The following is a 57,671-nucleotide window of genomic DNA, read 5'->3' on the forward strand; positions in this document are numbered from 1 at the left end:
GAGCACTGTGCGGTCCAGGTGTCGCCAATCACCAACGACCAAGACGACCAAAGCGCTGCCGAACCCGTGTGTTTCGCGACCGAGGCCGAGGTCACGGAGTACCTCGATTCCCTCGGCATTGGCGACGGAGCTGCACGCGGCGCGGCGGCCAGCGTGATCGTCGGAACCGTCTATAAGGACTACAACGCGGGGGGCGCCAGCCTCACGTTCTGGGGCACGAGTGGGTGCGCGGGAGTGACGTTCGGGTTCTCGAGCCTCGCTTCGGGGTGGGATAACAGCATCAGTTCCGTCCGCGGATCGAATGGCTGCTGGGTCACTCTGTACACCGCGACCAGCTACGGCGGAAGTCGCCTGAACTGCACGCCATACTGCGCGTCAATCGGGTCCTGGAACGACAACGTGAAATCACTGGTGTTCCGTCCGACCGGGACGTTCGGATGATGCCTATTCCTCCAGCGAGGCCATACCCAATGACTGGCACGCTGTCGGCTTCTCGCTAGGAACAACGGCCGCGGTCCCATCGCGCATGACACACACCTGCAACGGGGGCACCGACCCTGGACGCTGGGTCGGCGCGGTGGGATCGACGGTCGAACTGAGCACCCCTTGCTCCCACATCTCGGCACACAGAGCGATCGCATCATGCACCCGACCAGCACCACCGCCATCCGCGATCGTCGCTGACGAACCGGGGTATGCGCCGTTCGCCCCGCGCGTGGTAGAGCTGAGGCAGTGAACGATGGTCTTGTCTGTGACAGGTCCGGACCCGAGCAGGACCGCAGCGCCGGTGGCCGCGACACCGACAGTGAGCAGCCCCACACTCCCCCAGATTGCAAAGCGTTGGCGGAGGCGACGTCGCTGGATAGCAGGTTCATTCTGGATGCGTGCTGACAGGAGCTCGCGCATTGCCTGCGTCCGCTCGCTCGACATTTCGGGCTCGGCGGGTGTCATGACAACCTCCCCTCGTTCGGGTCACTCGCAGTGATTGGCTCTATGGATATGTCCGGTCCCCCCAGTTTGGTTCTCAGCTGACGGCGGGCCCGATGCAACCGAGACTTCACGGTCCCCACCGGAACATCCAGTGCGGCCGCTGCGGCGGCAAGGGGAAGTTCTTCCACCAGGCACAGTTCAACCACAGCACGATCACCTGGAGAGAGTGACGCGATCGCCTGCGTCAGCGCTTCCGTGCGCTCGTGGTTGTCGAGTCGTTCATCGACATCGGCGGCGTGATCGGTCTGTTCAAGGGTCGGCGGTAGCTGGGCGATCATGCGCGCATACCTCCGTTGTGCCCGAGAGAGATTGAAGCTCACACGAGTGGTCACCGCGAGCAACCAGGGCAGGAGCGATCCATCTACGATGCGGACACGCTTCCGAAGCCGCCACGCTTCAAAGAACACAATGGCCACCGCTTCCTCCGCCTGACCAACGTCGCCAGTCCGCCGATAAGCCGCACGGAAGACGCGCACGCGGTAGCGATCAAAGAGCACGACGAACGCGCGATCCGTTCCCGACACCGCCTCAAGCCACAGGGCGGCATCCGACTCATCCTCGTACATCGCCCCACCCCCTCCATCAAGCCTATGAATTCCGGTCGTTGTATCCGACCACAAGGCTCCCGTGGACCCTCAACGCTGTGCGTGTCCAGCTGCACTCCACCCGTCGCCGCCTAACAATGCGGTGTTGCGCGTGAAATCTCCGAATGTCAGCGCCGGGCCGCACGCCGGAACCGATAGGTGAGCACGCCGGCGGTGACCGCGAATGCCGTCGCCGCAAGCCCAGCCGGCACCAGCAGATACGGCACGACGACGAGCACGGAGCGCCCCAGGAAGCTCTCTACGGGGACAAGGCTGGCGAGGGTGCAGATGAAGCTCACGAGAGCCAGAACGGTCCACTGGCGGCCGCTGTAACGCAGTACACGCACGCCAGCCCCGTCGTGCCACCACAGCCGTAGAGGCTCGGGGATCTTCACGGCGTTCTCCTGTCGCTTCGTGGCCCCATTGTCGCGCACAGCGACGCCCCGGCCGGGAGAGAGCGCGGCCAGGGGCGTGCTGAGTATGTGGGTTCAGTCCTCGCGCGGGGGCGGGCCATCGGCGGCCGCGATCAGGTGCGGGAGGAGGCGCTGCAAGACCAGTCGAGAGTGATACAGCTCCCCCAGGGTGTAGTCCGCGAGCGTCGCGTGATCGTGCTCGTCCAGGTGCGATACGGGGTCAGCGATGAACAGCAGTGACCCGCGGACCGCCTCGACGCGCTCGGAGACGGTGAGGAGGTCCCAGTCTTCGCGCATGGCGTGTAGGTGCCAGTTCACTGGCTGCGTGGGCGGCTCGGGGCCACGCAGCAGGCGATCGCCTTTCCGGGCGACCGATAGCGGCCCGTGGCTGGCATACGTCAGCGCGTCATCGTCGTTCACAGCTCGCCGAACCACCGCCCGACCGCGTTCGCGGAGTGGGCGGCCCGTTGGAGTTCGGCGGTGACGGTTCCCGTCGCTCCATCGCCCCGGTGGTCCTCGCCGGCGTCGTGTTGGCGGTCGACGACGTGTGCGTGCCAGGCCGCGAGTTGTCTGCAAGGTGTTGTTCCCCGTGAGCTTGTGAACACGGGGAACCAGCGCCGTCGATTCCGGGTCTGTCCCATGGGCGGTCTTTCTGGGCCGGCGGTCATTTGGTTGATGCGTGCTTCGAAGGCGATTGCGAACCCGTCAATGGTATGAGGCGCCTAGGGCGACGCGCCCTAGGTGGTGGGGAGAGTTTCTGCGTCGTCGAGGAGGAGTTTCAGGCCCCGTTCGAAGGCTTCGTCGATCCGCGCTCGGGCTGTGGGCCATGCTGCGGCTGCCAGCGCGAGCGGGTGTGTTTGGTCCTCCACACTGCCGGTCGGGGTGGGTGACGCGTGGGCTAGTCCCAGGCCGATGGCGTAGCTGTCGAGCATTTCCACGACGACCGCGATGTCGCGGGGAGCAAACCCGACGCTTTCCATCCGCTCGGCAAGGCTGCCGTAGGCATCCAGGACGGCGTGGGACGTGATGGGTGTTCTCACGAACAGCTCTGCCAGTCGGGGCCGGGCGGCGTATAGCCCGTAGAGGCGACGGAACATGTCTTCGGCTTGCTCCCGCCACCCCGGGTATTCCGCCGGGAGCCGCACGCCTTCGCTCAGTGCGTCGCGAACGAGGTTGACGACGTCGTCTTTGCTGGAGACGTGGTGATAGAGCGATGGTGCGGACACACCGAGGTGGCGGGCGATCGCTCGCATGCTCGGCTCTTCGTCCCAGTCCAGGAGGTCCAACGCCGCGCGCGCGATCACCGCGGTCGATAGCGGCGGGTGCGGCGGCCGGGCCATGCGCCTCCCTCTCGTTCTGGGACGCCCTGATCGTAGCGAAGTGTGTAACCGGTCTTGTTGCCAACCTCCGGAACTCTGGTGTATATCTGACGTCAACACATTCGCCCTAACACCGTTAGTCCAGTGTTCGGGGCGGTCCTGACGGGTGAGGAGATCCGATGACCGATCATTCCGATGAACCACAGCCGCCCGCTCCCTCGAAGGGCATCAGTCGGCGCACACTGCTCGTGGGTGGGAGTGTGGGTGTCGTCGTCGTGGGTGGGGCGGTCGCGGCCGGCATATCGTTCTCCCGCGGCACGCCGCCGCTGGCGGTGGCCAAGACGATGATCGTGAACGGGGCGGTGTGGACGGGCGACCTGACGCGGACGGCTGAGGCGGTCGCGATCGGGCGAGACGGCGTGATCCTTGGAGTCGGCTCGAATGAGGATATCGGACGATTCAAAGGAGCTGGCACCGAGATCATTGACGCGGAGGGCGGCACGGTGATGCCCGGAATTCATGATGCGCACCAACATCCGCTCAGTGGCGCCGAGGGCGCGGCCTACCCCTCGCTAGGTGATGAGAGCGTCACTGTCGCCGAGTTGCAGGAACGACTACGCGGGTTCCTCGCGTCCACGCCTGATATGGAACCAGACGGATGGCTGGTGGTCGTGGACTGGAACCCTGCAGGTCTCACAGACGCGATTGCGCATCGCGACTTCCTAGACGTGCTTGAGACGAACAGGCCGATCTTCCTCGCCGGGTCCGATTTTCACAACGGGTGGGCGAACTCCGCCGCCCTAGCAGCCGCGGGTGTGACCTCCACCACCCCGGACCCAGAAGGTGGCGTGATCGTCAGAGACGCGAACGGCCCGACCGGGCTGCTCAAAGATGCCGCGCTCTGGGCCGTGCGCGGCGCCGCGCCCGAACTGACCGACAAGCAGAAGCAAGACGCCTATCGGGCCGGCTTCCAGCTCGCGGCATCCCTGGGCATCACATCCTTCATGGACGCGGCCGGCGGGCGGGAAAGTGTGGAGACGTTCCAGGACCTTCGTGGGCGGGGGATCGTGCATCAGCGCGTGAGCGTTGCCCAGACCATCGATGCGGACACCGCCACAGACCCAGAGGGTGCACTCGCCCAGATCGAGGACGCCCGAGCCGCCGTCATCAAAGACTCCGGAGTGAGTGTGCGGACCGCGAAAGTCTTCCTCGACGGCGTCGCCGAATTCCCCGCCCAAACCGCCGCAATGCTCGATCCCTACCTTGATGGCGACGGTAGCCCAACGGACCACTACGGCGAACAGTATGTGTCCACCGACGACTTCACGAAACTCGCGACGACACTGGACGCCGCCGGCTGGCAAATCCACACCCACAGCATCGGTGACGCGGCCGTGCGCACCAGCCTCGACGGGTTCCAGGCGGCACGAAAAAACAACGGGAAGAGGGACAACCGCCACACCATCACCCACATCCAGTTCTGCACCGAATCCGACTACCCCCGTTTCGCCGAACTGGAGGTGATCGCGAACATGCAGCTGCAATGGGCGACACCGTCGGCTTTCACCCTTGATTCCCTCCAGCCCTACATCGCACCCCACAGCTACGCACGCCAGTACCCGGCAGGCGCCCTGCATCGGGCAGGAGCACGCCTATCCGGCGGCTCGGACTGGCCCGTGGACCGGCTCAACCCCTGGAACCAAGTACGCACCGCCGTCGACAGAACCGGCTCCACCTCCGAAACCGGAGGACCACTGAACGCGTCCGAGAGCATCGATCTGGCCACCTCCCTCACCATGCACACCGAAGGTGCCGCCTACCAGCTCTTCCAAGACGGGCTCACCGGCCGCATCGAGCCCGGGCTCGCGGCAGACATCGTCATCCTCAACCACAACCTCCTCACTTCTCCCATAGCCTCCGTGAGCGATACCACCGTCAACTACACCCTCATCAACGGGAAAGTCATCCACGACCCATCGCGCCGCCAATAACGAGAACGAACCCCTGACGCGACCCACCACGCCACACCAGCGCAAGCCCCAGCGGTGAGCTAGGCACGACCACCCGCAATGCACCGTCGATACGGTGAACACATGACATCGAAAGGCGCCGAGGTGAGGATCACAGCTTCTTTCCTGCAGGGCACATTCAATTCTCGCGGCCTCGGCGGGTTCGGGACAGTAGACGGTGGCGTGCTGGCATCCGGGGTCCTGTACCGGTCAGACGCGCTCTCGGGCTTGACCGGCCAGGGGCTTCAAGCGCTGGCTGATCACCGCATCGGGACAGTCATTGATCTTCGCACCGAGGCCGAAAGAGCCAGAGCAGCAGACCGGCTGCCCTGTGATGGCAGCGTGCGGCTCGTTCCCCTGCCCGTGCAGGGTGGGGCCATGGATGAGTTGGTACAGAAGTTGCTCCCCGCTGGCGAGCACGCTGCGTTGTCCGAGGAGGAGATCGCGGGGATCGTGGAGCAGGTTCCCACGCTGGAGGAACTGTACGTCGCGATCCTTGGCAGCAGTGCAACCGAATTCGCCGACATCGCGCGCACCGTGGTGGCCGCCTCCGGCTCCGAGCGGCCAGGCGTCCTGCTCCACTGCACGGCCGGCAAGGACCGGACCGGTCTGGCAGCAGCGATACTGCTGCTTGTTGCGAACGTGCCGCGGAATGTCATCGTTGAGGACTACGTCCGGACCGGCAGGAACCTCGCTGGCACCATCGCGGAAGCGCTCATCTCACTGATCACGACCCTCGGCGTCCCCCTCACCCCGCGGTTGAGAGCCCTGGCGACCGAGTCCCCCGCGTCTGCGATCGAAGCAGCAATGGACTGGATCACATCAGAACACGGCGACGCCGCAGGCTACCTGCGAACGGGAGGCATGACCACTGCGGAGATCAAGAAGCTCACCCAGACGCTCCGTGCCACGTAGGAGTGCACCGACCCTCGCCGCGCCTAACGAGGAAGCACGATGCCCGACCGAGTGGCTACGTCCGCGACCTGGACCGGGGGCAACTACTTCGTCCGATGCCTCCGCAGGAGAAGTCTCAGTTGCCCGCGGGTGCGGGGAGGGTCAGGTTTAGGCGAAACCCCGTGGTGTCGTGCCTGGTGGTGAGGGTGCCGCCGAGAAGTTCGGCCCGCTCGCGCAGTCCCGTGATGCCCACACCGGCGGATGGTAGCGAGGAGGGCGCGGTGCGAGCGGGGCCGGAGTAGATCTGGACGCGGATGCCCTGGTCGATGTGTGCGGTGATCTCGACGGGCGCGTCGGGTGCGTGTTTGCGCGCGTTGGTGAGGGCCTCTTGGATAGTCCGATAGATCGTGCGTTGCACGTTGGGTGGAAGGTCGTCCGGGAGCTGGATGTTGGCCACAGCGGCGATGCCCGACGTGCCGATGAGGTGAGCGATCTCGCTGAGACCCGGCGGTGGGGTAAGCCCGGCGTCGGTCCCGCCAGCACGGCGCAGCACCCCGACCATGGTGCGGAGTTCCTCGAGCGTCGCCACACACAACGTCCGAATCGTGCGGGCCGTCCTCCGGGCGTCGGGGTCGGGGGCGTTCACCTGGAGCGCTCCGGCTTGAATCGCGATGAGGCTGATCTGGTGCGACACGACGTCGTGCATCTCGCGGGCGAGGTTCACGCGTTCACGGGCGAGTGCCTGTTCGGCGGCGAGGCGGCGTTCCTCGTCCTGGGCAACGTGGAGTTGCTGGATGCGGTCGGATAGTTCCACGCGGGTGGCGGTGAGAAGACCCAGTGCGGTCGGTCCGACCACGAATAGAAGGCCGTAGATCACCGTCAACGTGGTGTCCTCGAGCGTGGTCGGTATGTCGACGAAGACGACGTAGCCGAGGAGCGCGCCAATGACACCAGCAATCATTGGCATCCGAGCGCGGGTGTATGCGGCGACGGAATAGAGCGCGATCATCACCGCGACCAGCCCGGAGCCGAGGAACAGTCCCGGGAGCGCCAGCAGCAGCGACAGGTACGGCAGGTGCCGCCGGAAGACCAGACCGGCCGCGGCAACGATCGACAGACCCGTCGCCACAGGGGTCGCCTGGTACAGGCCAAGGAGGGCGTCAGCCAGCGCGACCCCGATCAGCACGCCGTCTACCGCGACCCGCGTGGCGGGCCATGCCCAACCGGACGCGCGGGGCCATCTCCTCATAGGTCGCTGTCGTGCCGGAGCAGGCCCGCCCGCTCGGCCATGAGCGCCGCCTGGACACGGGTGGTCACGTTCAGTTTGGTCAGGATCGCGCTCACATGATCTTTGATAGTCCCCAGGCTCAGATGCGTTGACACACCGATCTCGCTGTTGGACAGGCCCGCGGCCAGCAGCCGCAGCACCGCAGTCTCCCGGGGAGTCAGGGAGCCGGTCGCAGCGAGAAGCGTCGGATCAAGGGGCGGGTTCGGGCTGCTCGACAAGAGCGCGTTTGTGGCGCTGGGCACGAGCACCACCCCACCGGCTGCCGCGGCCCGCACATACTGCGGGAGCTGCTCGGGGTCGGTGTCTTTCAACAGGAACCCCGCTGCGCCCTGCCGCAGGGCGGTCTCGACGTGCTCGTCCGTGTCGAAGGTGGTGAGGATAACGATCCTTGTGTCCACCCCACGGTCGGTCAGTGTGCGCATGACAGTGAGCCCATCGACCTCGGGCATCCGAATATCCAGCAATACCACGTCGGGGCGGGTGCGCTCGATAAGTTTGACCGCCTCCCGCCCATCGGCAGCACCCAGTATTCGCATGTCCTCGGCGGCCTGCAGGATCAGGGTCAGCCCCTGCCTGACCAACGCCTCATCATCTATTACTACGACGGTGATCGGCGCGGCGGCGGCGTGTCCCTCCATAAAACCAAGGCTAACCGTGGCCTCCGCCCGCTTCTCTTTTCGTGCCCAAGTTCCCGTCAGGTGGATGGTGACTTCTAGCCACCTGCCGGATGGCGGCCCGCCGGATGCGTGCGCATCGTGGAAGGGAACGAGCGGAGCGCGCCTGATGACACACCCAGTGACCACCCACGTCGACCACCAGCAACCCCGCACAGGCGTGGTGGCACGGCCTCGCATCACCGGCATCGACCTGGCCCGGGGTCTGGCAATGTTTGGGATGCTCGCTGCCCATGTCGGCCCCGCCAGCGACGACGGGACCCCCATCGGAGCGCTGATGGGCGCCGCGCACGGTCGCTCATCTATCCTCTTCGCCACACTCGCGGGCATTTCCCTCGCATTGATGTCCGGCGGCCCGACCCCACCACCTAAGGCAGGTATGCGGAAAGCTCGGGGCCGGATCGCTACCCGCGCGATCATCATCCTCACCCTGGGAACCGTCATCGTCACGCTCGGGACACCTGTATCGGTGATCCTCGCCTACTACGGGCTGTTCTTCCTCCTCGCCCTTCCCTTCCTGCGGCTACGTCCACGCAGCCTTCTCATCCTCGCCGGAAGCATCACCGTCATCGGCCCGGTCGTATCGCTGCTCCTGCAATCATCAGAACCCGTCAACACCGCTCTCGATCGGATCGACCAGGTCGATCCGATCGCTCTCCTCTCCGGTGAGGGCTTCACTGAGCTGTTGCTGACGGGGGCGTACCCCGCACTGACCTGGATGCCGTTCCTCTTCGTCGGCCTCGCCCTCGGCCGCACCGGAGTGGCGCGCCTGCGAAAGCTTCCCGTGGCGCTCACCGGGCTCGCACTGATGGTCATCGGCTACCTCGGTTCCTTGCTCGCCCTGCGAATCGTTCCGAATGCTGATGCTGCGTACAACGACAGCATGTTCGATCCAAGGAACCTCGGGGTCGTGCCGTTGGACTGGACCTGGTTACTCGGAGCGGACGAGCACACGGGCACTCCGTTCGAGATCGTCGGCGGCATTGGTACCGCCCTGGTCGTGATCGCCGCCACACTCTGGCTCGCGGCACGCTTCCCCCGTGCCACCTGGCCCATCGCCGCCGTCGGCACCATGTCACTCACCGTCTACACCGGCCACGTCGTGGCTATCAACCTCCTCGGGTTGAGCGCACTCCCCGGCGAACCCCTCTGGATACTGGTGGCATTCATCACTGCCGCGATTGCCTTCGCCACCATTTGGCTTCGATTCTTCCGCCGCGGCCCCCTAGAAACCCTCATGCACACTGCAGCAACCCGCACATCGTCGACCCGCTAAGCACCCAACGACGTGAGAAGAAGACCTCCAACAGCCGTGGCACCCCTCCAACCGGCAGTCGTTTCATCATCAGACGCCACTCGTAGGTTTGTGCTCGCCGACTCCCGGCGGGGAAGCGGCGCCGCGATATTCGGCGGAGAGCAACGCTCGCCTGACCACCAGACGTTGAGGACATCAAACTCGTGGTGGAGGAGCTACACATCGCATCATGAACCGGGTGGCTCGCAATCCAAGACGGAATACATCCAGTCTTCAATCTGTGCGAGGGCAGGCCAGTTCAGCTTGTGGACGGTGCTCTGACGAACTCGGGTGGCGATCACGAGGCCAGCCGTTCGAAGAATTGCGAGATGCCGCGATGCCGCAAATCGTGACAGGCCAGCTCTGACCGCGAGTGTTGATATCGACAACTCGTCAGGTCCCGGGCCCGCCTCTGCGCGTGCAAGCTCGTCGATCAGCGCAAGCCGCCCATCGTTCGACAGCGCCGCGAAGATTCGCGGCAGGCTCCGAGGCAGGTTCGGCTCCTGAGTGTCGGTGATGACGGCATCGGAACCCTGCCTCTGCTCGGCAGCTGCCCTCAAAATCATCTGGTGTTCAATGTCAACCATTCGTCATCGCTCAGCCTCCCCCGCACGCTCACCTTCACGTGTGGTGCACACATTGAAGCCGCCATCCAAGCTACGCGAAACCAACCAAAGTGGGTGCTCGGTCAGCAGTCTTCCCGAGCGGCGGTCAAGATCCGCCGCCGGGAACTCCTCGAAATGTCCTCCGATACGCGGCGGGAGACACACCAAGGGCTGCGTGGAAGTGCTCTCTCAATGAGGTGCCACCAACGAAACCCACCTTGTGGGCGATTTCTTCGACGCTGAGATCCGTGCCCTCAAGGAGCTCTCGCGCCCGGTCGATGCGCTGCACAGCCACCCACCGGCCGGGGCTGGTGCCGACTTCTTCTTCGAATCGACGCGACAGCGTGCGTGGGCTCATGTGTGCGTGCGCAGCAAGCCGCGCAAGCGTCAACGTGTCCTGCAGGTTCGCGCGCGCCCATTCGCGGGTATCGCCCGTACCGCGCCCTACCGCGACGGGAACGGGTCGCTCGATGTACTGCGCCTGACCGCCGTCTCGCCAGGGCGGGGTGACGCACATCCGCGCGGCATGATTGGCCAATTCGCTACCATGATCGGTCCGGATCAGATGCAGGCACAGGTCCACGCCGGAAGCCGCACCAGCGGATGTGACGATGTCCCCGTCATCCACAAACAGAACATCCGGGTTCAGATCCACCGCCGGGTACCACGATCGGAAGACGTCCGCGGCCGCCCAGTGCGTGGTGGCCGGCCGCCCGTCGAGCAATCCCGCCGCGGCGAGCACGAACGCCCCCGTGCAGATGGATACCAGTCGGGTGCCCGGGGAAACGGACTTGAGCGCGCTCGCGGCCTTCGCGAGAGCATCTGCACCAATGACCAGGGAGTCGAATCCGGGGACGATGACCGTGTCGGCGTTCCGGAGGGCCTCCGGACCTCGCTGCACAGAGATCGAGAAGTCCGAATTGGTCTGCACGGGTTCACCGTCGGCACTGCACGTGACCACCTCGTACAGACCGTTCGCCGCTCCCAGTACACGTGCGGGGATGCCCAGGTCGAACGGATACACCCCGTCGGGCGCGAGGACGACAACACGATGAGGACGAACCATGACTAGATCCCGTCGATAGCTGGCAATCAAGTCAGCCTACCAAGTGCGGGCACGCGATGACGATGGAGACATGACTGAGATCTCCACCATGAAAGCCATTCGTCAGGACGCACTGGGAGCACCAGAAGTGCTCCGGGAAGTCCGGTTACCCAAACCCGAACCGCGACTGGGTGAAATTCTTGTCGCGGTGCATGCGGCCGGACTGAACCCGACGGACTGGGTGAACCGATCTCAGGTCCTGACGATCGACAGGTTGCCGCTGGTTCTGGGCTGGGATGTGTCAGGCGTGGTGGATTCCGTCGGGGTCGGGGTGACACTCTTCAAGCCCGGCGACGAGGTCTTCGGGATGCTGCCCTACCCCGAGGGCGTGGGCTCGCACGCCGAATTCGTCGCCGGGCCCTCTCATGCTTTCGTGCACAAGCCGGACGGTTTGGATCATGTGCACGCCGCGGCTCTCCCCCTGGCCGGACTCACCGCCTACCAGGCCCTTGTCGAGACAGCAGGTGTCACAGCGGGGCAGCGAGTAGTGATCCACGCCGCGGCAGGTGGCGTTGGCCATCTGGCTGTGCAGATCGCGAAGGCGCGCGGAGCCTACGTGATCGGCGCGGCCAGCGCATCCAAGCACGACTTCGTCCGATCCCTCGGCGCCGACGAAGTGGTCGAGTATCGCGACGGCGAATTCAGCGCCGCCGTAGCGGACGTAGACGTGGTGCTCGACTCCATCTCCGTCGACGCGGCCAGTCGGGGCGGTTCTCTCCGCGCTCTGCGGAGGGGAGGGACGCTCGTGTCGATCCGTCCCGCCGAGTTGGAGGCGGATGAGCGGGATGAGATCGCCGCACGTGGCATCCGGTACGAGTCGCTCATCGTGGCATCCGATCAGGCGGGGATGCGGGCGATCGCAGACCTCGTGGACGCCGGCGAGCTCCGTCCCCGCATCTTCGCAAGCTTCCCGCTCTCCGAAGCGGCCCGAGCCCACGCGCTGGGCGAAGCCCGCACGACGCTCGGCAAGATCGTGCTGACGGTTCACGAAACACGCAAGGCCCATGTGGCAGCAGACGTTCTGCGTGCGGTGTTCGAAGCCGACGGCGACACTGCGATCGTGGACACTCTCGTTCGTCCGGACTACATCCAGCACAACCCGCTCGCCCCTGATGGCCCCGAAGCAATGAAGGCGTTCGGAGGTATCTGGAAAGCTCAGTATCCGAAGGCGGTGTACCTCAACAAGCGAGCGATCACCGGCGGAGACATGGCCGTCCTCCACACGCACGTGATCACCGCCCCGGGGACGCCCGGCCTAGCGGTGTTCGACATCTTCCGTTTCCAGGATGGCAAGATCGCTGAGCATTGGGACATCCTCCAGCCGGTAGACAACGACGACCCGGCGGCCGTGTTCGCGACCCTAAGCGAACCACGTACGGACAACCCGGGTCAGCGGTGGTTCACCTCGCAGCACGAGAGGGTCATCACCGACTACGTCGCGCGTGTTCTCGTCGGCAAGAACCTTGCCGAGATCGGCGAATTCGTCAGCAACGAGTACCACGAGCATGGCCTCCATATCCCGCAAACCGGGAACACCCTGGAGACCGATCTGCGCACCTACTTCGCGCAGCACCCTCAGGGGCAGATCACCCCGAAACGCGTTATCGCGGAAGGTGACCTCGTCGCTGTTCACAGTCATTACCAGCACGCACCGGATGACCGTGGGTGGTCTGTCGTGGACCTGTTCCGAGTGCGCGACCTGAAGATCGTCGAGCACTGGAGCGCCGCGCAGGAGGTGCCAGAGAGCGCCGCGAACGACAACACCATGTTCTAGCCCACCCCACCGATACCTGCAGACCACGCTTCAAGGAGAACCGACCATGTCACAACTCAGCCACACCGTCTTCGTCACACCGCCCATCCCGCAGCACACGGGAACACTGAATCTGCCCAACGGCGACCCGATTGCGTGGTCTCCGCTATCGACGACCCTGATCTACGGCGACCATGACGCCGTCCTGGTCGATCCGCCGTTCACCACGGCAACTGTCCGCGACCTTCTCGCCGAGCTAGAACTCCTGGGCCGGAGGATCACCGACGTGTACATCACACATGGACACGGAGATCATTGGTTCGGCACTTCGGAAGTTCTGCGACGGTTCCCGGAGGCACGGGTGCGCGCCACCGCAGGCACCCGTGCACACATGACCAGCCCCGGACTCGCGGAGGCACGCGCGTCGTTCTGGGACGCACTGTTCCCCGGAGAGATCCCCAACTCCGATGTCGGGGTGGATGTCGTCGGCGACAGCGGTTTCACCGTCGAGGGCCATGATCTACTGCCGGTGGAGGTCGGCCACTCCGACAGCGACGACACCACGGTGCTCTGGGTACCGGAGCTGCGGTTGGCAGTTGCGGGCGACGTCGTCTACAACGGCGTGCATCTATCGCTCGGAGAATCCGCAAACGGCGGGCGGGACGCGTGGCGAAACGCGCTCACCGCGGTGACGGCACTGAACCCGGCCGTCGTGGTCGCCGGACACAAGAACCCGGCAAACCCCGACTCCCCCAGCCACATCGACGCGACCCGACGCTACCTGGATGACGTTGATGAGCAACTGGCCGCGGCGAGCTCCCCGCTGGAGTACTACGAATCGATGCTTCGGCTCCACGGCGCCCGGCTGAACCCGGGCGTGCTGTGGGTCGGCGCGAACGCGCTTCTCGGCGGCGACGCGGGCTGACCCCCGTGGCACCCGGAGACGCACAAACGAGCGGGCATTCCGACCTGCATGCGGGCCTTAGCGTTCGCGTGTCGACGGGCGTCCTAACGCGTCACCGCTGCCAGCACCAGCGCAGACGTTCTGTCGATGGCCGAGTTGATCTGGGACGGGTCGTGGACGACCATCTGAACACCCGCCTCCACGAGCCCGCTCAGTAAGACAACGTCAGTGGCCGGAGCCAGGTCTGCACGGAATTCTCCTGCCTCCATCCCCTCACTCAGCACCTGCGCGATCCTTTCCTGAATCTGAACGAGAGGCAAGGTAACGGGATTGGATCGGTCGGATCTCTTACTCGCGTACTGGTACAGCACGAATGCTCGATGCGCGTCGCGAGCGAAAGAGCTGAGAAGCAGACCGATAACATCGTGCAGTTTGCGTGAGGCGGACATGTCTGGCTGATCAGACACCGCGTGGACAGCTGCCTGGAGCTCTTCGCTCGCGCGCGTGGTCACTGCCAGCAGCAAGGCCACCTTGTCGGGTGCGTAGTTATAGATGGTGTTACGCGCGATCCCGGCCTCGGCAGCGATCTCACCGAACGTGATTTCGTCGAACGCACGCGTGGCCAACAACAGATCAAATGCTCGACCCAACGCATCCCATGTGCGCGCATTGTGCTCGCTGAGCGTCCGCGCTCCGATTCTCGGCATTCCCTGAGTATCCCGGATCAATCGGCTGATACGAAGCTTTTGCGACACCTTGTCGCATAGTTTCGAGGTGTCAAGTGGAGGAGACGAACATGAATACAGCGTTGGTTGTCGGTCTGGGCATCTCGGGTATGGCGACAGCTATCGCCCTTCAGGATGCGGGATGGGATCCCGTGATCATCGAGCGCAGCCCCGAGAGGCGGGTGGGAGGTTACTTCATTGGGTTGTTTCCCGAGGGCCGGCAGGCCGCTCAGGACCTGGGCGTGCTGGAGCACATGCAGTTGCGAACGCCCGTAGCGAGTCGGGCTTGGGAGCTCCAAAAGCATGGCGACCGGATCCGCAGTACAGGTTTTCTCGACCAGCCGGGAAAACCGGACGCCGTTCTTCGGGGCGACATTGAATCGGCGTTGTGGGCGCGGGTGGAGGGCAACATTCCCGTCCGGTTCTCGACGACCCCAGATTCCTTGTCGCACGGGTTTGACTGCGTCCGCGTAGTCCTCAGGAACACCACGGCCAATCTGACCACGAGCGAGGAGTTCGATCTGGTCATCGGGGCGGACGGCGTACGGTCCACCGTGCGGGAGATGGCCTTCGGTGCCCACTCCCGCTACATGCGCTCGATGGACGCGATTATCTGCGCGTTTCAGCTTCAGGAACAACTCCCCCACTTCGCTGCCGAGGATGCGATCGTCCTTGCCGAGCCGAGACGCTCCATGTGGATCTTCCCCTTTGACGATCGTCCACCCACCGCGCTGTTGACCTACCGTACGACCGACGTTGACGCGCAGTTTTCGGCGCCGCCCAAGGAAATCCTGCGGGAACGATATGCAGGGATGTCCGGCGACGGAGCGGTGGAGTTGGTGCTCCGCCAACTCGACGATGCACCCGACTTCCTGTTCGATTCCGTCCATCAGGTCCGGATGCCCCAGTGGCGGAACCGACGCACGATGGTTATCGGCGACGCTGCGTGGTGCCTGTCGCTGTACTCCGGCATGGGTGCGAGTAGCGCTCTCGTGGCTGCCGCAGCGCTGCGCAAACCCCTCACAGATGCGCTAGCGGCCAGACGTCCGAACGCGTTCGAGGACGCACTGGACGGGTGGGAACAGCAGCTCCGGCCCAGCGTGAAGAAGTGGCGAAAAGCCGCCCACATCAAAGCGGAAGTGTTCGTGCCCAGCAACGCCGCCCTCTCACACGTGAGGCGGCGCATTCTCCGGTCGGCCGGCCGGAAAGTAGCAGATTCACGAGCAGCTTAGTCGCGGCCAACCACGACTCCGGCGGGAGTGTTCGAAGTCCCCTCGTCGACCGCGCCAGGTCGCCCGCTACTGTACGGACCAACCTCCGTCAGAGGCGAGGACCGCGCCGTTGATGTTCACGCTGTCGCCGGACAGCAGGAACGTGATCGACGCGGCGAGATGCTCCGCCGTGGCAATCGAGGGAATCTGGCTCTGGAACGGCTGGAGGCGCTGGAGACCGAAGTCGGAGACATCTGCCGGCATGGGGATGCCGGTGGCCACGCCTCCGGGCGCGACGGCATTGACACGGATTCCGAGGGGTCCGTACATGAATGCCGCTGATCGGGTGAGGCCGACGATGGCGTGCTTGGAGACGGTATAGGCGTTGCCGGATGCGTTTCCGCGCAGCCCAGCCTCTGAGGCGACGTTGACGATCACGCCTCGGTGTTGGGCTATCATCGCGGGCAGGACAGCGCGAGTGAGCTTGAACGCACCGGTGACGTTGACATTCATCACCCGATCCCACAGGGCATCGGTTGTCTCATGCAGCGGTGAAAAGTTGTCGTTGATCCCGGCGACGTTGGCGAGCGCATCGATGCGTTCACCTGCCGCCGCAATGATTGCGTCGATACTGTCCTGCTGGGTGATGTCACCGGCGACCGTGACAATGCCGTAACCGGGCAGAGATTCTTCCAGCTGTGTCAGCTTTTCCGTTGAGACGTCGACTGCGATCACTCGGCCTCCCTCGCGGGCGACGCGGGAGGCAGTGGCTCGCCCAATTCCGGACGCCGCGCCGGTGACGATGACCGTCTGGTCGTCGAAGCGGTGCGCCGTGATGGATTCCGTCCATCCTGTTGCGACCTCCTCGTCGGGCATCTGACCGCCGTTGGCCTGCAACACCAGGTCGTCCACGACGGACTGCGGCATCTGCCCCTGGCTGAGCGCGACCAACTGCTGCAAGGGAAGACCCCGAAGGGGCGCGAGGACGGCCTCGTCGATGCCGCTCGCGGACAACAACGCTCGGATGAGTGAACTTCCCCGCGGGTCGTCGAGCCATCCACCGATTGGGGTGCTCGCAGTCAACGGCTGATGAGCGTTCATGTGAAGAATCCTTTGTTCGGAGGAATGGTTAGGAAAGGTGCGGGGCGGGTACTGCACTGTTCGCGGCAGCGCAGCTTCCAAGCCATGCCAGGCTCGGCTTAGGTGTGCGTTGGAATGTCTTCCGGTCCACCGCGACCAGCCCGAACGTGGGTCCCCAGTGGCCCCACTCATAGTTGTCCAGGAGACTCCAATGCAGGTAGCCGCGCACGTCGACTCCGTCACCGATCGCTTGATCAAGATGGCTCAACGCGTCCGAGGTGTAAGCGATGCGGCGGGAGTCGTCGGCGGTGGCGATGCCGTTCTCGGTGACAAGGATGGGCAGTCCGGTGCGCCCCCAGGTGTGACGGACGGCGATACTGAGCGCGTCGGGGCGATACGCGGTTCCAACGAGCGTGTTGTCGGGGTGCGGCGGGTGTGGGACGACGCCGTCCTGGTCGACCTGCTGAGATGAGTACGCCTGCACGCCGATGAAGTCATCACCGGCCGTCGCGTTCAGGTAGAAATCTTCCCAGTCGTAGCGCACCTCCTCCAGGCGTGTCTCACCTCCCGGGGCGGCAGTGAAGGCCTGGTTCGCCACCGTCCAGCCCACTCGGGCATTAGTACGGGAGCGGAGGACATCCCGCGCAGCATGATGTGCCTCGATGAGAGGCAGCGCGAACCTGCGGTCCGGGGTCGGCAAAGCGGCCGGGCGATCCTCCCCCGGAGGTTCTCCCTCGACGGTGGGGCTCTGCCACTGGCCGATCTGACCTGTTCGGAAGGCCTCTTCCATCATGATCATCATCGCCAGCATGTTCGGCTCGTTGATCGTCGCCACCCACGGGACATCTTCCAAGATGTCACTGACCGTCTGGACGTAGTGGACGAACCGATCCACGGCGTCCGGGGCGGTCCACCCGCCCTGCTCGGCGAACCATCGTGGGCTGCTGAAGTGGTGCAGGGTGACGACTGGGGTCAGTCCGAGCTCGAGGGCGGTGTCGATCATGTCGCGGTAGTGGGCGAGTTCGGCGTGGGATGTCTGGCCGGCTCTTGGCTCGACTCGGGCCCATTCGATCCCGAACCGGTACGCGTTCAGGCCCGCATCCGCCAGAAGAGTCATGTCTTCGCGGTACCGGTGGTAGCTGTCCACTGCCTTGCCGCTGGGCTCCATCCCGGGGATGAGACCCTCGCGAGCCCACCAGTCGCTGTGGACGTTGTCACCCTCCGTCTGGTGCGGGGAAGTGGAGGCTCCCCAGAGGAAGTTCGCGGGAAAGTTGGACACAGCTGTTCTCCAGTGACTTTGCGGGTTGGGGTGGTGTCCGTCCCGGGACCGGGCCTATGCCGCGGTCCCGGAACGGAAGCGTTTGTTCAGCTGAGCAGACCGCCTGGGACGACCTGGTCCAGCTCGTCGAGCGTCCACTCGGGTGTGGTCCGGTGGTCGCCACGGTAGATCGACTTGACCACGTCAAAGGAGGACCACTTGGCGACGGTGCCGCCGCCGATGGAGAAGACCTGTCCGTTCGTCTGGGCGGCAGCGTCGGTCGCCAGCCACGTCACCATCGGAGCGACGTAGCTTGCCGGTCCGGGTCCGGCCTTGATGGCTTCCCACATCTCGTCGGTGATTTCGCCCGCGGCGTGCTTCTCTTCCCAGCTGGCGATGGTCGCGTGATAAAGCCGGGTGGCCGCGCCGGGGTTGAAACTGTTCGCGGTGACGCCGTGGCCCTGGTAGTCGTTGGCGATGGCTTTCGTCAGCGAGATCACCCCGCCCATTGCCGCAGCGAAGATCGGGTTGCCGAGCGTGCCGCGCGCACCCTCAGAGGTGACGGTGATGAACCGGCCCCAACCGCGCTCTGCCATGCCGGGCACGGTGGCACGGGCGAGGAAGAACTTCTGCGCCAAGAACAGGTCGATGAATCGGTGCCAGGTGTCATCCGTGGCGGTCAGGTCTCCGGGGAACAGCGCCCCGGCGCAGGCCACGACGATGTCCACAGGACCGAATTCGTACTCCGCGATACCGACCGCATTTCGAACACCCTCCGACGTCGCGATGGAGTCATAGCTCGGCACGGCCTTACCGCCAGCAGCGACGATCTCCTGGACGGTCACGTCGGCTGCACCTCGGTTGGCGCCCTCGGCCTGCTCGCTGGTGCCGAGGTCGTTGACGACTACGGAGGCGCCCTGCGCAGCGAGGGACAACGCAACAGCCTTACCGACGCCATTGCCACCTCCGGTGACCAGGGCGACCTTTCCATCCAGTCTCTTACTCATCGGTGGACCTTTCTTTAGGGGATGTGGTGTGCGTGCGGGGATGGCTCAAGCGAGCACGGCCGCATTGATGCCGCCCAGAAGGGCTTGGAGATGCTGGGCGGAGGCCTCGTCTGCACCGCCGATAACGCGCCCCAGAGGCATGGACGCCATCATCTTCATCACATCCATGCCCAGTTCCGCTCCGGCGCCCTCTTGCGGCATCATCGACCCGAACGCTGCCATCGCGACGGCTGCCGCTGCCGGGTGCGCCATGACTTCGCCGATCGTGGAATCTGCGGTGAAGGGTGTTCGCACGTCGTCACCGACGATGGTCACCTCTCCGACGATCTGCGTGTCCCTGCTCGATTTCGCAACGCCGATCCGGTATGAGCCGTCCTCGACGACCCAACGGGAGAGCTGGTCGTTCCAGTAGGCGAGGTCTTGGCGTCTCACGGAGATGTGTACCGCTCCGGCTTCGCCGGGCTTCAGGTCGATCGTTCCGACACCGACCAGTTCCTGCGGTGGGCGGATGACGGCGGAGTCGGGTTTCGTCGCATAGACCTGAACGATCTCGCGACCCGGGACAGCGCCGGTATTGCGGACGACCACCGTGACTTGAAGTCCGTTCTCGCTGTGCTCCACGTCCAGTTGTTCGTAGGAGAAGGTCGTGTAGGACAGGCCGTGCCCGAACGGGTAGAGAACCTCCACATCGCGGGCGTCATATCCGCGGTAACCGACGAACAGACCCTCTCCGTAGCGCACGCGGGAATGCTCGCCGTGGAAGTGCAGATAGCTGGGAGCGTCCTGCAACCGAACGGGGACCGTTTCCGTGAGCCGTGCGGACGGATTGACGGTACCGAACAGGACGTCCGCGATCGCGGAGCCGCCAGCCTGCCCGAGGAGACCGCCGCTGAGAATCGCACCTGCGGCCTCGTCAACCGGTGCCAGGCGCAGCACACCGCCGGCGGAGATGATGACGACCGTGCGGGGCTGCACGGCGGAAACGGCCTCGAGCAGCGCAAGCTGCGCGGCTGGCAATTCGATGTCGTCTCTGTCGAAACCCTCCGACTCTTGGTGCTCGGCGAGCCCCAGGAACAGGATCGCGACATCTGCCGCAGCCGCCAGCTCTGCGGCCTCCGCCCGCAGGTCGGTCTGGTCGCTGTCGCCGTCGGTGGTGAAACCGATTGAATTGGTCACCTGCGCCCCAGGGGCAGCTGCCCGGATCTGGTCGAGGGGGATGTCCAGGCGTGTGGGGCGTACGTGCGAACTGCCACCGCCTTGGTAGCGGGGCTCTGTCGCGAACGGGCCGATCACGGCAATGCGTCCGCTCGGATCGAGGGGGAGCAGGTCGGCGTCGTTCTTGACAAGAACGATGCTGCGCCCAGCGATCTCTCTGGCCAGGGCGTGGTGCGCGTCGTAGTCCACCGTGACCTCACGGCGCGACTGCTGCGCCAGAAGGGCGGTTCGGGCGACGGCGCGGGCTGCTCGTTCGACGGCGGCGACAGGAAGAGTGCCGGCTTCGACGGCCGCGACCACTGCGGTGTCCGACGCTGCGGTATCCCCCGGCATCTGCAGATCGAGGCCCGCATCTACTGCGGCGACACGGTCCGCGACCGCTCCCCAGTCGCTGATCACAGCGCCGGCGAAGCCCCACTGCTCTCGCAGAACGTCGGTCAGCAACCAGCGGTTCTGTGACGCGAGAATTCCGTTGATGCGGTTATAGGAGCACATCACCGTCCAGGGCTGCGCGTCGCGGATCACTGTTTCGAATGCGCGCAGGTAGATTTCGTGGAGCGGTCGCGCATCCACATCTGAGCTCAACCGCATCCGATCGAATTCGGCGTTGTTAGCCGCGAAATGCTTCAAAGACGCGCCGACGCCGCCGGACTGCAGCCCGTTCACCCAAGCTGTCGCCAGCAGCCCGGTGAGGAACGGGTCCTCGCTGAGGTATTCGAAGTTTCTCCCGCACCGTGGGTCACGTTTGATGTTGATGCCGGGGCCGAGTAGCACGTCCACGCCTTGCGCCTGGGATTCCGCCGCGAGTGCAGCGCCGACGCGTTCTGCCAGTTCCAGATCCCAGCTCTGTCCCAGGCTCACTGCTGGAGGGAAGCATGTCGCCGGGACGCTGGCGCCGAGGCCGAGGTGATCCGCAGCGTCACCCTCCTGCTTCCGCAGTCCGTGCGGCCCGTCCGACATCGCAAAGCTCGGCACGCCGGGCACGGTCTTGGTCTCCCAGAAAGACGCCCCGCCGCTCAGTGCTGCCAGCTGAGTCACATCCAGTTGTTCGATGACAGCGTTGACGGTGTCCTGAATCGGGTCGGTCATGTGAGTCTCCCTAGAAGCGAGGTCGTTGAGGGTGTCGCTACGGCCGAGGTGTCCGCGCGTCGACGGGCGCCGACGCAGGCTCGAAGCCCTCGGGGGCGAGGGTGAACGAGTGAAAGGAGATCGCTCCCTTGCCCCGGTACCGGAAGTAGAGCGCGGACTTTTCGGTAAGCCCTTCGGGCAGCGCGACCGTCCCGGTTTCCCCGACCGGTGTGGGTACCGGGATGACTGCCAGCGGAGCACCGTTGAGTTCGGTGCTCACATGCACTTCACCGTCACCGCCGCGAACATCCACGGTGACGGAGCGCGCGGCGCGCAGGTCGAAGTGCTTGAACCCGGCTACGGCCCCGTCGCGCATGTTGGCGATGTGTTGATCGCCTCCACCCTCGCGATCATGCCCGGTCTGGGTGAAATAGGGGTGCGGCCCCCGACGGCTGATGCTCAGGTAGGGCAGCGGGCCAGCCCCCCGCGCGGATTGCAGGATGCAGGCGATCCTCGCCGGGTAGGTGCCCTCTCCTATCAGCGGACCGTTGTTGAGTCCGGAGCTTGTCATCTCCGTCTGGAGGAACCGCCCATCTGCGGCGAGTTCGATGGGTTCCGCGACTGCTTGTCTGCTCACCTGTTCACGGTTCGTGTGCCGGTGGTAGAAGATGTACCACTGGTTCTCGATCTGGACCAGCCCGCCGTGATTGTTGGCGGTGTAGTTCAGTGCGTCGGCAGCGGTACGACCGTCCAATCCGATGTCCCCGTTGCTCACAAGGACCCCGCGATATTTGAAACCTTCGGTGGGCCGGTCGCTGGTCGCGTAGCAGAGCTCGTGCCCCTGGATCGACGAGTAGACGAAGTAGTAGGTGTCCGCGATCTTGCGGATTGAAGCGGCCTCGTAAAACTCGTGCCCTTCAAACCCAGTACCCTCGCTCGCGCCTGCCTTCGGCACAATCAGGCGTGGGCCAGCCGCGATCGTGTGCATGTCCGGTTCGAGAGCGACCACGTAGGCACCCTCATGCACGAGTCCGTGCCGACCCATCAGGAGGTACGTCTGCACTTTGCCTTCCATGCCGAATCCGAAGTACAGGTAGGCCTGTCCATCGTCATCAACCAGCACGCCCGGGTCGAAAGGGAACGGGTCGCCCGGTCGCGACCCCATCGCCGGCCCGCCGGGATGTGTGACGTACCCGAGGAACTCGTAGGGCCCTTCCGGGGCGTCGGCGACGGCGACGGAGATCCTCGGTACGAACTCCAGGCCGTAGTAGAGGTAGAAGCGACCGTCACCGCCTTGAACCACGTCCGGCGCCCACAGCGCACGTTTACCCGTCCGGTTGCCTGGATCTTGTTCCTTGCGGTACATCACCCCGTGATTGGACCAGTCGCTGAGATCAGTGACGGGTGCAGACCAGGCGACGTAGTCGTTCATGCAGTACTTGCGACCTGAGAACCGATCGTGCGAGCCGAACAGGAACACTCGGTCACCGAAGATGCGTGGCTCGCCATCGGGGATGTACTCCCAGTCCGGCAGGTACGGGTTGACCGCTTGCTGTTGCATGCTCGATGGCTCCGATTCCTTGTACGGTCTGGACGTTGTGGATGATGCTGAGGTCGCCTCGCGTCGCCACGTGCCGACGTTCGCCTTTAGCGGACGCTCCTGATCGGGATGACGGCTAGGGTGCCCACAGGGCGATCAAGACGACCGCGACGTACACGACGAGGAATCCGCCGAACACCAGTACAGTCACTGCGGCGACGGCAGGTCCGATGACGCCGGGAAGTGGGTCTGCCGATCTTCATCGCTTCGCCCCGTCCAGACGAGATCGTCAACGTGAGTGGAATGGTCGGCTCAGCGCGGACGGTCAACTGCCTGGTGGGCTCCATTGCCGATTCTTTCTTGAGTGAGGGGTGCGATCGCAGAGGCGGACAAGAAACCGACTGAGTGTCGGTTTCTGCCCTCAACAAGAAACCATACTTCAGTCGGTTTCTTGATGCAACCTGTGCGTTGAGCATTGTCAGCGTCCTGTGTAATAACTCGTTGCGAGGAGTGCGCCGGCACGATTGAGTGCCGTGGCGGGGCGGCTCAGTGCGCTGTTCGGGGATCCAGCGATATCTGTGAGGGATAGTGCCCAGTCGTACTCGGAGGTGTCGACGTCGATCCGACCGGCGATCAAGGCGGTGGGAATGTGGCGCGCGCGGGCGATATCGGACGTTACGGTCGGTGCTTTCCCGTGGGCTGATTGACCGTCAAAGCGGCCTTCGCCGGTGACCACGAGGTCAGCGCCGCTGACCGTATGGTCGAGGTCGATGAGCTTCGCAACTTCTCGCGCGCCGGGGACCAGTTGGCCTCCCCAGGCTGCCAACGCGAACCCAGTGCCTCCGGCTGCACCGGCCCCCGCCCTTGACGGGTCTGCGTCGAGCAGACCGGCCCAGTTCTTGAGTGCCCGCTCGATGAGGACGATATCGCTCTGGGACGCGCCCTTCTGCGGTCCGAACACCGTTGCAGCGCCGGTGGGCCCCAGAAGAGGTGCGGAGACGTCGGTGAGGACGGTGACTCCACCACGGGGCGGGGCGGCGAGTGTGGCCCGGTCGATCCGCGCCACGTGCTGCAGTCCGCGTGGGGTGGGCGGGAGTTCCTGGTCGTCCTGATCTTTGAGACGCGCGCCCAATGACCACAGGAGCCCTGCACCACCGTCCGTGGACGCGCTTCCTCCGATGGCGAGGACCAGTTTGTTCACCCCGGCTCGGAGGGCGTCGCGAATCGCTTCCCCGAATCCGACGGTGTTGGCCTCGAGAGGGAGCAGATCATCGATGGAGGGTACGAGCTCTATCCCCGAGGTGTTGGCCAGCTCGACGACGCCTGTCCCGTCACGCAGCAGAAGCCAATGCGCGTTGACCTTCTTGCCGTGCGGGCCGCTGACGCGTATGGGCATCCGTGTCGCGCCTTTGGAGTGGGATTCGAAGGCGGCCAGGGTGCCTTCTCCCCCGTCGGCCATTGGAGCGGGGATCACCGTGTCTTCGGGGCAGACCGTCAGCCAACCGGCGGCGATTGCTCGGGCCGCGGCGCGGGCGGTAATGGATCCCTTGAAACTGTCCGGTGCGATGACGACCCGCGCGGGCCGTCGGCGTTCGGGGGGCATGAGTCAGGACCGATGTTCGTCGAGCTCGCTTCGGCCTCGGCCGGATAGCTCCTCTACCTGCAGCAGAAGCGCGGAGTGGTCCAGTCCTCCAGCTCCCTGGGCTCGGAGCGATGCGACCAGTTCTGCCACATGCGCCCCGAGTGGGATCGACACCCCGGCGGCGCGGGCACTGTCAATGACGATCCCGAGGTCTTTGTGGTGCAGGTCGATGCGGAAGCCTGGCGTGAAGTTGCGTTTCAGCATGTTGGGGGACTTGCGTTGGAGGACGGTGCTGCCGGCCAGCCCCCCGCCGAGGACGTTGATCGCAGACTCGAGGTCGACGCTGTGGGCGTCGAGAAACACCAGCGCCTCGGCGAGGAGCTGCAGATGACCGGCGACCATCAACTGGTTGGCTGCTTTGACGGTCTGTCCGGCACCCGAGGGTCCCACATGCACAATGGTTGAGCCCAGCGCCCGAAGGGTGGGCAGTGCCGCGTCGAAATCTTCCCGGTCGCCGCCGACCATGATCGAGAGTGATCCTTCGATCGCGCCTGCCTCTCCGCCGCTGACCGGTGCGTCCAGCGCTCGGATTCCTTGAGCTGTCGCGGCATGGGAGATCGCTTTGCTTGTTTCGGGCTTGATCGTGCTCGCGTCGATCAACAGCGTCCCACGCGCGGCATGAGCGAGTACGCCGGCCTCGCCCAAAACGACCGCCTGCACGTCGGGGCTGTCGGGGAGCATGGTGATCACCACCTCCGCCGTCTGCACTGCCTCTGCAACGGATCCCGCCATCCGGGCGCCCTTCTCCACCAGTGCACGCCCCTTTTCGGGGGTGCGGGTGAAGCACGTCACGTCGTGGCCGGCGTTGATGAGGTTCGACGCCATGGGCGCGCCCATGACACCAAGCCCGATGAAAGCGATCTGCGTCATGCCAAGTTCTCCCAGCTGTGGTTGTCAAAATGTTCGAACGGATCGTCCTCGGTTGAACCGACGAATTCGAGCGCGACGATCCCGCGGTAACCAGCGCGGCGCAGCTGCTGCACCCACCCGGCCAAGGGCAGCTCCCCTGATCCGGGGATACCTCTGCCGGGCGCATCGGCGACCTGGACGTGCGCGGCCGATTTCGCGTGGGTGGCGATGGCAGCCTCCACGTCGTCGCCGTTCGTGGCCAGGTGATAAAGATCCAGGAGAATGCCGGCGTCGGGCGCGTCGCAGCGCGCCGATTCGATGAAGTCGGTCACGTCCTGGGCGGTTTTCAACGGATACGCCGGCGCCCCGCTGACCGGTTCGATCATCACCGTCGCGCCGATGGAAGAGAACAGCCGGGCGAGTTTGCGAACGTTCTCGCTGGCGACCTTGTCCTGATGCTCGGGCGTGAACCGGTCTGGTAGCCGGTTGCCGTACAGCGCGTTGAAGCGGCGGGTACCCAGCCGCACCCCGAGTGTTCGTGCGATCTCCGCACTCGCGAACAGTTCTGCTTCGCGTCCTGGCCAGGACAGCACTCCGCGATCTCCCGCCGGCATGTCGCCGGCGAATAGGTTCAGCCCGACGAGGGAAAGCCCGGAGTCGATGATGCTGTCGGCGAACTCGTCGATATCCTGCGGTGAAGGCACGGCCGAGGTGAACGGCCACCAGAACTCCACAGCCCGAAACCCTGCGGCGGTGGCCCGGCGAAGGCGTTCCCTGACCGGCAGTTCCTTCCACAGCAGCGACAGGTTCAGCGCGAGCTGTGGGACGCCTCCGGTCGAGTGGTTGGAGCTACTTGGCATTGCTGATCCGTTCGTCGGGCGCGGCTGCGAGGGTGCTGTTGGCGGCCTGGGCGAGTAGTTCAAGTCGCTGTTGGCGTCGGATGGCCTGGGCGGCCGGGTCGGGTACAGGTGCGGCCAGGTGCAGTCGTTTGGTGTAGTCGCTGGTGGGATTGGTCGTGACCTGGTCGCTGTCTCCGGACTCGACGATCACACCCCGGTAGAGGACGGCGACCCGATGGCAGATGCTGCGGATCACGGCGAGGTCATGGGAGATGAACAGGTACGAGATGCCGAGGCGTTCTTGGATCTCGATGAGGAGGTCGAGGACCCGCGCCTGGGTGGTCAGGTCTAGTGCTGAGACCGGCTCATCGCAGATGATCAGGTCCGGCTCCATTGCAAGCGCACGCGCGATCGCGATTCGTTGCCGCTGGCCGCCGCTGAACGCGCGAGGGAGTCGATCGGCGGCATCGGCTGGGAGCCCTACGCGCTCAAGAAGCTCGATGACTTTGCTGCGAGCGTCGTGACGGTTCATGCCTGCAGCGATGAGCGGCTCCGTAAGCGTGCCTGCCACCGTCAAGGATGGATTCAATGAGCTGTACGGGTCTTGGAAGATCGCCTGGATGTCGACCGCGAGAGCTCTGCGAGCTCGTCCTCTCACATGGCTGATTTCGCGGCCTTTGAAGACGATGCGTCCGCCCGATACCGGTGCCAGCCCGAGGATTGCTCGCCCCAGGGTCGACTTGCCCGACCCGCTTTCACCGACAAGCCCATACGTCTCGCCGCGGCGGATGTCCAATGACACGTCGGCGAGCACCGGCACGGGGCGGCCGCGAAACCCGCGGCCCGGGTAGTGAACACTGAGCGATTCGACGCTCAGCAGCTTCTCGCTGGTCATCGGGCGGTCTCCAAATAGGTGCTACGACCCGGTTTGTCATCGAGGGTCGACCCGAGCAGGGTGCGGGTGTATTCCTGTTGCGGGTTCCTGAACAACTCCTCGACGGTCGCCGTCTCCACGATCTCGCCGGATTTCATTACCGCGACTCGGTTGCAGATGTCTGCCACGACGCCGAGGCTGTGGGTGACGAGGATCATCCCCATCCCCCGCTCGCTCTGGAGATCGCGGAGGAGTTCGAGGATGTCCGCTTGGACCGTGACATCCAACGAACTGGTGGGCTCATCGGCGATGAGGAGTTCTGGATCGCTGGCGATGGCACCGGCGATCAGGATTCGTTGGGCCATCCCGCCGGAGATCTCGTGCGGATAGGAACGGAAGGTGCGCTGCGGGTCACTCAGGCCCACCCGCCGGAACAGTTCCAGCGTGTGAGCGGTCGCGGCGCGTCGGCTCATCCCCATCCGGCGTGTGAGCGGTTCGACGAGCTGAGACCCGAGCGTGAAGCTTGGATCGAGGTTGGACATCGGCTCCTGTGGGACGTAGCCGATGTGGGTCCCTCGCACCGCCGAAGCAGTGACCGCCTTTGTGTCAGCGCGAACACCCATCACAATCTGTCCACGGGTGATCCGTGCCGCGTCTGGCAGGAGCCCCAGGACTGCGAACACCGTCTGCGTCTTCCCGGATCCGGACTCCCCCACGATCCCGAGGATCTCTCCGCGGTCAACATTCAGGTCGACTCCGCGGACGACGTTCTTCTGCCCTCCGCCCGGGAGGCCGTACGAGATCGAAAGGTCGCGAACCGACAGCACGTGCGAGGCGTGCGGGTCGATGGTGATGCGGGGACCCTCGACGGAATCGTCGGAGTTGCCCCCGTTCGGGACGGCGGTGCGCGGCGCGACGGCCGCGTCGGCGTCCTCGAGCGCATCGCGCAATGCGTTGGCGATCAGTCCGAGGGCCGCGGTGGTGATGCCGATGGCCAGGCCCGGCCACAGGATGCCCCATGGGGAGCGGAAGATGTTGAGGAACGCATCGTTGAGCATCCCACCCCAGGTGGGTTCGGAAGGGCTGCCAAGGCCCAGGAATTCCAGGCCGGCCTGGATCATGATCCCCGCGCCGATCATTCCGACCGCGGCAATCACGACGATTCCCCGCACCGCTGCCAGGATGTGGCGGGACATGATCCGGGCGCTGCTGACACCCGACACCCGCGCCGCGTCCACGTACAGCTCCCCCTTGACCGAGATGACGATGTTGCGCATAAGTCGAAATAGGAATGGGGAGATCAGTACGCCGAAGACAGCCATGGTCACGACGGTGTTTGGCCCGATGGCGGTGTACAACGCCACGAGAATGATGATGCTCGGGACTGCGAGCAGGGCATTCGAGAACCAGCTGAAGGTGGCGTCGAAGCCGCGCCCGAAGTATCCGGCAAGTAGCCCGGTGGACAGCCCGACGAGGATGGCCACCACCCCCACTGTGACGGCGCCGATGAGGGTGAGTTGGCTGGCTACCAGTAGCCGGCTGAGAATGTCGCGTCCGGACCCGTCGCCGCCCAAAAGGTAGACGGCGTTCGGTGCGGCGTTGATCTGGTCCAGTCTGGGCACCCCGGGATCGTGGGGTGCCAGCAATCGGCCGAACACGCTGATGATCACGATGAGGCACAGCACGGTGAACGAGGTCAGTCCGAGCGGATTCTTGAAGAACCGACGGGCTACGGCCCCCCGCACCGTTGGTGTGGCGGATGCTGGCTCCGAGGACAGCGAAACAGTCATTGGACGCGCACCTTCGGGTTGACGAGGGCAAGGAGGATGTCGAGGGCGATGTTCACGATGACGACAAAAATGACCGTCATCGCTACCACCCCAAGAAGGACGGGAACGTCCGACTGCTGGGCAGCGGTGTTGGCGAGAGTTCCGATCCCGGGCAGCGCGAAGACCTTCTCGATCACGACCGACCCGCCGAGCATCCCGACGAACTGGAGGGAGAGCGACGTGAGAAACGGTGGCGATGCGTTGCGAAAGACGTGCTTGAGAACGACGCGCCGTTCGGATAGGCCCCGCGCCCGCAGAGTTCGCACGTAGTCACGTCCGAGCACATCGATGATCGACGCGCGGACTAGGCCGGAGCCGACCCCGCCGACCACGAGTGCGGTGACGGGGAGGACGAGGCTGAGCGCCCATCCTGCAGGGTCTTCGGCGAGCGGGACGTAACCGGTGGCGGGAAGGATTCCGAGATTGAGCGCGAAGATGAGGACGAGGAACATGGCCAGCCAGAACGGTGGGATGGCTGTTCCGATCACGTTCATGAGTTGCACGAACCGGTCCAGCCACCCGCGGCGCAGTGCCGCCACGATCCCCAGGAGCGCGCTGATGGTTCCCGAAATGATGGTCGCCACGATGACGATCGACAAGGTGACCGGCAGACGCCCGCCGAGGGCTTCGAGCACGGGCTGGTTGTTGATGTACGACGTGCCGAAATCGCCCTGAACGGCGCCGACCAGCCAGTTGGCGTATTGCTGCCAGATCGGCAGGTCCAGCCCGAGTTGCTGCGCCCGCAAGTCGACGGCTTCCTGCGGCGCGGTTTCGCCCAGCAAGGAGCGGGCGATATCTACACCGCCGCTGTAGACCAGTAGCGCGGTGATGGAGGTCACGACGAAGATGAGCGCGATTCCGCTGAGAACGCGCCTGACGAGAAACCAAATCATTGATGGGTCACCATTCGGGTGTGCTCGGGGGCTGAGATTGGTTGCTCTCAGCCCCCGAGGCGCCTCTCACTTGCTGTTGGCCGGTGCGAAGGTGGAGATGAGCGGCAACGCATCACCGAATTGGGGCTCGAAGGTGACCGCGTCGGACGTGGCATAGACGGTGTCGCGGTAATACCACGGCGCGAACCAGGCGTTCTCGACGAGCCAGGTCTGAACGGCCTGGTTGGCTTGTTCACGGTCTTCTTCGGAGCTTGACCGCGCGGTGTCCAACAGCGCTTCCAGTTCCGGGTCAGTGCTCTGGGCGATGTTCCCGGACGCGTCCGGTGTCACCGCGGACGAGTAGAAGTCCCACGATTCGCGTGCACCGTTAAGCGCAGTCATGAACATCGCGTTGGTGGGGTCGTACAGCTGCTGCACGGTCTCGGTGGGGGCGAAGTCTTTCCAGATCACTCGGATTCCGATATCCCCCAGAGCCGACTCGATGGTCGGGTTGTATGCCGCACGGAACGGGAACTGCGGCATCGGCAGGTCGAACCCATCCGGGTAGCCGGCCTCCGCGAGGAGTTTTCGAGCCCCGTCGGGGTCGTACTCGTACGTGCCCTGAAGTGCCTCGACGAACCCGTTGGATCCGGGAAGAACTGTCACGTTCGTGAGCGAACCGAACCCCAGATCGATGTTTTCCAGCATCGCCTGCGAGTCGAAGGCCATATTGATGGCCTGCCGGACACGGAGGTCACCGAGAGCGGGAACGACGGCACCTGCGCGGTCGTTGATCTTCATCCCGACCCACTCGGCGGGGCTGGAGGTGACCGTTAGCCCGGATGCCTCCACTTCGGCGGCGGTGGACCCATCGATCCATGTGGCATCCACCTGACCGGCCTTCAGCGCGTTCACCCGTGCGGTGAGGTCCGTGTAGACCAGCAATTCGATCCGGTCGTACGGCCACGCCTCAGAGTTCCAGTAGTCGGGGTTGCGGTCGTATGTGTAGTTGGAGCCGACCACCGTCGCAGCGGTGTCGAGAATGTACGGACCGGATCCGACCGGCGTCGTCTTGATGGCTTCCGTGGTCAGGGCCTCGGGGCTTCCGACGGCTCCGATGTTGCGAGCCAGGTTTGTCAGCAGCATCGGGTCTGGCTCGGAGAGTTCGAACTCGACGGTGAAGTCGTCCACGACATTGGTGGCCGCGATCGCGTCCGCGTAGGCCTTGTCGCGGCCGGCGCCCGCTTGGATGTGCTCGATGTTCGCTTTGACGGCCTCCGCGTTCAGCGGGGCGCCGTCGGTGAATGTGACGTCATCGCGAAGGGTCACTTCGAGCTTCGTGTTGGATTCGTCGTAGGACCACTCAGTCGCCAGATTCGGCGAGACCGTCCCGTCAGCGTTCAACTTCAGGAGAGTGTCGTAGGTGAGCATCCAGAACTGAGGGATCTCGACGCCGAGTGAGAGTTCCGCCGGGTCGAATGATTCGGGCGCTGCGGAGGACCCGATTCGAAGAGTCGGACTCTCCGTCGATTCCTCGTCGTCGGTGGCCGTGCTGGTACAGGCCGTTATCGCCACTGTTACTGCTACGACGAGCGCTGCTGCGCTGAGGAGTCGCCTCTTCCTCATGGGTAGTCCTTTCAATCCACTTTGATCGCTTCGTACATCCGAAGGTGGGTCACCATCGACACGCTCACCATACAACAATATCTGACATACCCATATACTTGTATGACAAGTTGGCCAATGTGGGCGCTTTGTCTGACGAGTTGACAACTCGGGGGGATACTGGGGGCATGAGCTACGGCCCGACGATCAACGTTTCTCCGACGACGCTGACGGATGCTGTCTACGAGTCGCTGCGTCAGCGGATCGCGACTGGAGAGATTCCCTCCGGCGACCGGGTCACTGAGGCGAGGGTGGTGGGCGAATACAGCGTGGCGCGACCCACCGCGAAGGCATGCATCGAACGGTTGGTCGGCACCGGTCTCCTTCAACGCTCGACGCACAAGTCCGCCGTGGTCACGACGCTCACAGTGGAGGACATCGACGACCTGTTCCTGGTTCGAACGACCATCGAGCGGGCGGCGGCGGTGAAACTCGCCCAAAGCGGCGCTGTTCCCCGCTCAATGTTGGAAGCTCAGCGTGCGTACGATGTGGCCGGCCAGTTCGATGACCGGGCGGCGCTGGTTCGTGCGGACATCGAGTTCCACGCGAGTTTGGTGCACGCGAGCGGCAGCAAGCGTCTGGCGAGGATGCATGAGCTCATTGCCGGTGAGATTCTTCTCACGATCGGGAGCACGGGCCATCAGGTGGCTTCGCGAAGCGCTGTCACCGCCGAGCACGCGGGGATCCTTGAGTCTTTGGAGCGGGGGTTGCCCTATGAGGCCGGGGATCGGCTGGCTTCGCACTTGGACGCCGCGCACCGGCGAGTACGTGCCGCATTTCTCGACAGCGGGGAGAAGACGTTCAGTTGAACTCCCGGCGCACGCGGTTCATTCAGCCTTGTGGATGTGCTCTCGAAGAAGCCTCCCCAGGAGGACGGGGTGCATCGCCTGGATCATGTGAGCTGCATCCGGCAGGATCTCCAGACGCGACTCTGGCACGACCGCGACGACGTCTCGGGCCTCGTCGACCGTGGTAGCCGTGTCCATCCCACCCGACACGACGAGAGTGGGGCACTTGATCGCGGAGAGCTTGGGGCGCACATCCAGGCCAGCCAATAGTTCGCAGAATGCAAGGTAGGACGCGTCGGTTGTTCGCACCAGCATGTCTCGGTATTCCGCGACGACATCGGGCCGATGCCTCGCGAACTGCTCTGTGAACCACCGCGGCAGCACATCGGCCACGATCCCTGCGACGCCGAAGTCTCGCACCAGGTCGGCCCGATCCACCCACATCTGCTGCTCCATGCGCGGAGACGATCCGACGACGGAGATCGAGCGCACCCGTTCGGGCCACTGAGCCGCCAACGCCAGAGACAGCATGCCGCCGACAGACGCACCGACCAGGTGGGCGCGCTCGATGCCCAGCACGTCGGCGATCCCGAGAATCTGTGCGGCCAGAGCATCAAAGTCATCTGGAAGGGCGCGGGAAGGTGAGTTGCCGTGTCCGGGATAGTCGATGCAGACCACACTGTGAAACTGCGTCAGTTGCGGCAGCAGCGGTCGCCAGATGGCGGTGGTCGTGGCTAGGGAGTTCAGCATCACTATCGGCGCGTTGCCTCGCGGCGCGCGGGCAGGGAAATGCGCATAGTGCAGTGCGGCGGAGGTCGCTGCAGCCCGTATCGAGTCAGTCAAGGCGGACTACTTCCAAAACGGTGGGGAGATCGATGTGCACGAACGCGGATCCGTCCACAGCGCGGACGATCTGAAGCGGGTGGTCTGCGACTTCTGCCCTCGCGGTCGTTACAGCGGCGGCCAGCGAGCCGCTGAGATGTAGTTCACCTCTCAGCGGCACGGGATCTCGAACGCGGTCAGCCCGTCCGCCGGAGTGGTTCACCAAGTGGATGATCCAGGATGTCCCCGAACGGCCGACCGTCAGCTCCACATCGGCGGGGAACGCGCCGGAAAGCGCGAGGCTCCCACCGACAAGGTCCCGCACCTCTTGGCGCAGGAGCTGATCGAGCGCGGTCAGGCCTGATTCGAATGCGCTGCGTCCGGCCGTCCACGGGAATTGGGTGATGCGGCCAGTCCCAAATGCTGCGCGGACCAGAGCGTGTGCTGCAGAGTCGGGTTTGTTGCCTCCCGAAATCTCTGGGGGGCCGAACGGTGTCTGACTGCTCAGGACCAGGCCACTCGGAACGCTCCCCTCGCGCCAGCGCGCTACGGAGAATCGCCCAATCACGGGAAGCAGCGGGCCAACGTCTTCACCGTCGGCGGGTCCGACGTACCGGCCGCCGAGTTGAGCTACTTCCTCGAGGCGATCGGTTTGGCCGATCGCCGGTGCGGACTGCAGTCGCGCGGCACCTGCAAGGTCAAAGGATTCGCCCGTGAGGAGGACGGAGCCGCCACCGGCCACGTAAGCGTCGAGCGTGGTGAGAAGAGCGTCGTCCATCCCGTCCGTCCCGGGAACGAGAATGACCCGGTACTGGGAGAGAGCGCGGGCGGTGAGGGTGTCTTGGAATTGCAGGCCGAGAACGTCGAACGGAATCTGACTTTCCTGCAGCGCGACGTAGAGCCCGCGGTACTCCGCCACGTCACCGGTCTGTACCGATCCGAGAACCGGTCCGCCCCCCGGCCGAAAGATGGCCACTTCCGCGGCGGAGCGGTAGCCCGCGTACAGTCCCCGGTGAGTCCCGTAGAACTGCAGGAGGTCGATGGCGGCAGCCAAGCACGGGAATCGGGTGCTGTTGGCTTGCCCGATCACGACCGTAGACGGCTGCGCGCCGCGCGAGAGCGCTTGGGCGATGTACCGGCGAAACTGGCTGGGCTGCTCCGCGATCTGCCGGAAAGGAAGCCCGACGTTGACGGAGGAGTGCACCAAGGCCGGCGTGTCAGGATGAGCAATACGGTTCACGCTGGCCAGCTCACTGGGCGTGTGTTTCCACCACGTGCCGCCGCCGTGACCGGTCAACCAGCTATTGGTTTCCAGGAACGCGACATCGACTCGCACGTCGGCGAGCATCACGGGTGTTCCAGGAAGGATCTCGTTGACGACCCGGGCATACCGGGCGGCAAGCGCAGAAAGCTGCTCGCGGGCAATCTGCAACCACAGCGGGTATCCAGGATCAGCCATCGTCTGCGGATGCAATTCAGCGGGGTGCGCTGCACGGAACAAGGCCTGGCAGCGAACGCACTGACAGACACCCTTGTACTTCATGCTGTACGAGAACTCTGGATACTGGAGCCAGTTGAAGAAGATCCCATCGACCGCATAGCGCCGCACGAAGTCGCGGAGGATCTCCGGCACCAAGTGCTCGTGGTAATCGCTCGTGGGGCAGATCGCCGTCAAGCCGTCCTCGATGTACCACTGGTCCTCGTGATCGATGAACGCCCATTCGGGTCGTGCGGCCACCATCTCGGACGGGAGACGCGAGAAGTCGAAACGAGCAAGAAAGCGTACATCCGCGGCGCGCGCGGCGCTAAGCGCGTCTCCCACAAGGTCCCCTGATTCGCGTTCTGAGAGCGCGGTGGCGGCTCGCTGGTACTCCTGCGAGACGGGGTAGAAGTAGACGATGCCGCCGGCGTTGCACAGCCAGGTGTCGTAACCCAATGAGGTCACGGCTGCAACAGCATCGGCCGTATCGAGAGATGCGTCTTGCTCTCGGAGATTGGTCTGCAACATCCGAAACGGCGACACCCACCAAGCGTCGGCGGCCAACTCGGAGGCAACGGTCATGTCTTTCCTATCTTTCATCGTGAGTCGACGTGGACTCTCCGAGCAACGTTACCGAAGAAACGTATGACGCGAATACTTGTATGTCAATCATTCGCGCTCTGTGGCATTGAGCCCTTCTCCTAACTCACGCCCTGCAGCGGCAGGGGTCTTGGCAGGGCACTGAGAGCGCGCCGAAGCGTGATTTCGCGCGTCCGTGCGATTCCAGGATCACGATGCGCGATATGGCGCCAGTCCCCCTACGGCCCATCGCTGCACGGTCACCGCAGATCCTCCCTCACGATGCTTGAAGCCCTGCCCAGGGCAATCTGGCACCACGCGCCGAGGCGCGAACGGCGAACCTGAGCAGGGACGCGCGTCGGATGCCTCCGACACCGATTTCTGCGAGCGTCCATGGGAGCCCGCTCGCGTTCTTCACCGTGCGCCGTACGATCGACCCCATTTGCCGTGCCGCCTTCCTTGCGGAGAAGCTGACCGCGGTCGGCGTGTTGGACCGTAACCCCGGGTCAGTTTGGAGGGCGACACTCGGAGGCGACTTGCGCGCGGCAAACCCTACTCCGGTTGGTATTTGCGTGGGCCGGTTATCATCGGGGCATGAGTCCGGTAAGCAAGTACCCTAAGGGCGTCGCGAAGCAGCAGGAATTGATCGACGTCGCGCTCCGTGTTGTCGCGGAGCGCGGGTACAACGGGGCTACCATCACCGAGGTCGCGGATGCAGCGAACCTCAGCAAGGCTGGCTTGTTGCACCACTTTCGGAAGAAGGAAGACCTTTTCGCCGAGGTGCTCCGCCGCCGCGACGATCTCGTCACCGACACCTGGACGCGCGAGCGGATGAACCCGACGGTGGATGGTGCAACGCTCATCGCCGGCTTCATCCGCGAGAATGCGAAGGTGCCCGGCCTAGTGCAGCTGTTCACCCGACTGTCTGCCGAAGCCACCGACCCAAGCAATCCGGCGCACGACTACTTCCGCGACAGGTACGAAAAGAACCGCGAAGCCTCCGCCTCGCTGCTCCAGGACATGCAGGCAAGTGGACGCCTGCCCAGCACAGCCGACCCAGAGATGTTCGCCGTGATACTTGCAGCACTCCAGGACGGGCTGCAATTGCGTTGGCTTTATGACCCACACGTCGACATGGCCGCGCACCTTGAGCACTTCTTTGATGCACTCGCCGCGAGAGTGCCTGACCTCGACGTGACTCCCTAACGCGGACGAATACTCGACATCCGGGGACTCAGACGCGCTTGGACCCAAGTCCGCCGGCAGTTGTCCTCCAATCCCCGATACCCCGCTCGGTCGCGGAGTGCTCGGCAACCGCGCCCGCGAGCGGGGGAAGCCCCGACGATGTGCCAGCTGCACATCCCATCGGGCACATCTGGCGCTGTCAAGAAGTTGGTCTTGCGCGAAGAAACCGACACGGGTATGGTTTCTCGACATAGCAAACCGACTATCGGTCGGCTTTTACCGGCAGCGATGCCCACGCGTTTTCGCGTCGCCGGGACCGTTCGCCCGCCTCGCAGAAAGTATGGCAATGACGCCCGAAGAATCCGGCACTCCTGCCGAACCGCTGATCCCGATGACCTCCACCATTCCGGCCGGGCCGGGAGAGGCCATGCAAATGGGGAAGCAGACCAAAGAGAAGCTTCCCCGAGAACTTCGCCCCCTCTTCCGATTCGTGCCGTTCGTCGCGGCCGTCCCGTTCCTCGCGTTCAGCGCAACGAACTACTTCGCCGCCGTGCAGGCGCAGCAGATCGACGACGCCGGGAAGGTCGGCGCACTGGCGGTCATCAGCGGCGTGTCCGCGTTCGCAGCGATGCTCGCCATGCCCCTTACCGGCGTCCTCACCGACCGGACGCGCAGCCGCTTCGGCGCCCGCCGCCCTTGGATCCTGATCGGCGCTGTCATCGGGTCGCTGGCGATGCTCGTCGCCGGGCTAGCCCCGTCCATTGCGTGGCTCACCGTGGCCGTTGTCTTCGTGCAGTTCGGTTTCAACGCGTTCGGAGCACCGTTTTCCGCGATCCTCCCGGACCGGGTCCCCACTCGATTCCGAGGCCGCTACTCAACTCTGGCCGGCCTGGGAACGCTCATCGCGGGTGTCCTCGGCGGGATCATCGGGTCCTTCTTCGTCCCTGACAACATCTTCCTCGGATACTCCGCCATCGCCGGCGCCCTTCTTCTGCTGGTGATCTGGTTCGTCGTCGCGGCTAAGGACCGCGACAACCGCGATGATGAGCCACAGCGGTTCAATGCTCTCGCCTTCTTGAAGGCGTTCTGGGTGAACCCGATCAAGCACCCTGACTTCTTCTGGGGATTCACCGGCCGATTCCTGCTGTTCGGCGGATTCAGCCTCCTGAACACGTACTCCCTGTACATCCTGCAGGACTACATCGGAGTCCCCATCGAGGACTCTCTCCGGCTTGCCCCCCTTCTCGGCCTGGCGACATTGCCGACCATCGTGCTGTCCACAGCGATCTCCGGCCCGCTCTCCGACCGCATCGGCCGACGCAAGCCTCTGGTCCTCGCCGGCGGCATCATTGTTGCGCTGGGCGCCCTGGTACCGATCATCTCCCCGACCGTGCTCGGCATGATCATCTCCGGAGCCCTCGTCGGGCTGGGATTCGGCACATTCATCGCGGTCGACCAGGCGCTGATGAGCTCGGTGCTCCCCGATGCCAAACGGTTCGGCACGGATCTGGGCGTTCTCAACATCGCCTCCACACTGCCGAGCGTGATCGGCCCTGCTGTGGCGGGCGTCGTCGTCATCGTGTTCGGTGGGTACCTCGCTCTCTACGTGGCCGTCGTTCTCATCGCCCTCATTGGTGCCCTCGCAGTGATCCCCATCAAGAGTGTGCGCTAACGCCGACCTGAACGTCCCCCAGGGACCCCACGATGCATCCGACTCGTCGAACACCCCTCGACAAGTATCACGGCCTGATGAAGACCCCTTCCGACCACGCTGAGCGCACTCGCTGGTTCGCCACCACGCGTGGCAACGACCGGCGGGCAGGCAGGCGTCACCTCGCCCATCCACACCGTCGATGTCGACAAAGTCATCTCCGACACTGACCACCCCATCCGGGCAATCGGAGGTTTCCGCGCGACGACCATCAGCGCGCGTTCTGCGGCGAGGACGGGGCCAGCCGAATGCCTTCCCTCGTCCTCGCCGCTAGCTCCTACAGCGCATTCATCAACAACGTGTGCGAGTAGTCGCGCCCTCCTGCACCAGCAGCGGGTGCGACCCGTCCCGCCATAACACTTCGTCAAGGAGGATCAGATGGACACATCGAACGAACCGGCGGCCACCGCCCACTCAGCAGAGGGGGCCCGGGAACTCCCCGTGACGCAGCTCGCCTCGATCGCCGCAGACGCGGCCGATGTCGAAGCCGCAGTTCAGGACAATCGCGTGCCACTGAGCAAGGTCTCGAAGCGACACCTGCTTGCGCTTTTCATCGCACAGAGCACTTTGTTCATGGCGCTGGTGGTTCCCAGCGCTTTCTCCCTGGCCATAAAGATCGGCGCGCTGGACCCCTCGGGCCGGGACACCATGCTCCCCCTGGCCATCGGTGTGGGTGCGACACTGGTGATCTTCACCAACCCCGTGTTCGGGGTCCTCAGCGACCGCACGCTCTCCCGCTGGGGTCGCCGGCGCCCCTGGATGATCTTCTCCATGGTTGTCGGGCTGCTGGGCTCCCTCGTCGTCGCATTCGCAGGATCCTCGGTTGTCGTCATCGTCGGATGGGCCATCGCGATGGTGGGTTACGCCGCCGGATCGCAAGCCATCTTCATCTACTTGGGCGACCGCCTCCCCGAATCCCAGCGCGGGAAAGTGATGGGAATCAGCGGCGCCATCACTCAGATCGGCCCCATCGCGGGCATCCTGATCGCCGGATCCCTCTCTACCGAGCTCGCACTTGTGTTCATCGTTCCGGCCGTCATCGCATTCCTTGGCAGCATCTGGTTCGTGCTGAGCATGCACGACCCTCAGCACAACGGACAGATCCCTCCTTTTCGAATCGCGGGTCTTCTTCGCGGGTTCTACATCAACCCGCGCAAGCACCAGCCGTTCGCATGGGTTCTCGTGAGCAAGTTCTTCATCTTCGCGTGCATTGCTTTCAACGGGGTGTACGGGGTGTACCTGTTGACGTCGGAACTCGGAGTGGGAGTGACCGAGGCGGCTGGCGTCATCGCCACCATCAGCCTGGTAGGAATCTTCACAGCCATCGTGGGAGCCGTCGGATCTGGATGGTTGTCGGACAAGCTCCGCTCACGCAAGCCATTCTTGGTGATAAGCGGCCTGCTGATGGCCGTCAGCGCTGTCATGACAGCCCTAGCCTGCAACGTCACGCAATTCATCGTCGCGGGCATCGTCGGCACGTTCGCCATTGGCGTCTACGGCGCAGTGGACCAAGCGCTCGCACTGGACGCATTGCCTAAAGAAGAGGGGCAGAACGGGCGATTCCTGGCCGTGTTCGGGCTAGCCAACTCCATCCCACAGGCCGTCGGTCCGTTCCTCGCCGGCGCGGTCCTCGCGCTCGCCAGCGGCGAGTACCGCGCCGTGTGGTGGGCAGCCGCGGTATTCGCTGTCCTCGGTGCGCTCACCGTCATCCCGATCAAGGTGGCCCGTCCACCAGTCAGGGTCTCCACCGAGACAGCTGGTGTCGCGCCGACGAGTTAGTCCACTCGAGCGCGTCCGGCCATCCGAGCACACGCCAGAGCAGGTGAGGTGGCGCACGCACACCAGCCCAACGGGCGCCCACTCCAGTCTTGCGTGCAAGAAATGACCGCGCTATCGTTGCAGCAACCAAACAAACCGTCTGCTGGTTTGTTTTATCTTCCGATGGAGCTCTGGCGATGACGCCTTACACACCCACTACGCATCGCGGGCGCGACGAACCTGGACTGGTGCGCTCCCCGAAGCGACACAAGGAGGTAGGGCCGTTGACTCTTCGCATCGGAATACTCGGCGCCGCGCGCATCACCGACATGGCGGTACTAAAACCTGCGGCCGCGTTGGATGTCCCCATCCACAGCGTGGCCGCGCGAGATGTTGATCGTGCTCTGGCCTACGCGGTCAAGCACCGCATCCCGCACGTGCGGGACAACTACGACGCAATTCTCGAAGACCCGGACGTCACTGCCGTCTACATCCCGCTGCCGGCATCCCTGCATGCACGGTGGACCCTCGCCGCCATTAATGCCGGCAAACATGTCCTATGCGAGAAGCCATTCACCGCGAACACCGCGCAGGCGGAGGTAGTCGCCGACGCCGCAGCCGCCAACAGTGACGTCGTAGTGATGGAGGCCTACCACTCGGGTCACCATCCATCGCTGAGTCGACTTCGCGAGATTTTGGCATCAGGGATTCTCGGTGAGATCCTCACGGCCAAGGCCACCTTCTCCGTCGCGATCCCGCCACGCAAAGACATCCGATGGAACGCGGATCTTGGTGGCGGAAGCTTGCTGGACGTCGGCTACTACCCAGTACGGCTGCTTCGCGACCTTTTCGGTGAAGCCGAAGTGCTTCAGGCACGCGCGAACATTCGCAAAGACGTAGACAGTTCGCTGACGGCACTGCTGCAGTTCTCCGACGGCGTCCGCGGAGAAATCGTCACCTCGATGTGGCCGCCCAGACCTGCCATGCCCTCGCTGAGCATCGTCGGCACAGCAGGTCAGCTGCGCATGCGGATGCCCTACCACCCGCAAACTGCGGGGCGAATCAGCGTGCTCACCGGCTTGCGCCGCCCCGTCGACAAAGCTGATCGAATCCGCAGCGGTGTCGTTTCCAACTCGATGCGATGGACCGAGCGCGCGGATCGAATCTCCACCTACCTGGCCCAGCTGCGCGACTTCCGCGACGCCATCGACGGCACAGGCCCCAACACGACCGACGCAGCCGCAGCCGTCGCACAGATGCGAACGATTGATGACATTTATCAGGCGGCCGGGATGACCCCGCGCTGCCCCTGACCACCCCTCCCTTACGAAAGACACCACCATGACCGATTCCACTCCCCTGACCCTCGCCGAAAAGGCCTCCCTGGCCAGCGGTGCTGACTTCTGGACCACGAAAGCGGTCCGCGACATCCCGTCCGTCTACTTGACGGACGGACCGCACGGCGTGCGCAAGCAGGGCGATCACGTCGACCACCTCGGTGTGTCGATGAGCTACCCGGCCACCTGCTTCCCGCCTGCATCCGGGCTCAGCCAGTCCTGGAATACGGATCTTGCCCGCCGGGTGGGCGCCGCCCTCGGGATCGAGGCCCGCGCGATCGGCGTGAATGTTCTCCTCGGCCCTGGGGTAAACATCAAGCGGCACCCGCTCGGGGGCCGTAATTTCGAGTATTTCTCGGAAGACCCGCACTTGGCCGGCGCGCTCGGTGCCGCCTGGGTCACCGGCATTCAGAGTGAGCACGTGGGCGCGTCGCTGAAGCATTTCGCGGTGAACAACCAAGAAACCGACCGGCACCGCATCAGCGCCGATGTGGACGCGCGGACGCTGCGGGAGATCTACCTGCGCGCGTTCCAGATCATCGTCCGGGATGCGAACCCGTGGACGGTGATGGCCTCCTACAACCGGATCAACGGCGTCCCCGCCTCGGAGAGCGAGTTCCTGCTCACTCAGGTGCTCCGCGACGAATGGGGATACGACGGGGTCGTGGTCTCCGATTGGGGAGCGGTTGGCGACCGTGTCGCTGCCGCCCGAGCGGGCCTGGATCTGGAAATGCCCGCCGCCGACGGCACCGACGAGCAGCTGCTCGACGCCGTGATCGAAGGCACCTTGCCGGTGGAAGTGCTGGACCGGATCTCCGACCGGGTTCGCAGACTGGCGCAGCGCGCCCACGCCGACACTACGGGCGCCGGCGTGCCGTTTGATGTGGACACCCATCACGCTCTTGCCCAGGAAGCAGCTGCTCAGAGCATCGTTCTGCTGAAGAACGAGGATGACCTGCTGCCCCTGAACGGCGGAACGTCGGTCGCGGTGATCGGTGAAGCCGCCGCCACTCCCCGCTTCCAGGGCGGTGGCAGCTCCTTCGTCAACACCACCCGGGTGGATGTCGCGGTGGAGGAACTGCGACGTCTCGGCGGGGACGCGGTCCGCTACGCGGCCGGCTACTCCTCCGATCCCGCTGCTGCCGGGGACGAGCTCCTTGCCGAGGCTGTCGCTGCCGCGCGGGAAGCGGACGTCGCCATCGTCTTCATCGCCGCGCCGCTGGAATCGGAGGGCATCGACCGGGAGAACCTCGAACTCCCCGCAGACCAGGTCGCCCTCGTACAGGGCGTCCTGGCGGCTAACCCCCACACGATCGTTGTCGTCGCACACGGGGGTGCCGTGCAGCTGAGCGCCATCGGCTCCGTTCCCGCCATCTTGGACTGCGCGCTGTCCGGGCAAGGCGGAGGCCGCGCGATCGCAGACATCCTGTACGGCAACGTCAACCCGTCCGGCCGTCTCTCGGAGACGGTGCCGCTCCGTCTCGAAGACACCCCCGCGTTCGGCATCTTCCCGGGCGAACACGGGCACGCTCTCTACGGCGAAGGGCTATTCGTCGGCTACCGCTGGTACGACACCCGCGACATCACCGTCGCGTACCCGTTCGGTCACGGCCTGTCCTACACAACGTTCGAGTACTCCGGACTGACCCTCGACGTCACTGACGAAGGAATCGCCGCGACTGTCACGATCACCAACACTGGCAGCCGGGCTGGCCGGGAAGTCGCCCAGTTTTACGTCGCCGTGCCTGGCTCGGAGGTCACTCGACCGGTACACGAACTCAAAGGCTTCGCGACCATTGCACTCAAGCCCGCGCAGTCCGAGGACGTAACAGTCCTTCTCCGTCGCGATGACCTCGCCTATTGGGATACACGCGGCGAAACCTGGACCCTCGAGAGCGGCGACTACGTCGTCTCTGTGGGAGCCTCCAGCCGTGACATTCGGGAAACGGCGATCGCCACTGTCGTCGGCGACGTCGTGCACGTTGAGTTGACGATGCACTCCACCATCGGGGAGCTCCTAGCGAACCCGTTCACCAAGACGGCGATCGAGGCAGCCCTGTCTTCCGCGTTCGGCGCCGCAGACAACCCGGCTGTCGGCGGGAACGTTGTGCAGATGATCTCCCCCAGCCCCTTGCATTCGGTCGTGGGACTGCTTGGCGAAGCGTTCGACGCTGCCGAGTTCGACGAACTGCTCGACGCGGCCAACGCGTCCGCGACAACCGACGCGCGCTGAAGGTCGCAGAGATGAAATCGATGCCATCAAACACCGACCGCGCCACGATTGGCCACCTCGCGACAGACAGGCTCTATCCCCCCTCGCCGCACCACGCGAACCGCCAGGGCAGAGCCGCCACTCGAGCAGGAGCCGAACGATGAACCAGCGGTGGGCAGTCATCGGGACCGGATCGATCTCAGCTGTGGTCGTTTCCGATCTACAGAGCTGCGACGGGGTCGACGTGGTTCTCGTACACAGCCGCACAGAATTCAACGCAGCCCGATTCGCCGGCGAGCACAACATCCCCGCGTGGACCTCGGACTACCAAGCAGTGCTGGACGACGCCGCAATAGATGCGGTCTACATCGCCACCCCGATCGGGACTCACTTCGACCTGACACGCGCCGCACTGCAGGCCGGCAAGCATGTCCTCGTCGAAAAGCCCATGGCAACCAGCGCGGCAGACGCCACCGAACTGTTCGCCACCGCGCACGCCCATCGTCGCTTTCTCATGGAAGGGATGTGGATGAAATTCAACCCCGCGTTCCTGCGCCTACGGGAAGAGATCGCCAACGGACTGATTGGAACAACAAGCAACGTACGGGCAGGGTTCTCCGTCCCGTTCCCGCAAGATGGTGCCCGCCGCTGGGACCCGGCCCAAGGTGGTGGAGCGCTGCTGGATCAAGGCATCTATCCCATCACCCTTGCGCACACCATCCTTGGCGCCCCCACATCCGTACACGCACACGGAGTCACCCGCGCGGACGGGCTAGACCTAGAAACGCACATCACTCTGGAGTTTGGGGGGATGAACTTCGCGCAACTGACCACGTCGATGGTGCAGTTCAGCGACTGTTCGGCGGCCGTTGCCGGCGACAAAGGATGGATCACGTTGCCCGCACCGTTCTGGGCCACCACGGACCTGGAGATCCATGCAGGTGGTGCGCAGCACTTCTACGGCAACGGAAATCGGATCCACCTGACCCAGGAGGGCAACGGGTACGTACCCATGCTCCGCGCCGTGATAGCTGCAATCCGTGACGGGCTGATAGAACACCCCACCCATCCCGCAGTCGACACCATCGCCGTAAGCGCAACGATCGACGCCGTTTTCGCGCAGATCAAGCCCACACATCCGTAGACGCCTCAAGGAACTTGACATTGCGATCGCTCCCCCTGCTCACGGACTGGACCGCCGGCCCCAAGCGGGGGCTGTTCGACGGCATGAACCCGATGATTGCCGCGCCAGCCCCCGTCACCCTCCCCCACGATGCGATGCTGGGAATGCAACGCTCCCCGGACGTACCGTCCGCCGAGCACAGCGGATACTTCCCGGGCGGCGCCGTCGAATACACCCGCACCCTCGACGTCGACGCCGCTGACGCGGACTCAGTCCACCTGATGGTGCTGGACGGGGTGTACCGGGATGCGATGGTGTTCGTCAACGACGAGTTCGCTGCGCAGCGCCCCAATGGGTACGCCCGGTTCGCGGTGCGGCTCGACCCGTTCCTGCGTTTCGACGCCCCGAACGTCATCCGGGTGGAAGCGCGAGCTCACCACGACTCACGGTGGTACTCCGGGCTGGGCATCCACCGCAAGGTCTCTCTCGTCACCGGACCCCTGGTGCACATCGCGCTCGACGGAGTTCGGGTGACCACGCCTGAAGTCGATGAGCAGGGCGCACTCGTCCAGGTGAAAACGACCGTGACCAACGATAGCCTCCACACCCGGACCGTGACCGCGGCCGTCACGATCACCGCGCCCGACGGCACACCCGTCGGAGAAGGCATCGCGCCGCTGACACTTCTCGCCGGAGAATCCGGGGTCGCACGCACCCGCATCTGGGTAGCTGATCCCGACCGGTGGAGCGTGGAAAACCCCGCCCTGTACCGTGCCAATGTTGCAGTCGCTGGGAACGGGACGGAGGACAGCGACTCTGTCGCCTTCGGCATCCGCACGCTGCAGCTGGATGTGCAGCATGGGCTGCGGATCAACGGCGTCACCGTGAAGCTGCGCGGCGCCTGCATCCACCACGACAACGGCATCCTCGGTGCGCGAGCCATCGGCCGTGCCGAGGAACGACGCATCGAAATCCTCAAAGCGGCCGGGTTCAACGCCATTCGCAGCTCCCACAACCCCCTCACACCAGAGATGCTCGACGCGTGCGACCGCCTCGGGATGCTGGTGATGGACGAAGCGTTCGACATGTGGGCAGAAGCCAAATCCCCATTCGACTACTCACTGTCCTTCCCGGAATGGTGGGAAAGGGACATCGAGTCCCTCGTCGCCAAAGACTTCAACCACCCCTCGGTGATCTTCTACTCCATCGGAAACGAGATCCCCGAAACCGGCCGACCACACGGATCTCGGCAGGGCCGTCTCATCGCCGACAAAGTCCACAGCCTCGACCCGACCCGATACACCACGAACAGCATCAACCCGCTCGTCTCCGTCGTCAAAAACCTCCCCGCGATCGGCGGAGGATCAACCGAGCCACAGGACGTGAACGCAGCGATGGCCGACATGGGCGCAATGATGGCCGCCCTGGTCACCTCCGACCTGGTCACCCACCGCACCGAGGAGAGCTTCGCCGCCGTCGACGCAGCCGGCCTCAACTACGGCGACAGCCGATACGCATCAGACGCCACCCGCTTCCCCAACCGTGTCATCATCGGCACCGAAACCTTCGCCACCCGCCTGCACGACGCGTGGCCGACCATTCTGGAAAACAACCACGTCATCGGCGAGTTCACCTGGACCGGATGGGACTACCTCGGCGAAGCCGGCATCGGCCGGGTCGAATACACCGAACAGGGCGGCGCACTGGTCGGCACATCCGGACCGTTCCCGTGGCAGCTCGCCTGGTGCGGAGACATCGACATCACCGGTCACCGCCGCCCCGCGTCCTACTTCAGAGAGATCGTCTATGGCCTCCGCGCCACCCCGTACATCGCCGTCCACAAACCTCGAACAGATGGGCTGCTGCCATCGACAGGCCCCTGGTCCTGGACGGACAGCGTCGCCTCATGGTCCTGGTCCGTACCGACCGGCACGCCCGTGACCGTCGACGTGTACAGCGCCGCGGACACCGTCGAACTGTTCTTGAACGGCACCTCACTCGGCACCTCCCCCGCCGGCCAGGAGGCCGGCTACTGCGCAACCTTCCACGTGCCCTTTGACCAGGGCGAACTGGTCGCCGTCGCGTCCACCAACGGAATCGAGACCGGGCGTGACGTCCTCCGATCCGCCAGCGGCGACGTCGCACTGCGAGCAGTTGCCGAGCGGATCAACATCAGCGACAGCGTCGATGACCTCGCCTACATCCAGATCTCTCTCACCGACGCTGAGGGCATCGTCTGGCCGGACGTCGACCGCGAGATCGAAGCAACGGTCGAGGGCCCGGCTGAACTGATCGGCCTCGGCAACGCGGACCCGCAGACCACCGCGTCCTACCTCACCACGCGTCACCACACCTTCGACGGTCGGGCGCAAGCGATCCTGCGCCCGACAGGCAGCGGTGAAGTCGTCGTCACGGTGACCGCCGGCGGTCACGCCCCGCAGCGCGTTCAGGTGACGGTGAACCCCTCATGAGCACACCACTTCGCGTCGCTGTCGTCGGCACCGGGGAAGTGTCCCGACAGGTGGCAAGCGATCTCGCGATCACACCAGGTGCTGAACTGTACGCCGTCTCATCGCGAACCCTCGAAGGGGCGCAAGCATTCAGCGATGCGGCAGGAGGACACGCCCGCCCGTACGGGAGTTACGAAGACTGTCTCGCCGACACCGACGTGGACCTGGTCTACCTCGGCACCCCGCACGCCACCCACCACGCGCTCGCGCTCCAAGCCATTTATGCAGGCAAGCACGTGCTCGTCGAAAAGCCCATGACGATGAGCGCGGCACAGGCACAAGAGCTGGCCGATGCTGCGACCGACGCCGGCGTCTTCCTGATGGAAGGCATGTGGACGAAATTCAACGCGGTTATCCGCCGAGTCACACAACTCATCGCAGAGGGCGCCATCGGTGAGGTTCGCAGCGTCCGCGCGTCGTTCGGACTTCCCTTCCCCACCGACACAGGAAGCAGATGGCGTGCCGATCTGGGCGGCAGCTCACTCCTAGACCAGGGCATCTACCCGATAACTCTCGCCCGAATGTTCCTCGGCGAAGCCCTCAACCTCACAGCTGGCGGCACGGTACGTCCCGACGGCGTCGACCTGACCGGACACCTCACCATCACCTACCCCGAAGGACGATTCGCTCAACTCTCCTGGTCGATGGTCGAATTCCTCGAACTGACCGCCTCCATCAACGGCACCGAAGGATGGATCGTGATCCACCCGGCCTTCTGGTCGCCGGAACACGCCACACTCACCCGAATGACCTGGGACGCTCTACCCGACGTCCAAGAAATCCGAATCCCCCGCGACGGGCACGGGTTCGTCCCCATGCTGAAATCCGTCGCCGAAACGATCGCCGCCGGACGCCTCGAACACCCCCAGCACACACTCGCCGACACAGTGGCCGTGCTCGGGATAATCGACGAAACGCGTGCTCGCCATAGGCCTCAGGCAAATCGAGCAAACGGCCAACTGCAGAGGTGATCGCCGCGGTCCAATTGTCCTCCACGGCAGGAGTGGCAAGCAGAGGCGATTTCTAACGACAAGGGGGATGCTCCTAAGCGGCAGAAAGACAATCGTAGGAATCCGCAAGTACCGCGGGCGAGCCACCCCCGAATTGCCGCAGACTATCGCGGAACCAAGGGCGTCTATCGCAGGGTCGATCGGGAACCTGCACTGGGATCAGCCCTGTCACATGCCACGGCACCCGGACCGTCCACGCCCCTGCTCAGAAGGTCACGAACTCGCCAGCCGCCGGGCGGCTCGCTGGCGGGGGCTGAGCGTTCGCGACCGCTCGCAAGTCATTTCGGCTTACTCGGTTCTCGCACCGGAACTTTGATCCGCACCGACCACCCACCGTCGGACGCGAGGATCGCGCCGTTGATGTTGACGCTGTCGGCCGAAAGCAAGTACGTGATCGACGCGGCAAGGCGATCTGCTGTCGCGATCGAAGGAATCTGACCTTGGAAGATTGAAGTCGCCGGCGTCCGAACTCAGACACGTTCGCCGGCATCGGGATGCCGGTGCCCCCCCCCCCCCCCCCCCCCCCCCCCGGGGCGACCGCGTTGACGCAAGTGCCGTGCGGGCCGTACATGAAGCCCGCTGATCGGGTGAGACCGATGACGGCGTGCTTGGACACGGTGTACGCGTTACCCGAGGCATTTCCCCGTAAGCCAGCCTCGGAGGCGACGTTGACGATCACCGTTTGACCCTGAAAGCGATGTGCGGTGATGGACTCCGTCCACTCTGCTGCGGGCTCATCGTCGGGCATCTGCCCACCGTTGGCCTGCAGCACCAGGTCGTCGACAACGACTGGGACACCTGCCCCTGACTGAGAGCGACCAGTTGCTGATAGGTCATGAGTGGGGCATCGCCTCGATAGGCGGCCAGCCACTGCCGAAGCGTGGGAGATGTCAATGTGGAGCACGCGCAGCGAAGCGAGCATGAACGACATTGACATCGACGAGCGCAGGCTGAGGATGGGCCGTCGAGGCGATGGCCTGCCGTGATCACTTGCGAGTGCCGCTGGTGACGCGGCCTCGATCGCCCTTTCGGCGGTAAGGAGGTCAGCAACGTTGCTGCAAGCGCCCCTGGCGCCCTCGACTCTCGTGGTGGCGATCGACCCGGGCAAGGTGATGAACCGCGTCTGGCTCAGTGACGGGCAGGGTCTGGTGACAGACCCCGTCTCGATGCCGGTCTCGCGCGCGGGGATCGAGGGCTTGGAACGCACCGTCCATGGTCACGCGGCCGGACGCGGTCGGGTGGTGATCGCGATCGAGGCAACCGGAAGCCTGCATCAGGCGTGGGCTGCTGAGCTGGAGCGGTTGCATCCGGGTTCGGTGCGGTTGTTCGCCCCGTCGGAGACAAAGGCCGCCCGCACCCAGCTCGGGTCTGGCCGGTTCAAAACGGATGACCGGGACTGCGCCGCGCTCACCTATCTGGCTCGGCAGGGCGCCGGTCGAGCACAGGCTGAGGAGTCAGCCGTGGACGAACTGCGCGCCATCGTCCGGCACCGGCGGGGACTCATCGCTGACCGGACAAAGGCGCAGCAGCGCCTCCACGACCACCTCAACGCTCTCGTCCCTGGCCTGTCAGCGCCGGCTTCGCACGGTCGCGCGCTACCGATCGAGTCACCGACGGGACAAGGCCGTCCTGGCTTGCGCGGTCGCGTTCGCGGGACGGCCACCCTCGATCCGCTCCTTGATCACTCGTGCACCGGGCCGGCTGACAACGCCCACCGCGCAGTACTGGCATGACCGGTGGCGCGGCTGCCTCCCCCCGCCGCCAGACGCACAGGCACGGGTAGCACGGCTGGGCCGCGACCTGCAGCGCTACCGAGACCTACAAAAGGACATCGCGGTCCTCGAGACCGACATCACCCTGCTGCTCGCACCGAGCGCCGGACAAGTCCTCACGACCCTGCCCGGCGTCGGCCCGATCCGTGCGGCCGCGTTTGCAGCGCACAGCCTGCCGATCGCACGATTCCCCGACGCTGAACACCTCTACTCGGCAACCGGTCTCGCTCCGGCGCTCTACGAGTCCGCGACACTACGACGACGTGGACGCATCTCCCGGCAAGGGTTTGGCCGAGCATCGCGATGCCCTCATGGGCATCGCGTGGGGACTGTCCATGTATTCGTCGGCCTTCGCCGAACGCAACGCGGAGCTGCGCACCCGCGGAATGGCTCCGATCCAAGCGCGCGTCGCGCTGGCCCGGAACGCGTGCCGCCTTGTCTACCGGATGCTCGTGACCCAAGAACCCTTCGATGAACAGGCGTACCGTCGAAGGAGGCTCAGCCGCGTACGGTGACGGCCACGATTGCTATGCCGCTCGACGGCGCAACTTTAGCTTGCCGCCCGTCCGCAATGGGCCGCCTCCCACGGCGAATACGAAAGCCTGCCGCATCACGGCGCCTGATCAGCCTGCCGACCTATCGGCGGCCCAGCCTCCACACGGACACAGTTCCTCGAAGTCCGCAGCCTGGACGCATCACGCGCCCGGGCCGACCATTCGCGCCCGGACGTCTCCTTGACTAATGACGTGAAAGCTAAGCGGGAGGCCGCGAACGCCCGTGACCGGCGTCCAGGTGCAATTCTCGGCCGAACGCGAGCGCGGATCCGTGATCCTCCTTGGCCGTGATCATCTCGGCCGTCCACCTCATCAGCTGTCCTCCGTCGTTGGTCGTTGCACACTTCCAGCAGTTCGTTCACGTCAGCGGTCGAATCTTCGCTCGCCTAGAGGTCAGTCGTTGTGGCGTCTCACTTGGCCGCCGAGTTTGCGAGCAGCCGCCGCGACGGTGCTCGCTCTGTTGCCGCGTACCAGTGGTAAGAGGGCTGCGGTGGTTGCAATCGGCTGTGTGGTTTGGATGACTGGCATGTCAATTTCTCCCGACGTTGCCGAACAACCGCGCGATGGAGGCGAGGGTGAGGGGGCGTGCGGCGACCCAGCCGCCGACAATCACGAGGATCGAGGCGCTGAAGATCCATAACCCTGCCCAGTTGTCCCCATACGCGTTCGGGTCGACCGAGCCCTGCGCGGCGTACATGTGGTTCAGGTTGCGGAGGGCCCCGGTCGCGAACACCAGGACGACGTGCACGAAGATGAACAGCACGAAGTAGAGCATCACCGGGAAGTGCACGGCCCGCGCCCACTCCACCGGGTAGATGCGGCTGAGGGACTTGGCGTTCTTGGGCCAGATACCCGACATCCGCACCCCGGTGATGAGCGCGAGCGGTGCCGCGACGAACACGGTCGTGAAGTAGGCGAGCTGCTGGAGGGCGTTGTAGTTGACCCAGCCGTTGTCGGTTGGCCAGTCCAGCGACACGTACTGCAGCGCGGCACTGATCGCGTTGGGAAACACCTCCCACGACGTTGGGACGATCCGCAGCCACTGTCCTGTCACGAACAGCAGCACCACGAAGATGACGCCGTTGACGATCCACAGGATGTCGAGGGACTGGTGGAACCACAGGTTCAGGCTGATCTTGCGTTTCCCGTTGGTGCGCGGTGACCAGAACGCGGTCGGGCGCTTTTCGGTGCGCACCTGCAGCCCCGACCGGATGATCAGCACCATCAGGAACACGTTGAAGAAGTGTTGCCACCCCAACCACGCCGGGAACCCCACAGGCGCACCCGCGGGCAGGTGATACTCGCCGGGGAACTGAGCCAGGAACTCCACACCCCACCGCGTCGACAGCAGCCACCGCACCGCGAGCACCGCCATCGCCGCCGCATACAGCAGGCCGCCACCGACCACCACGACGATCCCCGCCCACTGCAGCTTCGTGAATGGCCCGACCCGCTCCGACTCCGTCTTGGTGATCACCGGGCCATCCACGCGACGCTCACGCTCGAACGCCCGCGCCGCCACCCCCGGCCACACCGTCCGCGGGAACGGCAACGGTGACGACACATCGACAACAGGAACGGAAGGTGCTACCTCAGCAGTCCTCGGTCGCTCGACGTCGTTCGAGGTCGAAGCGACCGCGAAGCCGGTAGCAGGCCATGGATCACCGCCCACGATGCGCGGTAGTCCTCGGCGCAGCCCCCTCTGTGCAACCGAGGGTCCGAAGTCGGTGTTCGCAATGGAGGTGGCCCCTCCAAAAGATCTGAGGTGGCCGTGCGGCCGAATTGGAGTCGGATTCTCGCGCGGGGCGACTGTTAGTTCAGCCACGGGTGCGTCGCCGGCCGGTGGCCAGGGGTCGCCGCTGGGACGCCGGGGAAGCCCGCGGCGCACCTGGGTGCCGAACGTCGCCATCCGCTGATCCCTTACTTGGTTTTGTTCGCCTCGAGCGCGGCGATCAGTTGCGGGACGACAGTGAACAGGTCGCCGACGACGCCGTAGTCGGCGATGTCGAAGATCGGGGCATCCGCGTCCTTATTGATCGCGACGATCGTCTTCGCCGTCTGCATCCCCGCCTTGTGCTGAATAGCCCCCGAGATGCCCAGCGCGACGTACAGCTGCGGCGACACAGACACACCCGTCTGACCGACCTGGTACGACTGGGGCACGTAGCCCGCATCCACGGCGGCACGGGATGCCCCGACCGCAGCACCCAGCACGTCGGCGAGGGTGTCGACCAGAGCGAACTTCTCCTCCGAACCCAACCCACGACCACCGGAAACGACCTTCGCCGCCCCGCGCAGCTCCGGTCGCGACGACACCGCGACCGCTCCCTCGACGACTCCGACCGTCGCCGTGCGGCGCTCGGTCGCGGCGACCTCGATCGTGTGCACATCGGGAGAGTCGACCGCCTCGGCGCGGGCATCGACAGCACCCTGGCGGACCGTGATCACGGGTGGTCCGAACGTCACGGCCGAGTCGACGTTGTACGCACCTCCATAGACCGAGTGATTCGCGACCACACCCTCGTCATCGCGCGAGACACCGATCGCGTCGACCGCGAGGCCTGAGCGGGTGCGCGCCGCGAAGCGGCCGGCGACCTCGCGGCCCTCGATCGAGTGCGACACGAGGATCGCGTCGGGCTTCACGAGCGCCGCGGCGGCGGCGAGCGCGTCCACCCGATCGCCCGGCGCGACCACAACCGACGCGGCGCCAAGGGCCGCGGCATCCGTCGCCTGCGAATCATCGGAGACCACCGCGACCGGCCTGCCCACCGACGCACCCGCGCCGAGCAGCGCGGCAGACGACTTGGCGAGCACGCCCGACGGCGTGAGGTCGAGCAGGACGAGGATCGAGTCTTCAGCGAAAGTCATGGCATCCACCTATGCGAGCCGGTTCTGGATGAGGAACTCGGCGAGCTTCCGCCCGCCGTCGCCCTCGTCGACGATCTTCACCCCGGCCTGACGCGGAGGCTTCTCGCTCAGCGCGATCATGATCGAGCGGGACGCCGCAGGGGGTTCGGTCTCGACACCCAGGTCGGCGAGGGACAGGGTATCAAAGGGCCTCTTCTTCGCCGCCACGATGCCCTTGAAGTTCGGGAACCGGGCATCCGGCAGCGCCTCCGTGATCGAGATCACCGCGGGGAACTCCGCCGACACCTCGGCCGTGCCAGCATCCGTCGCCCGCACCCCCGACACCGAACCCTCGGCGATCTGCACTGAGACCAGGTTGAGCGCCGCAGGAACGTCGAGCAGCTCCGCAAGCATCGCAGGCAGCACGCCGCCCGACCCGTCCGTCGACTGGTTGCCGGTGATCACGAGATCGAACCCGACGTGCTTCAGCGCAGCAGCCAGCACCTCAGCCGTCAGCCCCAGGTCTGCGCCGAGCAGACCCTCGTCGACTACGTGCACCGCCGAACCCGCACCCATCGCGAGCCCCTTGCGCACCGACGCGGTCGCCGACTCCGGCGCCATCGACAGCACCACAACCTCGGTGTCGGCATGCGCATCGGCGTACGACAACGCGACCTCGAGCGACCGCTCGCCGATCTCGTCGAGCACCGCCTCTCCGGCCGCACGATCCGCGATCCCCGTCTCGAGGCTCAGCTTGCGGTCACCGTACGTGTCGGGGACTTCCTTGACCAACACGACGATCTTCAGATCCTCGACCATTTACCATCCCATGATCGAGGCGATTCGCGCACGATGCGACGCTGCCGATCCCCAGTAGCGGGCTGTGACGTGAGCGCGCTTGAAGTACCGGTGCGCCTGGTGCTCCCAGGTGAACCCGATGCCTCCGTGCAATTGGATGGAGTCTCCAGCCACGGCGGTGAACGTCTCAGACGAGTGAGCCTTGGCTACGCTCGCCGCGACACTGATCTGCGCAGGGTCGGCATCGGGGTCGTCGGCGATCGCGGCCGCAAGAGCGACCAGAGACGCAGTCGCTTCGATCGCGACCGCATGGTCTGCAAGGCGGTGCTTCACTGCTTGGAACGAGCCGATCGGACGACCGAACTGCGATCGCTGTTTCACATGTGTGAGTGTGATCTCCAGACAGTGGCGGGCTCCACCAAGCGCCTCGGCAGCCAACAGCAGCGCAGTGCGGTCGTACGCGAAGTCAACCATCGTGGATGCCGCTCCGGCGTCGGCGATGAGTCTCGCGGGAGTTGTCTCGAGCACCAAGTCAGCGAACGCTCTCGTTCCATCGAGCGTGGGACGAGCGATGACACGCACGGACGGATGGGAGGTGTCGATTGCAAGGAGGACGACCCCGGCTTCTGATGCGGCCGGCACGACCAGCACGTCGGCCTGGTCGGCGGTCATTGCGAGCGCGGCTTCTCCGGAAGCGTGCCAGCCCTCCGCGCCGGTCGAGGCCTTGATTCCGGGCTCGAGGTTGATCGCTCGATCTGCCAGAGCCACGCCCGCTGTACGGTGATCGGAAACAATGCTCGAGACGATGTCGTCTGTGGCGGGTTGGCACCGCCGGAGCACACCAAGCGCCACGATCGTTCCGGCGAGTGGGGCCGGCGCGAGTGCTCGTCCGATCTCCTCACAGAGGACACTCGCAAGCATCGCCTCGCCGATGGCGTCGAGAGCGCCTGGATCCGCGAATACCTCGAGCAGGCCGATCTCCTGTGTGAGAGTGTCCCAAACCCGCGGGCTGCGGCGGATGACGGGGCTATCGGCTGCAGCGTCTCGCAGAAGCAGCCTCCGCAGCACTCCGCGGAGCTCCGTCACCTCGGCTGATTCGGTGATGTTCATCCGGCAGAGCCCTTCGGTGAGCGAGCAGGATCAGTACTGCCTCTGGTCTCGCGGGGGAGACCAAGCAGCTGCTCCGAGATGAGGTTGCGTTGGATCTCGTTCGCACCGGAGAAGATGGTCGCCCCTCGACTCGTGAGGAGCAGATCCTGCCATCGGTCCACGGCGTAGTCATCCTCGAACGGAGGTGCCTCACTCGAATCGCGTCCTGGGCGCACGATACCCCCGGCGCCCCCGATGTCGACGGCGAGCTCCCCCAGTCGAACGGCGTACTCGCTCGCCTGCAGTTTTGCGACCATGCCCAAGACGTGCGATTCGTGGTTCGTCACCGAATGCGTCATTGCGACGAACGACTGAGCGCGAAGAACCTGAGTATCCATGTATGCGCGCACGAGCCGGTCACGGATGAGCGGATCTGATATGACATCCCGCTTCCGTGCCGCATCGAGCACAGCATCGAACTCCTCGGTGTACCCCAGATGTGAGACGAGCAGATCGGCGTTGCGCTCGGTGCTGAGCGTGGCCATCGCGACAGACCAGCCGTTGCCGACACCACCGATCACATTGAACAGCGGCGCGCGCGCGCCGTCGAGGAAGTCCTCCGCAAACTCCACAGCGCCGGTCATTTGTCGGATGCCGCGAACGTCTATGTTGTTCTGTTCGCCGAACGGCAAGAGCACGAAGGAAAGCGCCTCCCCCCGGCGCGCGGCCGAGTCGGTGCGGCACAGAACGAAGATCATGTTCGCGTCGGCGAACGCGGACGTCCACACTTTCTGGCCGCTCACCACGATCTCATCGCCTTCGACAACGCCCGATGTCTCGACGGCCCCCAGATCCGAGCCATGGTTCGGCTCAGAGAAGCCCTGGCAGTATCGATCGAGTCCGGAGATTATTCGCGGCAAGAAGTGCGCCTGCTGTGCGAGAGTTCCATGCCCCAGCAAGGCGGATCCGACGAGGTCTGCCGAAAATCCGCGGCGAACGCGAGGAACACCTGCTCGTCGGCACTCCTCCGCGAAGACCGAGCTCTTGACGTGCGACCATCCTTTCCCGCCGGCGTGCTTCGGCCAGTGGGGGTAGATCAGCGCCTCTTCGAGAAGCGCCTGCTCCCACTGGCGATAGAGTTCGGAGCGCTTGGCGAGTGAATGCACGTCGCGATTGGATCCGGCCAGGACCGTGGAGCCGTCGTACCAGTTGGTGAGTTCTGCGAGTCCTGCCGGGGCTGCAGAAGAAATCCACTCGCGAACCTCGGTCCGAAACGACGCAAGCTCTGGTCCCAGGTCGGGGTAGAGCTCTGGCCAATCGCCTCCCATGGACTCCTGCTTTCTATCGAGTAGTTCGGCTTAGATCAACGCGGCAAGTGCCGCGAGCACGCGCACATCGCGAGTGCGGACGCAGAGCGTGTCAACTCTCGAGGCCTTCCAGACCTCGAGCTGCTCGGCAATGCGTTCGGGTGGCCCGGCGAGAGCGACTTCGTCGATCAGCCGATCTGGCACGAGCGACGCAGCCTCGGCTTTGCGCCCTTCGAGGAAGGCATCCTGAATGCGTACTGCGTCGCTCCCGTAGCCGAGCGAGCTGACCAAGTCGAAGTAGAAGTTCTTGCCTCTGGCACCCATCCCGCCGATGTACAGGGCGAGCATCGGACGGAGGCGATCACGACAGTCGTCGATGTCAGGACCCATCGCGATCTGCGGGGAAGCGACGATCTCGAGGCTGCCCGCATTCGATGGTCGTCGAGCGATCCCCCGATCAAGTGCACCGCATAGCGCATCCTCTTGTGTCGGCGAGTAGAAGATCGGCAGCCAGCCGTCCGCGATCTCGCCGGTGAGTTCCACGCTCTTCGAACCCAGCGTTGCCAGATAGATCGGGATCCGCTTTCGAAGTGGATCGATGCTGGACCGGAGGGCACGCCCCAACCCCGTCGCGCCATCGCCGTTGAACGGCAAGGTGTAGCGACGTCCTTCGTACGTCACCGGGGACTCGCGGGCGATGACCTGTCGAACGATGTCGAGATACTCCTTGGTCGTCGTGAGCGGCGAACCGTAAGGCACACCGTGCCATCCCTCGACGACCTGTGGCCCGGACACTCCGAGACCCAGGTTGAACCGTCCACCGCTCAGTCGATCGAGTGTCATCGCGGTCATCGCCGTCATCGCGGGAGTTCGTCCATGCATCTGCATGATCGCGCTACCAATGCGAAGCCGGCGGGTCGTGGCACCTAGATAGCCCAGAGCGCTGGCGGCGTCGCTGCCATACGCCTCGCCCACCCAGACTGAGTCGAAGCCGAGGTCCTCGGCGATGCGGAGGGTATCCACCGCATCCGGGACCTCAACTCCGTCGGCTTCCAGACTGATGCCCAGTTTCAATTGAAAGACCCCTTCGACATCGCACGGTCGGGTCCGCGCCCAGCAGCCACGAGGAGACCTCTGGCCAGGGTGCTAGACCTTGGATCTTGCGGGCGCAAGTCCCATGATCTGTCGATATTCGGCGGGCGTGGCGACCTCGCGTCCGAGCGCCTCGACAATCTGCTTGGCCATCCGAAAGGCCTCAAGGTTTGATGAGAGCTTCTCCTGCT

Annotated in this window: 48 protein-coding genes and 2 pseudogenes (1 of these 50 running past the window's edge); 19 read left to right on the plus strand and 31 right to left on the minus strand. The window is 64.7% G+C overall.

Annotation, left to right across the window (positions count from 1 at the left end):
- Window positions 1–441, plus strand: a 441-nt coding sequence (locus F6B43_RS15905) for a hypothetical protein (protein ID WP_211368177.1), incomplete at its 5' end; no start/stop codon positions are given.
- 506 nt (window positions 442–947) lie between these two features.
- Here F6B43_RS15905 and F6B43_RS15910 read toward each other — a convergent pair.
- The 4 genes from F6B43_RS15910 to F6B43_RS15930 all read right to left on the minus strand — a co-directional run bounded on the left by F6B43_RS15910 (window position 948) and on the right by F6B43_RS15930 (window position 3,327).
- Complete coding sequence (locus F6B43_RS15910; RefSeq protein ID WP_150449992.1) at window positions 948–1,556, minus strand: RNA polymerase sigma factor; 609 nt, start codon at window positions 1,554–1,556, stop codon at window positions 948–950.
- Window positions 1,557–1,702: 146 nt separating this feature from the next.
- Entirely contained in the window at window positions 1,703–1,969 is a 267-nt protein-coding gene (locus F6B43_RS15915) for a hypothetical protein (protein WP_150449993.1), read from the minus strand.
- A 93-nt stretch (window positions 1,970–2,062) separates the two neighbouring features.
- Entirely contained in the window at window positions 2,063–2,407 is a 345-nt protein-coding gene (locus tag F6B43_RS15920) for a hypothetical protein (protein ID WP_150449994.1), read from the minus strand.
- Window positions 2,408–2,724: 317 nt separating this feature from the next.
- Window positions 2,725–3,327: a TetR/AcrR family transcriptional regulator gene (locus F6B43_RS15930; protein WP_150449996.1), complete on the minus strand. Its 603-nt coding sequence runs from the start codon at window positions 3,325–3,327 to the stop codon at window positions 2,725–2,727.
- Window positions 3,328–3,485: 158 nt separating this feature from the next.
- On the opposite strand from F6B43_RS15930, the gene F6B43_RS15935 reads away from it, so the two are divergent.
- Complete coding sequence (locus tag F6B43_RS15935) at window positions 3,486–5,297, plus strand: amidohydrolase (protein ID WP_150449997.1); 1,812 nt, start codon at window positions 3,486–3,488, stop codon at window positions 5,295–5,297.
- 102 nt (window positions 5,298–5,399) lie between these two features.
- Window positions 5,400–6,230, plus strand: coding sequence for a tyrosine-protein phosphatase (locus F6B43_RS15940; RefSeq protein ID WP_150449998.1), 831 nt, complete (start codon window positions 5,400–5,402; stop codon window positions 6,228–6,230).
- A gap of 115 nt (window positions 6,231–6,345) precedes the next feature.
- Here the strand turns inward: F6B43_RS15940 and F6B43_RS15945 are convergent, their stop codons facing one another.
- Both F6B43_RS15945 and F6B43_RS15950 read right to left on the minus strand, forming a co-directional pair.
- The gene (locus F6B43_RS15945; protein WP_150449999.1) at window positions 6,346–7,458 is read right to left on the minus strand and encodes a sensor histidine kinase; all 1,113 of its coding nucleotides are present in this window, start codon (window positions 7,456–7,458) and stop codon (window positions 6,346–6,348) included.
- On the minus strand, window positions 7,455–8,135 hold the full coding sequence (locus tag F6B43_RS15950) for a response regulator (protein ID WP_150450000.1): 681 nt from the start codon (window positions 8,133–8,135) through the stop codon (window positions 7,455–7,457). Before F6B43_RS15950 ends, F6B43_RS15945 begins: the two co-directional genes overlap by 4 nt.
- 145 nt (window positions 8,136–8,280) lie before the next feature.
- Between F6B43_RS15950 and F6B43_RS15955 the strand changes: the two genes are divergently transcribed.
- On the plus strand, window positions 8,281–9,447 hold the full coding sequence (locus F6B43_RS15955; RefSeq protein ID WP_170285690.1) for a DUF418 domain-containing protein: 1,167 nt from the start codon (window positions 8,281–8,283) through the stop codon (window positions 9,445–9,447).
- A 206-nt stretch (window positions 9,448–9,653) separates the two neighbouring features.
- Here F6B43_RS15955 and F6B43_RS15960 read toward each other — a convergent pair whose 3' ends face one another.
- Both F6B43_RS15960 and F6B43_RS15965 read right to left on the minus strand, forming a co-directional pair.
- Window positions 9,654–10,052, minus strand: a complete 399-nt coding sequence (locus F6B43_RS15960) for an ArsR/SmtB family transcription factor (RefSeq protein ID WP_150450002.1) — start codon at window positions 10,050–10,052, stop codon at window positions 9,654–9,656.
- Window positions 10,053–10,176: 124 nt separating this feature from the next.
- A complete protein-coding gene (locus tag F6B43_RS15965; RefSeq protein ID WP_150450003.1) occupies window positions 10,177–11,136 on the minus strand; it encodes a GlxA family transcriptional regulator in 960 nt (319 codons plus the stop codon).
- A gap of 70 nt (window positions 11,137–11,206) precedes the next feature.
- On the opposite strand from F6B43_RS15965, the gene F6B43_RS15970 reads away from it, so the two are divergent.
- Both F6B43_RS15970 and F6B43_RS15975 read left to right on the plus strand, forming a co-directional pair.
- On the plus strand, window positions 11,207–12,949 hold the full coding sequence (locus tag F6B43_RS15970) for a zinc-binding dehydrogenase (protein ID WP_150450004.1): 1,743 nt from the start codon (window positions 11,207–11,209) through the stop codon (window positions 12,947–12,949).
- Window positions 12,950–12,995: 46 nt separating this feature from the next.
- Window positions 12,996–13,853, plus strand: coding sequence for an MBL fold metallo-hydrolase (locus F6B43_RS15975; RefSeq protein ID WP_150450005.1), 858 nt, complete (start codon window positions 12,996–12,998; stop codon window positions 13,851–13,853).
- Window positions 13,854–13,936: 83 nt separating this feature from the next.
- Here the strand turns inward: F6B43_RS15975 and F6B43_RS15980 are convergent, their stop codons facing one another.
- Window positions 13,937–14,539 carry a TetR/AcrR family transcriptional regulator gene (locus F6B43_RS15980; protein ID WP_150450006.1) on the minus strand — a complete coding sequence of 201 codons (603 nt, stop codon included), beginning with the start codon at window positions 14,537–14,539 and terminating at the stop codon, window positions 13,937–13,939.
- An 89-nt stretch (window positions 14,540–14,628) separates the two neighbouring features.
- On the opposite strand from F6B43_RS15980, the gene F6B43_RS15985 reads away from it, so the two are divergent.
- Window positions 14,629–15,789 carry an FAD-dependent monooxygenase gene (locus F6B43_RS15985; protein WP_150450007.1) on the plus strand — a complete coding sequence of 387 codons (1,161 nt, stop codon included), beginning with the start codon at window positions 14,629–14,631 and terminating at the stop codon, window positions 15,787–15,789.
- Window positions 15,790–15,855: 66 nt separating this feature from the next.
- On the opposite strand, the gene F6B43_RS15990 is transcribed toward F6B43_RS15985, so the two are convergent.
- The 12 genes from F6B43_RS15990 to F6B43_RS16045 all read right to left on the minus strand — a co-directional run bounded on the left by F6B43_RS15990 (window position 15,856) and on the right by F6B43_RS16045 (window position 31,467).
- Window positions 15,856–16,869: an SDR family oxidoreductase gene (locus F6B43_RS15990; RefSeq protein WP_150450008.1), complete on the minus strand. Its 1,014-nt coding sequence runs from the start codon at window positions 16,867–16,869 to the stop codon at window positions 15,856–15,858.
- 28 nt (window positions 16,870–16,897) lie between these two features.
- The gene (locus tag F6B43_RS15995) at window positions 16,898–18,127 is read right to left on the minus strand and encodes a glycoside hydrolase family 1 protein (protein ID WP_150450009.1); all 1,230 of its coding nucleotides are present in this window, start codon (window positions 18,125–18,127) and stop codon (window positions 16,898–16,900) included.
- Between the two features lie 86 nt (window positions 18,128–18,213).
- Window positions 18,214–19,113 carry an SDR family NAD(P)-dependent oxidoreductase gene (locus tag F6B43_RS16000; protein WP_150450010.1) on the minus strand — a complete coding sequence of 300 codons (900 nt, stop codon included), beginning with the start codon at window positions 19,111–19,113 and terminating at the stop codon, window positions 18,214–18,216.
- Between the two features lie 45 nt (window positions 19,114–19,158).
- The gene (locus F6B43_RS16005) at window positions 19,159–21,417 is read right to left on the minus strand and encodes a glycoside hydrolase family 3 C-terminal domain-containing protein (protein WP_150450011.1); all 2,259 of its coding nucleotides are present in this window, start codon (window positions 21,415–21,417) and stop codon (window positions 19,159–19,161) included.
- A gap of 37 nt (window positions 21,418–21,454) precedes the next feature.
- Entirely contained in the window at window positions 21,455–22,957 is a 1,503-nt protein-coding gene (locus F6B43_RS16010) for a family 43 glycosylhydrolase (RefSeq protein ID WP_150450012.1), read from the minus strand.
- 457 nt (window positions 22,958–23,414) lie between these two features.
- A complete protein-coding gene (locus F6B43_RS16015; protein WP_150450013.1) occupies window positions 23,415–24,539 on the minus strand; it encodes a glycerate kinase in 1,125 nt (374 codons plus the stop codon).
- A gap of 3 nt (window positions 24,540–24,542) precedes the next feature.
- On the minus strand, window positions 24,543–25,448 hold the full coding sequence (locus F6B43_RS16020) for a 2-hydroxy-3-oxopropionate reductase (protein WP_150450014.1): 906 nt from the start codon (window positions 25,446–25,448) through the stop codon (window positions 24,543–24,545).
- Window positions 25,445–26,287 carry a hydroxypyruvate isomerase family protein gene (locus tag F6B43_RS16025; RefSeq protein ID WP_150450015.1) on the minus strand — a complete coding sequence of 281 codons (843 nt, stop codon included), beginning with the start codon at window positions 26,285–26,287 and terminating at the stop codon, window positions 25,445–25,447. Before F6B43_RS16025 ends, F6B43_RS16020 begins: the two co-directional genes overlap by 4 nt.
- Window positions 26,277–27,161 carry an ATP-binding cassette domain-containing protein gene (locus tag F6B43_RS16030; protein ID WP_150450016.1) on the minus strand — a complete coding sequence of 295 codons (885 nt, stop codon included), beginning with the start codon at window positions 27,159–27,161 and terminating at the stop codon, window positions 26,277–26,279. The genes F6B43_RS16025 and F6B43_RS16030 overlap by 11 nt, the downstream gene beginning before the upstream one ends.
- Entirely contained in the window at window positions 27,158–28,930 is a 1,773-nt protein-coding gene (locus tag F6B43_RS16035) for a dipeptide/oligopeptide/nickel ABC transporter permease/ATP-binding protein (RefSeq protein WP_150450017.1), read from the minus strand. The genes F6B43_RS16030 and F6B43_RS16035 overlap by 4 nt, the downstream gene beginning before the upstream one ends.
- Window positions 28,927–29,862 (minus strand): ABC transporter permease, encoded by a 936-nt coding sequence (locus F6B43_RS16040; protein ID WP_150450018.1) that lies wholly within the window; start codon window positions 29,860–29,862, stop codon window positions 28,927–28,929. The genes F6B43_RS16035 and F6B43_RS16040 overlap by 4 nt, the downstream gene beginning before the upstream one ends.
- 66 nt (window positions 29,863–29,928) lie before the next feature.
- A complete protein-coding gene (locus tag F6B43_RS16045) occupies window positions 29,929–31,467 on the minus strand; it encodes an ABC transporter substrate-binding protein (RefSeq protein ID WP_150450019.1) in 1,539 nt (512 codons plus the stop codon).
- Between the two features lie 167 nt (window positions 31,468–31,634).
- Here F6B43_RS16045 and F6B43_RS16050 point away from each other — a divergent pair, with 167 nt between their 5' ends.
- A complete protein-coding gene (locus tag F6B43_RS16050) occupies window positions 31,635–32,315 on the plus strand; it encodes a GntR family transcriptional regulator (protein ID WP_150450020.1) in 681 nt (226 codons plus the stop codon).
- A gap of 18 nt (window positions 32,316–32,333) precedes the next feature.
- On the opposite strand, the gene F6B43_RS16055 is transcribed toward F6B43_RS16050, so the two are convergent.
- Window positions 32,334–33,044, minus strand: coding sequence for an alpha/beta fold hydrolase (locus F6B43_RS16055; RefSeq protein ID WP_150450021.1), 711 nt, complete (start codon window positions 33,042–33,044; stop codon window positions 32,334–32,336).
- A gap of 85 nt (window positions 33,045–33,129) precedes the next feature.
- Complete coding sequence (locus tag F6B43_RS16060) at window positions 33,130–35,178, minus strand: alpha-amylase family protein (protein ID WP_150450022.1); 2,049 nt, start codon at window positions 35,176–35,178, stop codon at window positions 33,130–33,132.
- A gap of 591 nt (window positions 35,179–35,769) precedes the next feature.
- On the opposite strand from F6B43_RS16060, the gene F6B43_RS16065 reads away from it, so the two are divergent.
- The 8 genes from F6B43_RS16065 to F6B43_RS16100 all read left to right on the plus strand — a co-directional run bounded on the left by F6B43_RS16065 (window position 35,770) and on the right by F6B43_RS16100 (window position 47,982).
- The gene (locus F6B43_RS16065) at window positions 35,770–36,381 is read left to right on the plus strand and encodes a TetR/AcrR family transcriptional regulator (RefSeq protein ID WP_150450023.1); all 612 of its coding nucleotides are present in this window, start codon (window positions 35,770–35,772) and stop codon (window positions 36,379–36,381) included.
- Between the two features lie 325 nt (window positions 36,382–36,706).
- Window positions 36,707–38,032, plus strand: a complete 1,326-nt coding sequence (locus F6B43_RS16070) for an MFS transporter (RefSeq protein ID WP_170285691.1) — start codon at window positions 36,707–36,709, stop codon at window positions 38,030–38,032.
- 480 nt (window positions 38,033–38,512) lie between these two features.
- The gene (locus tag F6B43_RS16075) at window positions 38,513–39,850 is read left to right on the plus strand and encodes an MFS transporter (protein ID WP_170285692.1); all 1,338 of its coding nucleotides are present in this window, start codon (window positions 38,513–38,515) and stop codon (window positions 39,848–39,850) included.
- Between the two features lie 263 nt (window positions 39,851–40,113).
- Window positions 40,114–41,142 (plus strand): Gfo/Idh/MocA family protein, encoded by a 1,029-nt coding sequence (locus tag F6B43_RS16080; RefSeq protein WP_170285693.1) that lies wholly within the window; start codon window positions 40,114–40,116, stop codon window positions 41,140–41,142.
- A gap of 28 nt (window positions 41,143–41,170) precedes the next feature.
- Window positions 41,171–43,399 carry a glycoside hydrolase family 3 C-terminal domain-containing protein gene (locus F6B43_RS16085; protein WP_150450027.1) on the plus strand — a complete coding sequence of 743 codons (2,229 nt, stop codon included), beginning with the start codon at window positions 41,171–41,173 and terminating at the stop codon, window positions 43,397–43,399.
- A gap of 139 nt (window positions 43,400–43,538) precedes the next feature.
- Complete coding sequence (locus tag F6B43_RS16090; protein ID WP_150450028.1) at window positions 43,539–44,522, plus strand: Gfo/Idh/MocA family protein; 984 nt, start codon at window positions 43,539–43,541, stop codon at window positions 44,520–44,522.
- A gap of 20 nt (window positions 44,523–44,542) precedes the next feature.
- Window positions 44,543–46,972, plus strand: coding sequence for a glycoside hydrolase family 2 TIM barrel-domain containing protein (locus tag F6B43_RS16095; protein ID WP_246160008.1), 2,430 nt, complete (start codon window positions 44,543–44,545; stop codon window positions 46,970–46,972).
- The gene (locus tag F6B43_RS16100) at window positions 46,969–47,982 is read left to right on the plus strand and encodes a Gfo/Idh/MocA family protein (protein ID WP_150450029.1); all 1,014 of its coding nucleotides are present in this window, start codon (window positions 46,969–46,971) and stop codon (window positions 47,980–47,982) included. The genes F6B43_RS16095 and F6B43_RS16100 overlap by 4 nt, the downstream gene beginning before the upstream one ends.
- Before the next feature lie 317 nt (window positions 47,983–48,299).
- On the opposite strand, the pseudogene F6B43_RS19930 reads toward F6B43_RS16100, so the two are convergent.
- Window positions 48,300–48,697, minus strand: a pseudogene (locus tag F6B43_RS19930) (SDR family oxidoreductase); the annotation flags it as partial.
- Window positions 48,698–49,109: 412 nt separating this feature from the next.
- On the opposite strand from F6B43_RS19930, the gene F6B43_RS16110 reads away from it, so the two are divergent.
- The 3 genes and pseudogenes from F6B43_RS16110 to F6B43_RS19935 all read left to right on the plus strand — a co-directional run bounded on the left by F6B43_RS16110 (window position 49,110) and on the right by F6B43_RS19935 (window position 50,308).
- Complete coding sequence (locus F6B43_RS16110; protein ID WP_150450030.1) at window positions 49,110–49,754, plus strand: IS110 family transposase; 645 nt, start codon at window positions 49,110–49,112, stop codon at window positions 49,752–49,754.
- Window positions 49,699–50,019: pseudogene (locus F6B43_RS20125) on the plus strand (transposase); the annotation flags it as partial. The gene F6B43_RS16110 and the pseudogene F6B43_RS20125, both read left to right, overlap by 56 nt.
- Before the next feature lie 37 nt (window positions 50,020–50,056).
- Window positions 50,057–50,308: a hypothetical protein gene (locus F6B43_RS19935; protein WP_246160010.1), complete on the plus strand. Its 252-nt coding sequence runs from the start codon at window positions 50,057–50,059 to the stop codon at window positions 50,306–50,308.
- Between the two features lie 568 nt (window positions 50,309–50,876).
- Here F6B43_RS19935 and F6B43_RS16120 read toward each other — a convergent pair.
- The 7 genes from F6B43_RS16120 to F6B43_RS16150 form a co-directional block, all read right to left on the minus strand.
- Window positions 50,877–51,824 carry a cytochrome b/b6 domain-containing protein gene (locus F6B43_RS16120; RefSeq protein ID WP_246160011.1) on the minus strand — a complete coding sequence of 316 codons (948 nt, stop codon included), beginning with the start codon at window positions 51,822–51,824 and terminating at the stop codon, window positions 50,877–50,879.
- Window positions 51,825–52,267: 443 nt separating this feature from the next.
- On the minus strand, window positions 52,268–53,215 hold the full coding sequence (locus F6B43_RS16125) for an electron transfer flavoprotein subunit alpha/FixB family protein (protein WP_150450032.1): 948 nt from the start codon (window positions 53,213–53,215) through the stop codon (window positions 52,268–52,270).
- Window positions 53,216–53,224: 9 nt separating this feature from the next.
- Entirely contained in the window at window positions 53,225–54,001 is a 777-nt protein-coding gene (locus F6B43_RS16130; protein ID WP_150450220.1) for an electron transfer flavoprotein subunit beta/FixA family protein, read from the minus strand.
- 12 nt (window positions 54,002–54,013) lie between these two features.
- Window positions 54,014–55,102 carry an acyl-CoA dehydrogenase family protein gene (locus F6B43_RS16135; protein WP_150450033.1) on the minus strand — a complete coding sequence of 363 codons (1,089 nt, stop codon included), beginning with the start codon at window positions 55,100–55,102 and terminating at the stop codon, window positions 54,014–54,016.
- A complete protein-coding gene (locus tag F6B43_RS16140) occupies window positions 55,099–56,409 on the minus strand; it encodes an acyl-CoA dehydrogenase family protein (RefSeq protein WP_150450034.1) in 1,311 nt (436 codons plus the stop codon). The genes F6B43_RS16135 and F6B43_RS16140 overlap by 4 nt, the downstream gene beginning before the upstream one ends.
- 30 nt (window positions 56,410–56,439) lie before the next feature.
- Window positions 56,440–57,462: an LLM class F420-dependent oxidoreductase gene (locus F6B43_RS16145; RefSeq protein ID WP_150450035.1), complete on the minus strand. Its 1,023-nt coding sequence runs from the start codon at window positions 57,460–57,462 to the stop codon at window positions 56,440–56,442.
- A 72-nt stretch (window positions 57,463–57,534) separates the two neighbouring features.
- Window positions 57,535–57,671: the 3' end of a 3-keto-5-aminohexanoate cleavage protein gene (locus F6B43_RS16150; RefSeq protein ID WP_150450036.1), read on the minus strand. The gene runs 886 nt beyond the window's last position; the window shows 137 of its 1,023 coding nt (coding positions 887–1,023); its start codon lies off the right edge, out of view — the gene reads right to left on this strand; it ends in the stop codon at window positions 57,535–57,537.

The organism is Microbacterium rhizomatis (assembly GCF_008710745.1).
Lineage (GTDB): Bacteria > Actinomycetota > Actinomycetes > Actinomycetales > Microbacteriaceae > Microbacterium > Microbacterium rhizomatis.

Coding starts and splice junctions, on each gene's coding strand:
- F6B43_RS16070 (WP_170285691.1), top strand. CDS start 36,707: ATGACGCCCGAAGAATCCGGCACTCCTGCCGAACCGCTGATCCCGATG.
- F6B43_RS15985 (WP_150450007.1), top strand. CDS start 14,629: ATGAATACAGCGTTGGTTGTCGGTCTGGGCATCTCGGGTATGGCGACA.
- F6B43_RS16000 (WP_150450010.1), bottom strand. CDS start 19,113: ATGAGTAAGAGACTGGATGGAAAGGTCGCCCTGGTCACCGGAGGTGGC.
- F6B43_RS15950 (WP_150450000.1), bottom strand. CDS start 8,135: ATGGAGGGACACGCCGCCGCCGCGCCGATCACCGTCGTAGTAATAGAT.
- F6B43_RS16085 (WP_150450027.1), top strand. CDS start 41,171: ATGACCGATTCCACTCCCCTGACCCTCGCCGAAAAGGCCTCCCTGGCC.
- F6B43_RS16060 (WP_150450022.1), bottom strand. CDS start 35,178: ATGACCGTTGCCTCCGAGTTGGCCGCCGACGCTTGGTGGGTGTCGCCG.
- F6B43_RS16030 (WP_150450016.1), bottom strand. CDS start 27,161: ATGACCAGCGAGAAGCTGCTGAGCGTCGAATCGCTCAGTGTTCACTAC.
- F6B43_RS15935 (WP_150449997.1), top strand. CDS start 3,486: ATGACCGATCATTCCGATGAACCACAGCCGCCCGCTCCCTCGAAGGGC.
- F6B43_RS15980 (WP_150450006.1), bottom strand. CDS start 14,539: ATGCCGAGAATCGGAGCGCGGACGCTCAGCGAGCACAATGCGCGCACA.
- F6B43_RS16135 (WP_150450033.1), bottom strand. CDS start 55,102: ATGAACATCACCGAATCAGCCGAGGTGACGGAGCTCCGCGGAGTGCTG.
- F6B43_RS16050 (WP_150450020.1), top strand. CDS start 31,635: ATGAGCTACGGCCCGACGATCAACGTTTCTCCGACGACGCTGACGGAT.
- F6B43_RS16055 (WP_150450021.1), bottom strand. CDS start 33,044: ATGCTGAACTCCCTAGCCACGACCACCGCCATCTGGCGACCGCTGCTG.
- F6B43_RS16140 (WP_150450034.1), bottom strand. CDS start 56,409: ATGGGAGGCGATTGGCCAGAGCTCTACCCCGACCTGGGACCAGAGCTT.
- F6B43_RS15975 (WP_150450005.1), top strand. CDS start 12,996: ATGTCACAACTCAGCCACACCGTCTTCGTCACACCGCCCATCCCGCAG.
- F6B43_RS16010 (WP_150450012.1), bottom strand. CDS start 22,957: ATGCAACAGCAAGCGGTCAACCCGTACCTGCCGGACTGGGAGTACATC.
- F6B43_RS15955 (WP_170285690.1), top strand. CDS start 8,281: ATGACACACCCAGTGACCACCCACGTCGACCACCAGCAACCCCGCACA.
- F6B43_RS15960 (WP_150450002.1), bottom strand. CDS start 10,052: ATGGTTGACATTGAACACCAGATGATTTTGAGGGCAGCTGCCGAGCAG.
- F6B43_RS15945 (WP_150449999.1), bottom strand. CDS start 7,458: ATGAGGAGATGGCCCCGCGCGTCCGGTTGGGCATGGCCCGCCACGCGG.
- F6B43_RS15930 (WP_150449996.1), bottom strand. CDS start 3,327: ATGGCCCGGCCGCCGCACCCGCCGCTATCGACCGCGGTGATCGCGCGC.
- F6B43_RS16100 (WP_150450029.1), top strand. CDS start 46,969: ATGAGCACACCACTTCGCGTCGCTGTCGTCGGCACCGGGGAAGTGTCC.
- F6B43_RS16005 (WP_150450011.1), bottom strand. CDS start 21,417: ATGACCGACCCGATTCAGGACACCGTCAACGCTGTCATCGAACAACTG.
- F6B43_RS16065 (WP_150450023.1), top strand. CDS start 35,770: ATGAGTCCGGTAAGCAAGTACCCTAAGGGCGTCGCGAAGCAGCAGGAA.
- F6B43_RS16035 (WP_150450017.1), bottom strand. CDS start 28,930: ATGACTGTTTCGCTGTCCTCGGAGCCAGCATCCGCCACACCAACGGTG.
- F6B43_RS15990 (WP_150450008.1), bottom strand. CDS start 16,869: ATGAACGCTCATCAGCCGTTGACTGCGAGCACCCCAATCGGTGGATGG.
- F6B43_RS15940 (WP_150449998.1), top strand. CDS start 5,400: ATGACATCGAAAGGCGCCGAGGTGAGGATCACAGCTTCTTTCCTGCAG.
- F6B43_RS16015 (WP_150450013.1), bottom strand. CDS start 24,539: ATGCCCCCCGAACGCCGACGGCCCGCGCGGGTCGTCATCGCACCGGAC.
- F6B43_RS16020 (WP_150450014.1), bottom strand. CDS start 25,448: ATGACGCAGATCGCTTTCATCGGGCTTGGTGTCATGGGCGCGCCCATG.
- F6B43_RS15970 (WP_150450004.1), top strand. CDS start 11,207: ATGACTGAGATCTCCACCATGAAAGCCATTCGTCAGGACGCACTGGGA.
- F6B43_RS16090 (WP_150450028.1), top strand. CDS start 43,539: ATGAACCAGCGGTGGGCAGTCATCGGGACCGGATCGATCTCAGCTGTG.
- F6B43_RS16045 (WP_150450019.1), bottom strand. CDS start 31,467: ATGAGGAAGAGGCGACTCCTCAGCGCAGCAGCGCTCGTCGTAGCAGTA.
- F6B43_RS16040 (WP_150450018.1), bottom strand. CDS start 29,862: ATGATTTGGTTTCTCGTCAGGCGCGTTCTCAGCGGAATCGCGCTCATC.
- F6B43_RS15965 (WP_150450003.1), bottom strand. CDS start 11,136: ATGGTTCGTCCTCATCGTGTTGTCGTCCTCGCGCCCGACGGGGTGTAT.
- F6B43_RS16125 (WP_150450032.1), bottom strand. CDS start 53,215: ATGACTTTCGCTGAAGACTCGATCCTCGTCCTGCTCGACCTCACGCCG.
- F6B43_RS15910 (WP_150449992.1), bottom strand. CDS start 1,556: ATGTACGAGGATGAGTCGGATGCCGCCCTGTGGCTTGAGGCGGTGTCG.
- F6B43_RS16025 (WP_150450015.1), bottom strand. CDS start 26,287: ATGCCAAGTAGCTCCAACCACTCGACCGGAGGCGTCCCACAGCTCGCG.